Below are 56807 nucleotides of genomic sequence, written 5' to 3' on the forward strand. Positions count from 1 at the left end.
TTCATGATCTCTTCTTCCAGCAGGTGTTTGATTTCGGTCTTGTTACGCAGGAGGTCCTGTTTTTTGTCGTGCTTCATTTTGGCCTGCAGCGCTTCAAATTCTTTGGAGAGGCCGTCGTAGTACTTCTCGCGCTCCGCCACGCTGCGGAAGCCTTCGAGGGCTTCTTCGCTGCGGGTCTTGTAGCTGTAGTCTTTCCCTTCGAGAAATTCCTCGAAATCCCCGAACTCGGCTTCCGTTAAAGTGAATTCGGAGGCGGGTTTCACGGTGGGATGCGCGTAATAGTAGCGGGTGGCGTAATCGAAGATGTACTGTTTGCGGAGCAGGGTGATGGCTACCTGGCTGAGCAGGGTGCTTTCCACTTTGGCGTCGGGCTCAATGCCGCCGCCGTCTTTCACGGGCCGGCCGCCCGCGGTGGTAAAGGAGCGGCGGAGGGAATCGGGTACGTAGTCCGCTTCACCATCTTCATTACGGGTGGAATAGTCGATGGCCTGTATGCAGCGGCCGCTTGGCGTGTAATACCGTGCTGTGGTCACTTTCAGCTTGGCGTTATAGGGCAGCGGGCGCGTGGTCTGCACCAGGCCCTTGCCATAGGAGCGCTGGCCCACTACCAGTCCGCGGTCCAGGTCCTGCACGGCGCCCGCCACGATCTCGGAGGCGGAGGCGGAGGAGCGGCTGGTGAGCACTACCAGCGGGATGTTCATGTCTACCGCGGGTTGCATGGTCTTGTATTCGCGGTCCCAGCTTTTCACTTTGCCTTTGGTGCTTACGATGAGCTGGTTTTTGTCGATGAAGATGTTGGACAGGGTGACGGCTTCTTCGAGGAGGCCGCCGGGGTTGCCGCGGAGGTCCAGCACAACGCCTTTCAGGTCCGGGTTGCTGCGCTTCAGGCCCTCGAAGGCTTCCTGCACGAGCTGGCCGCTGTTTTCCGTGAATTGCGTCATTTTGATATAGCCGATGTCTTCCCGGATAATGCCGGCAAAGCTGACGGGTTTTACGTTGATGTCTTCCCGTATGATCTTGCGGGGCGTTTCCTGGCCGGTGATGGGGTGTCTTAACACCATGTTGAGCGTGGTGCCGGGATTGCCTTTCAGGATGCTGCTGATATCCTCCTGCTGCATGCCTTTGGCGTTTTTGCCGTTCAGCGATACGATGATATCGCCGGGTTTCACGCCGGCTTTGAACATCGGGCTGCCTTCATACACGTCTGTGATGGCCGTCCAGTCGCCATCCGTATAAATGGAAGCTCCTACGCCGCCATATTTGCCGGTGGCCATAAAACGCAGCTCGTCCAGGTTCTCTTCCGGCACGAAGTCCGTATAGGGGTCCGTTTCTTCCAGCATGGCCTCTATGCCTTTGTGCATGAGCTTTTCGGGCGGGAGGTCTTCCACGTAATAGGTATTCAGCTCGCGGTAGAACGCGGCGAAAATATCCAGGTTCTTGGCGATCAGGAAGTACTTGTCGCTGTTGCGGAACGCGGTGAAGACCAGGCAGAGGCCCAGCAGCGAGAACAGTACGAACTTTTTGGATATGCGCATGTTAACGATTTAATGTTTGAAAATACCCGTCAGGGCACCGGATCATGGCCGTGGCCGCCCCAGGGATGGCATCGCAGGATTCTCCTTACGGTGAGCCATCCACCCCGGAAAAGCCCGTGCTTTCTGAATGCTTCCAGTCCATATTGAGAGCAGGTGGGCGTGAAACGGCAGCTGGCTCCCAGGAACGGGCTCAGGCACCATTGATATATTTTGATCAGAAAAATAAACGGGAAGCTTAATATTACCGCTAACTTCTTCATGCTTTACCCACACTCTTTTGCATTTTATTTTCTTTGACCAGTCTCTTTAAAATTACCGAAAATTTATCGCGGAGGGTGGGGAAATCGGGGATTTTTTTATCGGTATAGATAAAAAACACGGCGAGTTGTGTGGGATCTGCCTGCAATGCTTCGTACAGCTGATGTTTTTGCAGGCGGTAGCATTCGCGGCCGAGGCGTTTGATGCGGTTACGGTCTACGGCACGGGGGAATTTGCGGGATGATACGCTGAATCCGGCCTGAACAGGGTATTTGTTGGTTGTGAGCCTGGCCGGCATATAGATCACCCGGTAGGGGAAAACAGAAAACGCTTTTCCGTCCCGAAAAAGCGTTTCAATCATTTTCCTGCTTTTTAACTTCTCTTCCTTGTTAAAAGAATAAGTTTTTATGGCAATATGCGTTTATTGCGGATTATTTCAGCTTGCGTTCGTCAGATACGGTCAGTTTCTTTCTGCCTTTCGCTCTGCGGGATGCCAATACTTTACGGCCGTTGGCAGTTTCCATTCTCTTTCTGAAACCGTGTACGCTCTTTCTGCGTCTGTTATGCGGTTGAAAAGTACGTTTCATCTTTAATATTAATTTTGCTGTTGTCTGATGGGCTTCGCAAGCTCGGCCGCATCGTTTTTGTAATACCTGTCCCGTTCTCAGCGGGCGGACGATGATCTGCCCCGTTTAAAACGGAAGGCAAAGGTAGGGAAAAATATTAAAAGTAAAAATGAAAATTGAAAAAAGCGGCGGGAACGGCCTGGATGCGGGAAATGGCGCGTAAACCGCGGATTATCAATGCATAAAAAAAGCAGGCCACATCGCGGCCTGCCTTCCTATAATGTTTTTTCTGCCTTTCTTATTGAACACCCAGCTTGGTTTTCACAGCGGCCAGGATGTCGTCGCCGGCGGGAGTTACGAGCAGCCAGCCTTCAGAGCTGTCTATCACATAATTATATCCCTTCTCCTTTGCTACGTCTTCGATCGCTTTGCGGGCTTTGTCGTATACCGGTTTCAGCAGTTCGTTCTGCTTGGTCTGGATCTTCTCGCGGGCGATGGTTTCGTAGTCCTGGATGCGTTTCTGTGCTTCCTGGATCTCTTTCACTTTCACTTCTTTCATTGTTTCGCTCATGGCGGGAGTAGCCTGTGAAGCTTTATCGAACTCCTGCATCTTCTTGTTATATTCATCGATCAGGGTCTTGCTTTCCTTCTCCAGTCCCTGTGCGAAAGTTTCGATATCCGTTTGTGCTTTTTTTGTTTCAGGCATAGCCTGGATCAGTGCCTGGGCATTGATGTGTGCGATTTTGGATTGTGCACTTGCCTTTGCGCTGAATAAACCGGTGAATGCAACAAGTGCAATAACTACGTACTTCTTCATGATGATGTTGTCTTGTGTTTAAAAGAAATTTAAAACGTTATAGGCCAATATTTAGGGGGTTATTTTTTCACCCCGAGGGATTTGAGAATGTCTTCGCTTTTGTCCAGCTTCGGATCGGAGAAGATCACGGTGATGCCCTGGGACTTGTCCAGCACAAAGTCGTACATCCTGCTGGCGGCCAGCTTCTGCACGGCATTGTAGATCTTGTCCTGTATGGGTTTCACCAGTTCCTCGCGTTTTTTGAACAGGTCGCCTTCATAGCCGAAACGTTGTTTCTGCAGGTCTTTTGCTTCTTTTTCCTTCGCTATTATTTCATCTTCCCGCTTGCGTTTGAGGGCGTCCGTCAGCATCACGGACTCTGCCTGGTAAGATTTATACATCTTGTCTACTTCCTGGAATTGCGCGTCGATCTCTTTCTGCCACTGTTCTGCAATTGCGTCGATCTTCTTCTGCGCTTCCTTGTAGTCGGGGATGCTTTCCAGTATGTACTTCGTGTCTATCACACAATACCGCTGCGCGAGGGCGCCGAAAACAGTTCCTAATACAAGGGCGGCAGTGATAAAAAATCTTTTCATGAGATAAAATTTTTAGTATTACGCGGCTACGCAATATATAATAAATATTTTATTCCGGTTCAAAGCCGAGCATGAAGGTAAATTTAGCGGCGTCCTTCATACCATTCCCCGGCCTTAACCTATCCAATCCTATGCCATAGTCAAAACCAAGGAGACCGAACATCGGCAGATAGAAGCGCGCACCCACGCCCACAGAGCGTCTCAGGCGGAACGGATCATATTCCTTGAAGTCGCGGTAACCGTTGGCGGCTTCCATGAACATCAGGCCGAAAATGGTCGAGCTCGGGTTAAGACTGAAGGGATAGCGCAGTTCCACCACATATTTATTGAACATCGAGAACCCTGAATAACCGGCGGGCGGCGCGGTGCTTTCCGGGTTCAGCTTCGGGTTCGAAGTATAATATACCGGGTAACCGCGCTGGGAGATGATATCACGGTCATACACCGCGAAGTTGCTCAGACCGTCGCCACCCAGCTCGAAGCGGCCGAAAGGCGACAGCGTGGTACGATCGTTATATCTTCCCACGTAACCGAACTTGGCGGCCACTTTCAGTACCAGCTGCTTGTTGTCCGCACCACGGGCACGGCTCAACGGAACATACCATTCCGCGTTCATGCGGTATTTCTGGTATTCGATGAATTTGAACTGGTCCTTGATGGGTTCCTTGGCGTAATCACGGTCCGGGTTGAAAACGGAATACGGAGGTGTAAATTGTCCGAACAGCATGAAGCTGGAGCCGCTGCGCGGGAAGATCTGCTGATCCACGGAAGAGCGGGCGAGCGTCAGGCGCAAGCTAAGGTTGTTGGATACGCCGTTATCAAAGCCTTCGAGGCCGAAGTAGTTGAAATCCCGCAGCTGGTAGCGCTGATAGTTGATGGAATACATCAGCGAGAACCAGTCATCCGGCCAGCGCAGCTGCTTGCCGAGTGATACGGAGCCGCCGAGCACGCGGAAGTACGCGCCGGGATTGCTGACGGGCTGGTTATAATATTCCGCGAAAGCGTTCGGGTTCTGGTAAGTGCTGTAGAAGCTCACGGAGAACGGATTCCTTTTCTTGCCGCCGAGCCAGGGCTCGGTGAAAGAGAAGTTATAGGAGCGGTACGCTTTACCGTTGGAGGAGATACGCACGCTCAGTTTCTGGCCGTCGCCGCTGGGCAGCGGGTCCCAGGTTTCTTTCCGGAAAATATTACGGAGGGAGAAGTTGTTGAAGGTCACGCCGAGCGTACCGGTGAGGCCGATATAACCGCCCCATCCCGCGGAAAGCTCGAGCTGGTCGTTCGCTCTTTCTTCCACTTTATAGTCGATATCCACTGTACCGTCCGCCACATTGGGCACGGGGTTGATACCGATGGTTTCAGGGTTGAAGAAGCCGAGCTGTGATATTTCGCGTTGTGAACGGATAAGGTTCTGACGGCTGAACTTGTCGCCGGGCAGGGTACGCAGCTCGCGGCGGATCACGTGCTCATTCGTTTTTTCGTTACCGGCGATGCGGATATCCTTGATGGTGGCCTGCGGGCCTTCCTGTATGCGGATCTCGTAATCGATCGTGTCTTCCCGGATGCCTATTTCCACAGGGTCTACCTGGAAGAACAGGTAACCGTCATCCATGTAGAGGCTGCCGAGGTCGCCGCCTTCGGGGCCGGGAGGGTTGCCGAGGCGTTTGCTCAGCAGTTCCAGGTTGTAGATATCGCCTTTCTTGATGCCGAGCACCTTGGAAAGAATGGTATCGTTGTATACGGTGTTGCCTCTCCAGGTGATGTTACCAAAGTAATATTTTTTTCCTTCCTCGATCATCATCTCGATGTTGAGATTGCCTTTGAGGGAGGGATAGGTGGTGTCTTTTACGATCTGTGCGTCCCTGAAGCCGCGGGAGTTGTAGAAGGCGATGATCTTTTCCTTGTCTTCTTCGTATTTGGTGTCGTTGAACTTGGCGGAGGAAAAGAGTTTGAAGCGGAAGTAAGGGTCCAGGGCCTCGAGGGTTTTGGTGGCGGACAGCCAGCCGAGGTCTTTCCAGTAGTTACCGGCGAAGTCTGTGCTGTCTGGCCATGCGTTGGCATTGTCCGGATAAAGGGTGAAACGGCTGGTTTCCTTGGTGCCCTTCATTTTTTTCTTGACGGCCTTGTCGCGGATATCATCATTTCCAACGATGTGGATGTCGTTGGTGCGCACCTTGTTGCCTTTGTTGACGTGAAAGATAACGGTGGCGGAGTTGATGGCGGGTGGCGGATCTTTCTTTTCTTCCATGCGGACGGTCACATTGCGGAAACCTTTTTCCGCATAGTACTTGCGGGCCACGGAAACGGTGTTCTGGGCGAGGGCTTCGGTCACCACGCTGCCTTTACGCAGGGCGGCCTTGGTGGTCAGCTCGTCGGCTTCCGTTTTCTTGATGCCTTTGAAAGCGAAGCTGGACATCCTGGGTTTTTCCACCAGTTCAATTTCCAGCCAGATCTTCTGTCCTTCTATTTTAGTGATGTAGATAGCGATATTGGAGAACAGGCGCTGGCCCCAGAGGCTCTGGATGGCTTTGGCGAAATGGTCGCCGGGGAGCACCACCTTGTCTCCTACAGCGAGACCTGAAAGGGACAGCAGCAGGGACTTATCAAGGAATTCAGTGCCGGTAACGGCAATGTCGGCAATTTCATACTGCTGCGGACTGGCCATACTGAAAGGGCTGATATCCGCCGGACGGTTTTCCGGGGCGGGAACAGTATCCCTTTGCTGGGCACGCGCAGTCAATCCCGCGCTGCAACATAAAACTACGGCCAGTAGGCTTTTAGGAAACAATTTCTTCATTCTGCTGTATTTGTTCGCTTGTTTTGCCGAATCGACGTTCTCTGGTTTGATAATTCAAGATGGCTTCGTACAGGTTCTCTTTGCGGAAATCAGGCCAGCGGGTGTTGGTAAAGTAAAGCTCCGCGTAGGCCAGTTGATACAATAAGAAGTTGCTTATACGGTGTTCGCCGCTGGTACGGATCATCAGTTCCGGGTCAGGCAGACCAGCGGTGCATAGGTATTTCTCCCATATTTCGGATGTCACTTCGTCCGGGTTCAGCTTGCCGGCCTGCGCATCTTTAGCGATGTTGCGGGCGGCCTGCAAGATCTCCCAGCGCGCGCTGTAGCTCAGCGCCATCACGAGGTTGAGCCCTGTGTTCGGAGCCGTGATGTCCATTGCTTCCTTCAGCTCCCGGAGGCAGTTTTCAGGCAGCATGGTCATATCACCGATCACGTGCAGGCGTATATTATTTTTATTGAGTGTACTTACCTCCTTGCGGATGGTTGTTACCAGCAGCTCCATGATCCCGTTCACTTCGTACACCGGCCGATCCCAGTTCTCCGTAGAAAATGCGTATAAGGTAAGGTATCCAATGCCCAGTTCGGCACAACCCTCCACGATATCCCGCACACTTTCTACTCCCTGATGATGCCCGTAAAGCCGATCCTGCCCTCTTTCCTTGGCCCACCGTCCATTACCGTCCATGATAATAGCGATGTGGCTGGGCAGTCGTTGCAGGTCTAATTGATCCTTCAAACTCATGACTATTCAGGCGCGTTAAAACAGATTTACTAAAAGTGTGCAAAGATACAAAAATAACTTTATGCCCTTTCCGGCAAAGGGTATCAGGTGGTTTTAACGTAGTTTTAACGGGAAGGGTTGCTGGCAGCGGCTTACAAGGCGCGCCGGGCCTAGAATTTACAGCGGTAGGAGGTGAACAGGATGCCGAGGGTCAGCTCGATGGTGGCAAACTGGTCCTTATCCCGGCTGTTCCCGCGCTGGCGGCCCTGCACCCCGATGGGCGCGCCGGTGACATTGGAGCGGTCCTGCAGGATGGCCGCCAGAGTGGCGCTGCCGTCCGCTTTGGTGGGAAAGGCGCTGATACCGGCATAGGTGGTGCTCACATCGTCCAGGTAATCGGTCTGCGTGAAGCGGAAAAGCACTTCCAGCCCCAGGTTCACCCGCCTGCTCAGGCTGTATTTCATGCCTCCGCCCATCAGCCAGGCGTAGGAAAACAGGGAATAAGGCTTGCGGTCCGGGTACGCCGAAGTGCCCTGCCCCTCCGTATGCATGGGCTGCAGGAAATATTTATTACCGTTGTAGTAAGCGTATGGATTGAAATGGAATGCGGAAATGCCGAGGGTGAGATAGGGGGAAAAGCGGTAATCGTAGCTGCCGGGCTCAAAGCGGAAGAAATTGAAATCCCCCTGCAGGGCCAGCTCGAAGACATCGGAATTGAAGCTGAGGTTGCGGCGGCGCTGGAATTCGTTGGTATTGTACACGTCGGAATACCCCAGCTGCATGAAGCGGAAGTGCGCCCGCGCGCCTACATAATCATTGAAATATTTACGGTAAAAGATGCCCACCGTGGGTTTTACGGCCCGGAGCCCCGTGGTGGTGTTGATGTCCCCGAAATAATGCGCGCCGCCAGCGGTGAAGCCAAGTTCGCCGATATAGCTCATTTCCTGCTGCGCGGTGGCTTTTTGGGCAAGGGGACCGGCCAGCAGGACCGTCATCATCCATAAAATCCTGAAATGAATATGCTGCATAAACATCTGTAAGAACGCAAAATAAGGCTTTTTCGTATGGTGAAAAAGGGTAATGGCAGTTACTTTCTGCCGGCATTGCGGGTATCGATGCCCCATAACAGCTTGTTACGCAGCGTGTGCAGGAAGTTCCCTTCATTCAACCGCAGCAGGCTCACGGAAAAATCTTCCTTTTTCACGGCCAGCTGCACCCGGTTGTCGATCACCTCCATGCGGGAGTCGAGCGTACAGAGGAACTGATCGCTGCGGCCTTCCACTTCAAAGGAAATAACGTTGTCGTCCGGCACAATGATGGGGCGCACGTTCAGGTTGTGCGGGGATACGGGCGTGATCACGAAGCTGGCGGCATCCGGAAATACGATGGGGCCGCCGCAGCTGAGCGAATAGCCGGTAGAGCCGGTGGGCGTGGCCACGATGAGCCCGTCCGCCCAGTAAGTATTGAGAAATTCGCCGTTCAGGTAAGTGTGGATCTTTACCATGGCGGAGGTATCTTTTTTGTGGATGGTGAATTCGTTGAGCGCGTAGGGCACGTCGCCGAACAGGGGGATGCTGGCGTCCAGGTGCACGAGGCTTCTTCTATCCACCACGTAGCTGCGGCTGACGAGCGCATCCACCAGCTGATGGATCTCTTCCCGACCGATGCCGGCCAGGAACCCCAGCCGCCCGAAGTTCACGCCCATCACGGGAATGTTCTTGTCCCGGATGAAGCTCACCGTGTCCAGCAGGGTGCCGTCTCCACCCAGACTGATCAGGAACTCAATTCTGCCGTCGAGGTCTTCCGCGCGGGAGAAAGTATCCGCGTCGGCGGACAGCTGCACGTGCGGCCGCAGCTCCCTGTAAAAAGGCTCGTATACTACCGGTGTGATCTCCTGGCGCTTCAGTTCATCCAGCAACAATTGTATATCTTCCAGGTCTTCCCTGACAAAACCGCGGCTGTAAAGGGCTACGTGCATGTTGAATTTTGTGGTTCGTGTTACATATCCAGCTTAGCGTGCAAAAATAAACCTTTTTCTCCCAATTGATTGATGCTGTATTCAAAGCGGATGCAGGTGTCGTAGAAAGACACTACGTCCAGCCCGATGCCGCCCGTGTACAACATCCTGTTATTCAGTATGCCGTTGCGGGTGAGCTTCGAATAGGCATAACCCATGTCACCGTATGCTTTCGCCAGCACGCGGATGGGCAGGCTGCTGAATTTTTTCGGAACGATGGGCAGGTTGATCCTGAAGTTCAGCAGTTCGCGGCGGAGGGTGGATTTGAAAATGAAAAAGCTCGTGCCGTCTACCACGTAATATTCCAGGCCGCGCAGGTAATCATCCCCATAACCCATCGCCCGCACGCCGATATAAGGCTGCTTATCGGAAAATTTTGCCTGCCCGATCACGCCCAGGGCGCCGTAGGTTTTCCGCGCCAGCTCCCAGTATTTAACGGCCCTCACGCGGAACTTAACGAAGTCCAGCCCGCTGAGCGGACCAATGCCGGCTTTCGACACCTCGCCCTGGAGCATGGCGCCCTTCAGTGGATACTGCCAGCTGTCTGCCCGGATGTAATTCACCCGGTACGCCAGTTCCAGGTAGCCGATGTCTTTCCGGCCGTTCCCGAGGTAATCGGGGTTCAGGATCACCACGGAGTCGTTCACGGATTCGGTGTTGTACGTGAGGGACACCTGGTGGCGGGTGTTGATCGCTTTGCGGTAAGAATAGGTGAGGCCGAGCTGGAACTGCCGCCGCAGGAAATCATCCTGCCGGAAAAATTGCTGCTTGTTGGCGTCCGACACATAGTTGATCTCACGGTTCCGGCTATACGACACCACAAAGCCCAGGCCGTGCCGGAAACGTTTGTCGATATAAGGCAGGTTATAGCCCAGCAGGAACTTCTGCGTATAGCCGACGGTAACATCCGCATACACATCGTCGTTCCGGCCGGTAAGATTGTCCTGGAAAGCTTTTACGCCCACATTCACTCTTTTGAGGCTCCTGTTCTGCTCCACCCACCACTGGTTGAAGTTGCGGTCCGCCAGCTTGAAGATGGGAAAAGCAAAGAGGTACCATCGTTCCCACACTTCAAATACGGCATCCGCTTCCCGGCCTTCCCAGTTCTTGACATTGGCGGTGGCGTTGAGGAACAGCGAGGTGTTGAGCAGCTGCTTGCGGGCGCTTTCCAGCGTTTCGCCGAGTGAATGAAGATAGATCGTATCACCGGGCTTTACGGGCAGTTCGCGGAGGATGATGGAGGTGCGTGTTTTTTTATTTCCCTGCACGATCACCTGGCGCACCACAAGATAGTTCGTATCCTGCGCCGGAGGGCCTTCCACCTGCGCCAGCACGGGTAAAGCAAACAGCAGGCATAGCCATATGCCGGAAATGTAGAGAACAGAGCGCATGCAGGATTGTAGGTTCTTCTTTAAAAATAAGGTATTTGGGGAAATTACATGCTGATGTAGTTCATGAGCAGATCGTAGTTCTTTTTGAGCAGATCTTCTTCCAGCTCTTCGCTGAACATGTATTTAATGCTATAGTTGAAGCGTTCGAAGGTAGCCACGAGGCCCTGCAGTTCCTGGCGGTTGGTCTTCAGCAGCACTTCCAGCTTCGCGGTGTTCGGGTTGGTAATAGTGTTTACGCTCAGCAGGGTAACATCGTTGCTTTCGGCGATGCGCGCGATCTCGCTGAGGCTGTAATCCCGCGGTTCCACTTCGAGCACCAGCAGGCCGCCGGCTTCTTTCACGCCGTTGAGCTGCGCGAGGATGGCGAGCAGGTTATCTTTTGTAATGAGCCCGAGGTATTCGTTATCTTTTGAAACAACGGGCAGTACGGACAATTTATGATCGTAAAACAGCTTGAGGGCTTCGAAGAAGTGGGCGCCTTCCATAATGGCCGGCTTGAAAGCGTTGTTGGGCGCGGTTTCCAGCAGCTGGTCCGGGTCTTCCCAATCCATCACGTCTTCTTCCTCCACCAGCGCCAGGTATTTGTTATCCACCACTACCGGCAATTGCGTAAGATGATATTCATTCATCAGGCGTAATGCTTTAGCGCCGGTATCCATCGGATGCAAAACCGGCACAATGGTAGATATGAGTTCCTGTGCCAACATAATTAATCGTGTTTCTGCTACAATAATAGCAAAGAATATTCCAATACCCTGACACTTACGTGTTAAAAATTACGGGAACACGGAGCAATGGCGCTGCAGCAGGGATGAACGGTCAGCCGGCATTGGCGCCAACGGCCTTGCTGTTAAGCCTTTTGAGGAAATCGTGCATGATCCTGTTGAATTCATCCGGCACTTCCATCATGGGGGCGTGGCCGCATTTGTCGATGAAATGCAGTTCCGAGTTGGGAATGAGTTTATGGAACTCTTCACCCACCATGGGCGGGGTGATCGTATCGTTATTGCCCCAGATGAGCAGTGTAGGCGCTTCAATCGTCCGCAGTTCTTCGCCGAGATTATGACGGATGGCGGATTTGGCCAGGGTGATGATCTTGATGACTTTCAGGCGGTTGCTGGTGATCTCGAACACTTCATCTACCAGCTCTTTGGTAGCCATGGCGGGATCGTAGAAGGTCAGTTCCGTTTTTTTCTGAATGTATTCGTAATTGCCGCGCTTGGGGTATGTTTCGCCCATACCGTTCTCAAACAGGCCGGAACTGCCGGTAAGGATGAGGGATTTCACTCTTTCCGGGTGTTTCAGGATGTACACGAGGGCCACGTGGCCGCCGAGGGAGTTTCCCATCAGGTGATAGTTCGTGTAGCCGCGGGTTTCAATGAATTTGTGCACGTATTTGGCCAGGCCGCCTACGGAGGTTTCCAGGATATTCAGATCAAACAGGGGCAGCATGGGAATCACCACTTTATTGTAGGCTTTGAAGTATTCCAGCAGACCGCTGAAGTTACTCAGGGCGCCGAATAATCCATGCAGCAGAATCACCGGCTCTCCTTCTCCTTCTTCAATGAACCTGAATTTGCCCTGTGTTTTGATTTCGTAATTCATTACCTATGCTTGAAGTCAATTTTGCGCTAAAATAATTCTTTTTCTTAATTCAAATAATCTCAAAGATGAGGGGGTTGAGCAGGTAATTCTTTTGCGGCATGTTCAAAAAAGCTTTCCAGTTCGCTGAACACGTCGCGGAAAACAGGGAGCACCTTTCCGATATTCTCCATGACCTTCGGGCCGACCGGCTCAATCCACGGATACACAACGGATTGCAGCTTGATTTCGGGGCTGAGCCAGTACAGCTGGTTCGCCAGCCAGAGCATGACGCTGAACACAACCGTGTATACGGCTCCGTAGAGCAATATCCCGCCGAGGCGGTTCAGCCATCCGAGCATGGACCATTGTATGATCTTTTCCAGGAAAGCCGCGCCGAGCCTTACAATGATCACTACGGTCAGGAAAATTGCGATAAAACAAAGAACGGGCCACCAACGGCCATGCATACCCGATTGTTCCAGCCAGGAGGCCAGTACAGCGGAGAGCTTCAGCGCCGCCGCCAGCCCCAGGATGAATGCCACAAGGGAGAACACCCCCACGATCAGGCCGCGGGAGAATCCTTTGTAGACCGCAAAGGCCAGGATGATGGCAAACAGAACGTCAATGGCCACGTGCCGGTTATTTGGTCAGTAATTCCTTCACCAGCGCGGAAATGGTCTTCCCATCCGCTTTGCCGGCGAGCTGTTTGGTGGCCGCACCCATCACCTTGCCCATATCCGCCGGGGAAGATGCGCCGGTAGCGGCAATAATATCTGTCAATGCCGCGCGGATCTCCGCTTCGTCCATCTGCTTCGGCAGATAGCGTTCGATCACGGCCAGCTCTTCTTCTTCTTTCTTTGCGAGGTCTTCCCGGTTCTGCTGACGGAAGATCTCCAGGGAATCCTTGCGCTGCTTGGCGAGCTTTTGCAGGAGCTTCTGCTCGTCCGCTTCCGTCAGTTCCCCGCTGCCGCCTTCTGATGTTTTTACCAGCAATACGGCCGCCTTGATCGCGCGGAGCGCCCGCAATTCTGCTTCTGCTTTCGCCAGCATGGCGGTTTTAATAGCGTCGTTGATATTCTTTTCTAATGACATATGGTTTTGTTTTACTGGTCCTGGTTCTTCAGTTTTTCTTCGAATTTCTTGTAAAAGTCCGTTGCAAAGGCGCGCATGTCGTTGGCGAGGTCTGTGTACGGCGTGGCGCGCTGGTAAGTGTCCGCCATGGTCATCATGGTCTGGTAAAAGAAATCCGCCATTTCATCCACCATCATTTCTTTTGTCCACAGATCTATCCGCAAAGCGGTTTTATCCGCTCCGTCCCAGAAAGCCACCATCATGGCCTTTGCCTTGTTCATGCGGTCCGCGGTACTGTCGGACGCTGTCCATTCGATGCTTTCGGGTACCTTGTTCTCATCCAGTGCTACCTGTATCTGTATGGAAGATTTCTTTATCATGTATGTTTAATTTGAAAACGCAAAAATACGGTTTTGTCCGCTTGTTCAGGATGTGATGGTCCGGCCCAGCATAACGGCGGCATCGTCCCAGCTCGGGATATGCGGAATATGGGCCAGCAGGCGGCTTCGCAGCATCTCGTCCTTATACAGCGCGCCCATTTTTTCCGAAAGGTCGGTAATATCTCCCGCAACGGCATTCAGCGCGGCATCACCGCCGGCTTCGGTGGCGGCGCCGGCATAGATCACCACGGCGGGCACCTGGCAGCGCAATGCGGCATATACCGGCACGGCCAGCCCGTCAGCCCCGCCGGTGAACACCACGGCGTAAGCACCGGCCGTCAGCCGCGCCAGGATAGGCTCATCCGGCTTCTGCAGCCACACTACATCGTCCCGGAACTTATAGGTTTGCATCGCTTCCGCAATGTCTTCTCCATCGATCGTCAACCTGCCCGTGAGCACCAGCTTCATGCTGGAACGCAGCCGTTTTTTCAGAAGAGAAAAGGCTTTGAGGAGGGGAATGATGTTATTGTCCGGGTGAATACTGCCTACGGCGATGAAATATTCCATGCCGGCGGCGTACTCCCGTTTCACTTCTTCCCTTTCTTCCCAGTTGAGCGGCATATAGGCTTCGGAAACGCCCGGCGGCAGGAACTCTATTTTGTTATCCAGCCCCCCGAACCGCTTGTTCACCTGCTCCCGCATGAACTCCGAAAACACGGATATCCTGCTGAACCGGCGGATGAACTGCGATGCGGTGGCAGTGTCCAGCACGACGGCGTTCCGTGTAAGTACGAGGAATGCGGGCATATCATCCGGCACGGGCAATATTGCATCTATGCACAGCAGCCGGTCCACCTTGTGTTTCTTCAGCGCGCGCGGCCATTGACGGCGGCGCCAGATATACCGGCCGAGGCTGTTGTTCAGGTAAGGCTTCAGCTCCACCAGCCGCGCATTGGCGGGCAGGGGGCGGGGATGCGCGCCCGGCCCTTCCGCGATCAGGATGAATTCAGTTTCAGGATGCAGATTGCACAGGCGGAACAACATTTCACTGGCCACATTCCCGGTGTCCGCAGGCGTATCCTGCAGCAAGGGGGAAGCATTAACGGCTATACGCATGGTCTTGTCTTTCTTTTCAGCAGCTACAAACCTAGGGAAAAGGAGCTGAATATTTTACCTTTGAAATAAACACATTTTATGGCGCTCACCGGATTAAGACCCATGCTTTACACCGAAAAAATAGCAGAAACCATTGCTTTCTACACTTCGAAACTGGGCTTCACGCTGACACATGCCGCCCCGGGCTGGGCGACGCTCCGCCGGGACCAGGTGGAATTCCTGTTCTGCCTGCCGAACGCGCACCGCCCTTTTCAAAAACCGGACTGTACCGGGTCTTTTTACATCAATACGGATGATGTGGACGGGCTTTGGGAAACGTTAAAGGAGCAGACGGATGTAGTGTACGGTATTGAAAACTTTGCATACGGCATGCGGGAATTTGCTGTTTATGACAACAACGGGTATGTTCTTCAGTTCGGGCAGCCGGTGTGTGTGGCGGCGCAATGAGCTGGTTTGATCGCGGATGCCGTAAAGTGTTTTTGCCGCGAATCTGCTGCCGGATTCCCTGAAGCACTTCATTGCCGCGAACCTGCCGGCAGAGCGCCTTATCCTAAGGCACTTTATTCATCACCCCAAAGCGGAACGTTTTCGTATTACTTGGTTTTGTTTTCGATGTAACAGTAACAACGATCTTCGCGACCTGAAGGCTCGGGAGGTTGATCAGCGTTACGTTTGTGCTGCCGGTGTTGCCGGTTGCCACGGCGTTTTGCGCGATCACTTCGCCCGCGGGGTCCGTGGCCGTGATGGTGATGGTATAGCCTTCCGGTGGCAGCGGCGTGGAGGTGATGTTGAGCGTGAGTTCCAGCGTGGCGCCCTGAGCGGCGTTGTTATCCTGGTTCAGGTTGATGTTGGGGATGGTGACCGCCAGCTCGGCTTCCTGTGCGGGGGGCGTGACCGGGGTGGGATCATCCTTCTTCTTTTTCTTGCAACCGCCGGCCAGTACGGCCAGCGCGCAGCATATTATGAGGAAAAATTTCTTGTAGGGCATGATAAAGTTATGGTTGAAAACTTCATAAAATTAGAAAAAATAATAATGCTAATCAAGAGGCCGGCAAAAATAGGGGTCAGACACGTCCTTTTACGTCCATCGCGTCGCGGAGGCCGTTGCCGAGGAGATTGAAAGCCAGCACCAGCAGCATGATGGCGATGCCGGGCGCCAGGGCCAGGAGGGGGTTATGGGTGATGATGAAATTGTAGTTTTCCTTGATCATCAGGCCCCAGGAGGGTTGTGGCGGCTGCACGCCCACTCCCAAAAAGCTCAGCCCCGCCTCCACCACGATCGCCGAGGCGAAATTACTCGCGGCCACCACCATCACAGGCCCCAGGATATTCGGAAGAATATGCCGCAGCACGGTACGGGCGTGCCCGTAACCCAGCGCCCGCGTAGCCTCCACGAACTGCAGCTCGCGCAGGCTCAGCACCTGCCCGCGGATAATGCGGGCCACGTTCACCCACATCGTGAGCCCCACCGCAATGAACACCTGCCAGAAACCTTTGCCCAGCGCCAGCGTGATCGCAAAAACAAGCAGCAGCGTGGGCACGCTCCAGATCACATTGATGAACCACATGACGGCCTCATCCACCGCTCCCCGGAAATACCCGGCGGCCGCGCCAAGGAAAATACCGATCGTCAGTGAAATGACCACGGCAATGCATCCTACCCCAAGGCTCACCCGCGTACCCACCAGCAGGCGGCTGAGAATGTCCCGCCCGAACTTGTCCGTGCCCAGGCGGAAACGGCGCACCGCAATATGCTTTTCTTCCACTTCCCGCTGTAATGCAGCGGTATCCTTCACCGGCATGTTCTTCCCGTACACGACCCGCGTCAGCGCATACGCTTCTTCGAGGGTAGTTCCCTCATCCACATACCGCTCCACGATAACGGAATCTCCTTTGAACCGGTGCGACACCAGCGGAACGAGTATCGCATCGGCTTCCTTCCCGTACAACAGGTGATGGAACCAGCTGCGCTCCGGTGGCAGCGGCGACCGCCGCAGGGCCAGCATGCTGATCCGGAAGCCCGGCTTCTGCCCGCTGACCTCCAGCACCATGCGGTTCGCATAAGGCGTCTGGTCCGGCGCCAGGAAATATGCGAAGATACCCGCCAGCAAAGCCAGCATGATCACAATAAGCCCGGCCATAGCGCCTTTATTGCGCCGCAGCCGTTTCCAGGCTTGTTGGGAAAAAGATGATGCAGAACGGGCCATGGCAACCAAGTTAAAGCAAAGACGGGATTATTTCTTCATTTATCCGTGAACGTTATAGCCGCAAATTTTTATGCCGTCCCTCAAAATGCGTTTTATTATCCTCTTAAAATAGCTTAACTTTTTAGCAGACACAGATATACTTATGAACATTTAGCGACACAGACAAATTACCATCATTCATTAGCCGTTTACACCACCCTCGGACAAGTTTGGACGTAACCATTTTATATTAACCATTAAACATTTATTTATGCTTAAGACCAAAATCCCGCAGATTTTCTGCCCCTTCCCTTCTATGCTCAATCCCTTTGCCAAAGAAGCTGAACAGCACACTGCAGAGTGGGTGCATCATTTCGAGCTGGTACGTTCTGACAAAGCGCGCGAGCGCTTTCGCAGAGCGCGCTTTGCCATGTTATCTTCCCGTGCCTTTCCTGCCGCCGGCCGCTTCAAGCTTTGCATTGCCGCGGAATTCAACACCTGGCTTTTTCTGCTGGACGACAAGAACGACGAATCCCGCTTCGGTAAACGGGACTTCCTGGAAATGGTGCATTCCTTCGTTACCATGATCCTGCAAAACAACCAGGTGGTAGCGCCCGAAGAAGGCATGCCCCTCGCCAACAGTTTTGCTGACCTGTGGAAACGGCTGCGAAAGATCAGCAGCCCCGCCTGGCAGCAGCGCTTTCAGAAAAGCATGACCGATTATCTCGATGCATGCCTCTGGGAAGTGGACAACCGCATCCGCCACGAAGCGCCGTCCGTCAGCGATTACATTGAGAAAAGACCCTATACCGGCGCGTTGTATGCCGATATAGAGCTGATCGAAGTGCTGGAAAGCATTTACCTGCCCGATGAGGTGCGCCTGCATGAAACGGTGCAGCAGCTGGCCCTTGCCTGCAACAACGTGGTGTGCTGGGCGAACGATCTCTTTTCGTTCGACAAGGAACGGCGGCAGGGCGATGTGCACAATCTGGTAGTGGTATTGAAGGAAGAACGGGAGCTGGACCTGGAAGAGGCGCTGGCGGAAACCGCACGCATGCATGATGCGGAAGTGCGGCGTTTTATTAGTCTGGCCGACAACCTTCCTTCTTTCGGCAAGGAAGTGAACGAAGAGCTGGAACGTTATGTGGGCGTGCTGAAGGCATGGATGCGGGCGAACCTGGACTGGAGCTTCCAGGACACGGCGCGCTACCGCATGAACATTACCGAAACGGCGAATGGCAACTGGATGATCTCGCAGCACTAAACCTGCGAAGGGGCGCTATTTCACCTGGCGCCCCTTCCATTCATAGCTGCCGAACTTACCCAGCCATCCGGCCACTACTACGTAGATGATATGAAAAGGCTGTCCCGGAATGAACCAGGGCAGCAGGGAACGCTTTTGGAAAAATGCGGCCACCGGCGCTAGGAAAACCAGCTCGATCACGATCTTGTACACGAGCATGCCCAGCAGCCACAGCCGCACGTCCGGGCGGAAAATAGCCATCACGCCCAGCAACAGCAGGATCACATTCCACACGTACACCAGCACCAGCACACGGGTGATCCTTTTGTCCTCATACTTGTCCGCCTTGGAAGACCAGCGGATGCGCTGATGCATGAAAGCGGACAGGTTGTCCACCGGCAGCGTGCGCACCACGGCGTCGCGGCTTTTGAGGTACATCACCCCGTCAGGATATGCATGATAGATCTTGTACATCAGCAGCATGTCGTCGCCTGAGGCGATCATGTCGATCCCCATGAATCCGCCTACTTCCTCAAAAGCGCTCTTCTCATAGGCGAGGTTGGCCCCGTTGCACATGGTGCCGGTTTGCAGGTAGGCCACAGATCCGGTGATGCCCTGCATGGTCATGAAGTCGAGGGACTGCAGTTTCCGGAAAAAGCTGTTTTCGCGGTAGTAAGCCACCGGCGCGGCAATGAAGCGCGGATGATAGGTTTCGTAAAACTTCACGATCGTTTCCAGCCAGCGGGGGCCCATCACGCAGTCCGCGTCCGTCGTCACAATGAGATGGCCGGTGGCTTCGGCGATAGCCAGCTCGATCGCTTTTTTCTTGTAGGAATTGAGGCGCTGCGTTGCGTCCAGGTGATCGCGCATGCGGATAAGGCGGATATTTGAAGCGGGAAAATATTTCACCACATCGGCCGTGCCGTCTTCTGAAAAATCATCCACCACGATCACTTCGAACAGGTTGGCGGGATAGCTCTGCTGCTGCAGGGCTTCCAGCAATGCCGGAAGGTTCTTTTCCTCATCGCGGGCGGGGATAATAACGGATACCTTCGTATTGAACGTATAGGCGTGACGGTTAGGCACGAATAGCTTCAGCCGCCTCCAGCCATAAGTGTAGGAGACCATCAATATACCGTATAGAAATGCCAGGCCAAGGGTGATAATCAATAAGGCATACATGCTTACTAGTTCCTTAAATTTTTTCTGATGATAAATCCTGCTGATTCAGTCAGCAACTGATGTCCTGTATCCAGTATCACTATTTTGCAGGGAAAGCTCCCGTCAGCAAAACGCTCGCCGAGCACCGGCGGAATAATGCGGTCGAAACGCCCGAAAAGCATAACCGTATCAACATCGTAACGCGCCATCATTTTTTTACACCGCCGCCGGGACGGCATCATTTTACGCATATTGGTCCATACATCATATACAAGCCGGCGCTTCTTCAGGCTGTCCATCCGGTGCAGCGCAAATTTATACACACTTTCGTTCAGCAGTTTCCATTTTCGCCCGATGGAGAGCAAGCGGAAAAACAGGGCCGGGCGGTGCGTGTTGTACAGGAATACACGGTTACCGAGCCTCGTTTGCGTGGCGATCATATGCCAGGGATTGTCCTTCAGTCCGTCCGGTGCCAGCAGCACCACATGGTTGATCAGGGCGGCCATCCGTTCCACGATGCACATCACCAGCCTGCCACCCATACTATAACCCATTAGAGAGAATCTTTGTTTGCCAAACCGCTCCAATATTTTTTTTATCAGCGCTTCCAGGTCTTCCCGCTCCACATCCCGCCCCTCGTTCCAGGTAGTATGACCATGAAAGGGCATATCTAACGCTACGATAGTGAATATATTGCCCAAAGCCGGTTCCATGCAGGTAAAACGGGATGCGCTTTCACCGAAACCGTGAAAACAGATGAGCAATTCATCGCCGGAACCGGCAATAACACCGGAAAATTCACTTTGCAGGTATGGCAGGTTTAACGCAGGCATTGTTAACGAACGGCAATTTTAATCAACTTTTGCCAATTGGTATAATTCCGGTAAATTAGAAGCAGACTAAAATTTAGCAAGATGGATACCGCGGTTACCAGCAAAACAGCCCTGAAAGGCGCTGAATTCCTCGTCAAGGAAACAACTCCCTCCGAAATATTCATTCCAGAAGATTTTTCAGAAGAACAACGGATGATCCGTGAAATGGCGGAACAGTTCGTGGCGAAGGAAGTAACGCCGTTGCTGGACCGGCTGGATAAACTGGAGGAAGGGCTCATGCCTTCCCTGCTGGACAAAGCGGGGGAACAGGGCCTGCTCGGCGCGGCTTTCCCGGAAGCATACGGCGGGCTGGGTAAAGATTTCATCACCGCTACGCTGATCAATGAATCCCTCGGCGCAGGGCACTCCTTTTCCGTGGCAATGGCCGCCCATAACGGTATCGGCTCGCTGCCCATCCTCTATTTCGGCACGGAAGAACAAAAGCAGAAATATATCCCGAAACTGGCATCCGGCGAAATGAAAGGCGCTTACGCCCTCACAGAGCCCAATTCCGGTTCGGACGCACTCAGCGCAAAGACCACCGCAAAGCTCAGCGCGGACGGCAAACACTACATCCTCAACGGTCAGAAATGCTGGATCACCAACTCCGGCTTCGCCGACGTGTTCACCGTATTCGCAAAGATCGACGGCGACAAGTTCACCGCTTTCATCGTGGAGAAAGGCACACCGGGATTCACGCTGGGCGCGGAAGAACATAAAATGGGCATCAAAGGCTCGTCTACCCGCCAGATCTATTTCCAGGACGCGCAGGTGCCGGTGGAAAATGTGCTTGGCGAGATCGGCAAAGGCCACCTCATCGCTTTCAACATCCTGAACATCGGCCGGCTGAAACTCTGCGCCGCGGCGCTCGGCGGCGCCAAGGGCAGCCTCGATATTTCCATCCGGTACGCCAATACCCGCGAACAGTTTGCGCAACCCATTGCCAACTTCGGCGCCATCAAGCACAAGCTCGCTGAAATGGCTACCCGCATCTGGGTCTGCGAATCCGCGCTGTACCGCACCGCGCAGCTCATCGATCAAAAAGAACACCAGCTGCTGGCAGACGGCAAAGCCTTCAATGAAGCGCTGCTCGGCGCCGCGGAAGAATATGCCGTGGAATGCGCCATGCTGAAAGTGACCGGCTCCGAGGTGCTGGACTTTGTAGTGGACGAAGGTGTGCAGATACACGGCGGCAACGGTTTCAGCGATGAATACGTGATCTCCAAGGCTTACCGCGATTCCCGCATCAACCGCATCTTTGAAGGCACCAACGAGATCAACCGCCTCCTCACGCTGGACATGACGCTGAAGCGCGCCATGAAAGGCAAGCTGGACCTCATGACGCCGGCCATGAACGTAATGAAGGAACTGATGAGCATCCCCGATTTCGGCAACGGCGAAGAAAGCGCCTTTGCCAAAGAAACAAAACTCATCGCCAATATGAAAAAGGCCATTCTGATGACCGCCGGCGCGGCCGCGCAAAAGCTGATGATGAAGCTGGAATCGGAACAGGAAATACTGATGAACATTGCGGACATGGCCATTGAAACATTCAACTGCGAAAGCGCGCTCCTGCGCCTGATAAAGCTCACAGAGCAGCGCGGCGCCGAGGCCGTGGCCCTGCAGGCGGACATGGTGCGCAACTATCTCACCGACGCGGCGGACCGCGTGAACAAATCCGGTAAAGACGCCATCAACGGCTTCGCGGAAGGAGATGAACAGCGGATGATGCTGCTCGGCCTGAAACGCTTTACCAAAGCCGAACCGTTCAATACCAAGGAAGCGCGCCGGCGTATTGCGGACAAGCTGATCGCGGACAATAAATATACTTTCTGATATTCCCGTAACGATTTGCAGAAGGAACCTGAATGACAGGTTCCTTCTTTTTTTTGCACGGATATCCAACCCCTTTACCAGATGATTGTTATAAAGATTAATTTTATGCAGTTATGAACAAATGGTCAGGAGGAATCATGCTGCTGGCGGTTATGCTGGCAACACCATCGCTCGCGCAGGATAAAAGTTTTATCCGCCTTACACAACCCGGAAGACAGAACAGCTCGGTCACCACCGCCCGCCAGTTCCTCGTGGGCAGCACCTGCAAAGGCTGCAGCCTGTATGTGAATGATGAATTGCAGAAAGTGTATCCTACCGGCGCTTTTGCCATTGAGGTGGAGCTGGACGAAGGCAACAATCCTTTTGAGATCAAATCCCTCGGCCCCGGCGGCGATTCCTCATCGCGGACCGTGAGCTTCAGCTATCACCCGCCGCAGGAGCCGGTGCCGGTGACCTCCGTCAATATCGCTTACATTCAGACTTTCCCCGAAGGCAATCTCACCGTGGCCCCGGGGGACCTCATCAAATTCAGGGTGAAAGCCATTCCCGGCGGCACCATCACGGTCGGGCATCACTTCAAACTAACGGAACTGCCCGTCAGCGGCAGCCAGACGATGCCCGGCATTTACCAGGGCACCTACACCGTGCAGTGCAGCGACCCGATGATCACCGGCGGCGCTTTGCCCGTAGTGCTGCAAAGCGGCGATCAACAGATACGCAGAAACACCACCTACAGCTTCACCCTCACCGATCCGCAGGCACAGCCCGTCATTGGTAAAACCACCGGCGACGCGCCTTTTCTTAAATACGGCCTCGGGGAAGACCGGCTTGGCGGCGCGAAGATCGGTTACCTGGACACGGCCGTGCTCCTCAACATCACCGGCAAAGTAGGTACGGACTACCGGGTGAAGCTGGCCAAAAACCTCAACGCCTACATCCCCCAGGACCAGGTGAAGCTCCTCCCGCCCGGCAATTTCGCCCCCTCGTCATTAAGCAACTCCTGGCGCGTTTGGGGCGACGAACGGTTCGATTACGTGACCATCAGCTTCGCGCAAAAGCTACCCTACCGCACCACACAGGAAATAGCACCGGCCCGCATCGTACTGGATGTTTTCGGCGCCACGGCCAATACCAACTGGGTCACCCAGCTGGAAAACGCGAAGGAAATAAAGAACGTTTACTATGAACAGGTGGAAGATGATGTGTTGCGCGTGCACATAGAGCTGAAACATGCGCAGCACTGGGGTTACCAGGTGTACTACAGCGGCAGTGCGCTCACCGTGAAAGTAAAACGCCCGCCCGCAAAACCCGGTCTTGCCAAACTCACCATTGCCGTAGACGCCGGGCATGGCGGCAGCAACTCCGGCGCGCGCGGGCCTACCGGCGTATATGAAAAGGAAATGACGCTGGCCGTAGCCATCCAGCTGCAGAAAGCCCTGCTGGCGGAAGGCGCGAAAGTGCTCATGACAAGAGTGAACGATTCTTACGTGGATAATAACTACCGCATCGTTTCATACCGCGACAAAGATCCCGACCTCCTCGTCAGCATCCACCTTAACTCCGCCGGCGATCCCATCCGCGTAAAAGGCACCAGCACCTTCTACAAACATATCGGCTTCCGCCCGCTGAGCCAGCATATCTACAAACACCTGCTGGACCTCGGCCTGAAAGAATACGGTAACATCGGCAGCTTCAATTTTGCGCTGAACAGTCCCACCGAATACCCCAACGTACTCGTGGAAACCCTTTTCCTCAGCAACCCGGAAGACGAAATGCTGATCCTGGACCCCGGCTTCCGCAAACAGCTGGCGGACAAGATCGTGCTCGGCCTGAAAGATTTTGTGGCTGCGGGCGTGGCGATGCAATAAAGCCTCTTGCAGGTTTTCCCGAACGGCGGGATGCCTGACCTGCGGCAATAAAAAGGCCCCCGCAAAGGAGGCCTTGTAAATAACCGCAACAGTTTACCCGTTTGCGGCATTCCATATCCAGAACAAACCTGTTTTCAACAACCAGCTATCTGCACCCGCCGGTGGCGAACCGCGGATGCCCCGTAAAAGTGCCCATTCCCTTCAAGCAGGGCAATACTCATTTGTAGGTATTTTCAAAGGATTGACAGATTTGTGTCACGCCGTCCGATTATCCTACCATATTAGTAGATTAATAAGTATCTTTGCACGCGTTTATTTCGTAACTTTACCGTTATCATTTGATAAACACGCATTTATACCCGCCGGTACTTTGGAATATGGGGAAGCGCGGGTGAATTCGTAACTTTGAATCTTCAAACTATCCATAAACAATGTCAACTACAGCCATCCCTCCGCAGCCATTAACGGCCAAGGACTTTGCGACGGACCAGGAAGTACGCTGGTGCCCGGGTTGCGGGGATTATTCCATATTGAAACAGGTTCAGACTATCATGCCGGGGTTAGGCATACCCCGTGAAAATATTGTGATCGTATCCGGTATCGGTTGTTCATCCCGCTTCCCGTACTACATGAACACGTACGGCATGCACTCGATCCACGGCCGTGCAACAGCCATTGCTTCCGGCCTCAAGGCTACCCGCCCGGAGCTGAGCGTATGGATCGTAACAGGTGACGGGGACGGACTCTCCATCGGCGGTAACCACACCATCCACCTGCTGCGCCGTAACTTCGACGTGAACATCATGCTGTTCAACAACCAGATCTACGGTCTCACAAAAGGACAATATTCACCTACTTCCGAAACGAACAAGGTCACCAAAAGCACGCCCTTCGGCAGTATCGACCATCCCTTCAATCCCATGGCCCTGGCAATGGGAGCGGACGCCACATTTATCGCCCGCAGTATGGACCGCGACCCGAAGCACCTGCAGGAAATGCTGAAACGCAGCCACGCCCACAAAGGCGCATCGTTCCTGGAGATCTATCAGAACTGTAACATCTTCAACGATGGCGCTTTTGAAGTATTCACCGAAAAATCCAGCAAGCCGGAAGAAGCCATCTTCGTGGAACACGGCCAGCCGCTGGTATTCGGCGCACAGAAGAACAAAGGCGTCCGCCTGGACGGCCACCGCCCTGTAGTGGTGAACCTGGACGAAGGCTTCAGCACCAGCGATCTCTGGATTCACGATGAGCAGGATTTCGGCAAGGCGCAGATACTCACCCGCATGTTCGACGATCCCCGCATTGAAGGCCACCTGCCGCGGCCGTTCGGTGTGTTTTACCAGATATTCCGGCCGACCTATGATGATATCATGGAAAGCCAGCTGCAGGAAGCTGCCGCCAAACGTGGGCCGGGTAACCTGGACAAGCTGCTGGCCGGCAACGAAACCTGGACGATCCGGTAAGCCAGCACCGCACCAAACGCAAGGGTCATCCAGCTAACAAGCACATTACACATCAGCATAAAAAAAGAGAAAGCATTCCGCTTTCTCTTTTTGCATTTTATACGGTCACTCCGGTTAAATATTCAATGGGTAAAATTACCGTCACCAAACAGCACCTGGTACAGCAATACCAGCCCAAAGATGATCATGCACACGCCCGCCACGCGGTTGAGCCAGATCACGTTCGTCAGCGTCAGCTTGTGACGGATCTTGTCGGAAACGAATACTTTGAGGATATCAGCCGCCAGCACGAAAAGCAGGCAAACGCTGTACATGGTCACGCGGTGGCTCACGGAAGTGGGGGCATTCGCTACGCAAACGCCTAACCAGAAGATGATTACACCCGGGTTCAGCGAATTCATCAGCCAGCCGCCGAGCCAGATCTTGGCATAATCGCGGGTGCTGAACATTTCGGGCTTTTCATCGCCGGTAGTGATCTTTACTTTTTTGAAGAGAAGGCCGTAAACGCCCATGCCTATCAGCAGAATGCCGCCGCTGATGCCGATAATATTGGTGTAGGCGCCGAGGTTGCTGATAAAGGAAGTAGCGAGATTGCCCAGCAGCACAAACATGATATCGCTCGCGGAAACACCCAGGGCGAAGCTGATCCCGGCGCGGAAGCCATTGCTGATGCTATATTTGATAATAGCAAAGATGACTGGGCCAACTGATACAGATAAAAACATCCCCAATCCTAATCCGGCTATGATGGCGGCTATCATGTTTTCAAAAAACGGTTATGCTTTCACACCTGCTTTAGTAGTTAGAAATTGCTCCCAGTCGGTCAGCTTCGCTCCTTTCATCACCCTCGGGAACTTGTTCATGGCGCCTTCTTTTCCCTTGCAGCGCAGATAATCCAGGAACACCTGGTTGGGCAGTATCTCCACAAATATCTCTTTCAGCGCGGATGTTCTTTCCACGGCATAGTCGTCATTCACTTCGCATAACGTCTGATCGATGATCTCGCGCACGCGGGCGGCATCTACACCGGCAGCGTCCGTACCAATGTACCAGCGGTGCGCGAACAGGTTTTCATAACCGAAGCCTGCCACGGTGAACTCACGGATGGTGATCCCCAGCTTCTTCTGCACGTTGTCGATCGCCTTGTTCATGTTATCGATGCTCATATGCTCCCCGGCAAGACTAAGGAACTGTTTGGTACGGCCAACGATGGTGATCTCATGCTCCTTCACGGAAGTGAACTTCACCACGTCCCCGATCAGGTAGCGCCAGGCGCCTGCGCAGGTAGACAGCATCACGGCGTACTCCACATCTTCCACCACTTCGTGGAGCATGTAAGATTTCGGGTTGGGCCGTACTTCGCCGTCCGCGTCGAAGTTTTCTTCATTGAAGGGAATGAATTCGTAGAAGATGCCGGCGTTCAGCACCAGTTTGATGCCCCGCACGCCCGGCCTCGCCTGGAAGCCGAAGGAACCTTCGGAGGCCATGTAGGTCTCAATGAAGGTGATGGGCTTGCCAAGCAGCTTCTGAAAGCTGTCCCGGTAAGGCTCAAAGCTCACGCCACCGTGAATGTAGATGGCGAGGTTGGGCCATATCTCGTGTATATGCTTGACGTTATGGTATTTAATGATCTCTTCCAGCACGATCTGTACCCAGGCGGGTACGCCGCAAACAGTGCCTACGTCCCACTGGGGCGCTTTCCTGACGATCAGCTTGATGCGCTGCTCCCAGTTGGGTTTGCGGGAAATGCTGCCGCCGGGCTTGTAAAAACGGCGGAACCATTTGGGGATGTTCTTGGCCTGGATGCCGCTCATATCGCCCTCGTAGTAATCGCCTTTCTCGAAGAGGGAAGTGGTGCCGCCCAGCATCAGGATGCCTTTCTCGAACGATTTGGGGGGAACGTTGAAGTTCACCATGGAGTACAGCTGCTTCACGCCCACTTTTTTCACGTTCCGGAGCATGTCCCGCGTAACGGGGATGTGCTTGCTGGCGGATTCGGAAGTACCGGAGCTAAGGGCAAAGTACTTGATCTTTTCGGGCCAGCTTACGTTCGCCACCCCGTCCAGGCACTTGTACCACCACTCCGCGTGCATCTTGTTGTAGTTATGCACCGGTACTTTCTGCCGGAACTGGCTTACCCAGTTAGGGCTGTTCAACATCTGCTCGTATCCATAATGCGCGCCAAACTGGGTATGTTTGGCTTTCTCCATTAACCGCCGCAAAACCTGCAACTGGTATTGCCGTGGCGTCCCTAACTTGAACGTGAATTGCTTTCTTATCCGCAGGGATCTGGAAATTAGACTACCAATGATGGCCATTAACTGCGATTCTTGTTTTAAAATGCAAAAATAGCTAATTCGTATGTAATTAAACGGGAAGTTACCGAAGCTTCGTAACTTAGCGCCATGCTAAAATCAACGTTACTCAAAGCTACACAAGCCGGTGCAAAAGTTTTACAGGAATATTTTAACGGTACTTTCACAATTTCCCACAAAGATACCATCAACAACCTGGTGACCGAAGCCGATAAAAAAGCCGAAGAAGCGATTATAGCCGCCATCAGGGAAGACTACCCCGACCATTATATCCTCAGCGAGGAAATCGGCGAGCTCCGCCAGGATTCTACCATCAAATGGATCATAGACCCGATCGACGGCACGGTGAATTTCGCGCATGGCATTCCCCTTTGCTGCGTGAGCATAGGCGTGGAGCAGGATGGCGAAATGATCCTCGGAGCGGTCTACAACCCCCTGATGAACGAGCTGTTCTTTGCCCAGAAAGGCTTTGGCGCAACGTTGAACGACAAGCGCATCAGTGTTTCCGCGAAAACGAGCATGTCCAACGCCTGCCTGGTGACCGGCTTCCCTTACAACTGGGAAGAAACGGCCAATAACCCGCTCAACGTCTTTGAGCGCTTTATCCGCCAGGGGCTGCCGGTGCGCCGCCTCGGCTCCGCGGCGATCGACCTCTGCTGGGTGGCCTGCGGCCGCTTCGACGGGTTCTGGGAACATCACCTCAACCCCTGGGATTCCGCAGCCGGCTACCTCATTGTGCAGGAAGCGGGCGGCCGGGTAACCGACTTCAGCGGCAACGCCTACTCCCCTTACCAGAAAAAGATCCTGGCCACCAACGGCCATATTCACGCAGACCTGCTGAAAGAGATCAACAGTATTTAAACGACCATGGAAGAAAGAACAGAAATCAACGACCTCGGGGAATTCGGCCTCATCGAATACCTGACCCGCAATATCGAGATCAACAACGCCGGCACCATTCTCGGTGTAGGCGACGATGCCGCCGTGATCGACCACTTCGGCAAGCAAACCGTCGTTTCAACGGACATGCTGGTGGAAGGCATTCACTTCGACCTGATGTATACGCCGCTGAAACATCTCGGTTACAAAGCAGTGGTCGTGAACCTCTCCGATATTTATGCGATGAACGCCACGCCTACGCACATCACGCTCAGCCTGGCTTTCTCCAACCGCTTTTCGCTCGAAGCCCTCTCCGAATTTTACGAAGGCGTATATGCCGCCTGCGATAAATATAAAGTGGACCTCATCGGCGGCGACACCACCACTTCCCAGAAAGGCTTCGTGATCAGCGTAACAGCACTGGGAGAAGTGGCGCCGGACAAGTTCGTGAAGCGCTCCACCGCCGGGAAAGGTGACCTGCTCTGCGTTTCCGGCGATCTTGGCGCGGCCTACCTCGGCCTTACCATCCTCGAAAGAGAAAAACAGATCTTCCTCGAAAACCCGAACATCCAGCCGGACCTGGAAAACGAAACCTACTGCATCGGCCGGCAGCTCAAACCGGAAGCCCGCCACGATATCATTTCCTTCCTCGCCGGCAAGGAGATTATGCCTACCGCCATGATGGATGTCAGCGACGGCCTCAGCTCCGAGATACTGCACATCTGCAAGCAAAGCGAAGTGGGCTGCGTGCTGTATGAAGAGAAGATCCCCGTGCATGATGACAGCCGCCAGCTGGCGATGAAACTGGGCCTCGACCCTACCGCCTGCGCACTGAGCGGCGGCGAGGATTACGAATTGCTGTTCACCTTAAAGCAGGAGGATTACGACAAGATCACGCTGAACGAAGAGATCGCCGTGATCGGGTACATCACGGACGCCAGCGAAGGAGCGCACATCATTACCAGGGGCAATAACAAACACCAGATCACCGCGCAGGGCTGGAATGCGTTTAAATAATCATTCAACGGTCAGCTTCAAACCCTGGCTGTTATGCGTTGGAGGCAGTTCCGGCAGCGCAAACACCGAAACTTTCAGCGTATAGGTCCCTTTTTCCTGCGGCGCCGTTATTTTCAGCACCACGCTGTCCTGCTTCAGCGCATCCGCCAGCAGCAGGTCGCCCTGCTCCGTGAAATTCCATTCTTCGCCTTTTCTCAAAGCATATCCCACCCGCGCATCATTCAGCAATACAGGCGCGGTATATCCGTTTTGTACGCCCAGCTTCAGTTGCAGCGTTTCTCCCGGCGCGGCGTGAAAGTCTTTTTCTGCCGGCGCAAATTGTATGAGGGAATAGGAGAAGTAAGGGGAAGCGGTTTTCAGGTACAGCTTGCCCTGGGGACTGACCACGCTGTCCGTATACGCAAAAGCGCCGGGATGATTGGATACCAGCAACACATCTTTCCCCCACAACGATTCCTCGGTGTTCCAGTAGTTGTACTGGCTACGGCGGGAAAATGCACTGTTAAGGCTATACGAAACGCCGCCTGCGTAATACCTGTATTTGGAAGGCAGCTGGTAGCTGTTGAGAAACACTACGGGACGGCCCTCCGCCCTGGCCGCCACATCGGCCGTCCATTCCCGGTTGTTGTGGATCTCCGGCCGCACATGCACGCCGGGCATGAAATCCCATACCAGGTACACTCTTACGATCAGCACCAGTATCAGCGACGGCCAGAAAGTGACCTTCAATATCTTCAGCGAAAGCTCCTGCCGTACGATCGTCTGGTGAGCCAGGATCATCAGCGGCGCAAACACCATCACCGTCCAGTTAGCCTCCACACGCCCTTTGAACGTACTGAAAAGAAAGAACGCCAGTACACCCACCAGGCTGTACTTCAGCGCCCGCGCGAAGTTATTGCTCTGCACCTGCGAGCGGAAAGCGTAGTACAGCAGCAGCCAGCCGATAAGCGGACCGAAAAGCAATACCTGTCCGAGTACATAATCCAGCGTATAGCTGATGTCGTAGGAAGATGCATTTCTTTCTACAAGATGATATTGCAGCGAAGGAAAATCATGGGTATACTGCCAGTAAAGGTGCGGGAAGAACAGCACCGTGGTGATGAGCACCGCAATGTAATACCGGTATGCCCGCAGCAGGTGAAGATTGGCGATCAGCGTGAAGAACACCAGCAAGATGCCGTGGTACTTGCTGTAGAACATCAGCGCCATGCTCAGGCCGAGCAGGAAAGTATTTTTCCAGCTCTGGGATTCCAGGAAGTTGCGGTAGATATAGAAATAGAGGGTGGCGAAGAAGATGAGGGGAATGTCCGGCACGGCCAGCATCCCGCCTACCTGCATGGCGCCCATGCCCGCGAGGATCAAATAAAATACCCGGTAGTTCTTGTGCGGGATCAGCCTGTCTACCAATACCAGCGTGAGGATGTTCATCACGATCATGGCTGCACGAATGCCCAGCTCATTGTGAAAAAGCGCGAACCCCGCCTTGATCAGCAGCGCGATCATGGGCGGATGATCGAAATACCCCCAGTCGAGGTGACCGGAGTAGACCCAGTAATAGGCTTCATCGTCCATCAGCTCCGTGAAGGAAGCCTGGAGAATGGCCAGAACGGCCCAAACCAACCATACAAGGTTCTTATACTGGTCTTTGGTAAAAAAGCGGATCATAGTGCCGCGAAGTTAGGCAAAGTTCAGCGGGAATTCAGAGGCAGACGCTATTGAAATGCGATCATGGGAGGCAACAGGTCAACTCCGGCGCAAGCCCTTCAACCAGGCAGCCATTTTTGTCTTCAGGATATCAAAGCCCGTACCTGTTAAGGCGCTCGCTTACAGGATCATGAACTGGTCCGCATCCCGCATAAACGGGAACTTCGTCCGCAGCTCATCCAGGTGGGCACGGGAAAGGGTATAGGTAAACACATCCTCGTCATGCGCCTTGTGGTAGATGATCTCCCCGATGGGGTCTATCAGGCTGCTGTCTCCGCTGTGGTAAATATTGTTCCCGTCATTTCCCACACGGTTCACACCGATCACATAGCTTTGGTTCTCTATGGCGCGGGCCTGCAACAGCGCGCGCCAGGGCGTGCTGCGGCGTTCGGGCCAGTTAGCCACGTTGATGAGCACATCGTAGGCGGGCGCACCATTGTCCTGCAAGGTATTGCGTGCCCATACGGGGAAGCGGAGGTCGTAGCAGACGGTCAGGCAGATCTTCCAGCCTTTCACCTGCGCGATCAGGCGTTTGTCGCCTGCTTTATAATGATTATGTTCGTCTGCAAAAGCAAAAAGATGCCGTTTGTTGTAGATGCCATACGTGCCGTTGGGCAACATCCAGATCATGCGGTTGTAGTATTCGCCGTTCTCTTCAATGATCAGGCTGCCGGTGATGATCACGTTCTTTTCCTTCGCTTTTTTCTTCATCCACTGCACGGCGCTTCCATCCATCGTTTCAGCCAGCTTTGAAGACTGCATGCTGAAGCCGGTGCTGAACATTTCAGGCAGCACGATCACTTCCGTTCTTTCCTTAATGGAATCGATCTTTTGATCAAACATGGCCAGATTGGCCGGAACATCTTCCCAATGAAGGTTTGCTTGTATCAGCGAGACTGTTAAATCAGACATATCTTTAATTACTACAAAACGACACCAAAATTACGATCCCGGCCATTAGAAAGTTTTGAATAATTGCGCCTTTATTCTTCTTTTTTTGCGATTTGTTCAATGGCTTCGCGCGCCAGTTCCTGTTCAAAGCCCCTTTGCAGGAGGAATTGCAGGGTTTTGTACTGCCTTTTCAGGTATTGTTCTGACCGTAAAAGATCGTATTTCTTCGTGGCGAGCGTGAGCAGGGTGTTCCAGTAATCTTCCGGAGGTATGGCCGCCAGGGCTTTTTTGATGCAGTAGGCAGAGATCTGCTTTTGCTTCAGGGCCATGGTGATCTTCTTTTTCCCCCATTGCTGCATTCTGAACTTGCCGCCCGCATAAGCAATGGCAAAGCGCTCTTCGTTCAGGAAATTTTCTTCCACCAGGTGCGCGATGGCATTTTCCAGCTCGTCGCCACGGAGGCCCAGCTGCCGGGCTTTTTCCCGTACTTCTGCATGGCAGCGCTCCTGGTATGCACAATAATGGCGGAGTTTGAGGACCTCTGTCTGCATAATCTACCCGCTGTTCCGCACGATCATCAGCTTCGCATAGTTCAGCATGATCTTCTTTTCACCGCCGCCTTTGGGGAATACCACCGTGGCAATGCGGTTGTTCGGCGCGCCCTCGAGGCTCATGATCTTTCCAAAACCGAATTTCTGATGTTCCACGTCCATGCCGGCTTCCATCTGCGCCGGATCATCCGCCGCGAAGTTGGGGCTGGGCGTGTGATTGCTGGCGGCGCCGGAAGAAACGGGCTTGCTCACTGTTCTGGTAACGGGGGTGGACTGCTGGGCAGGTGTTTTCCGCTTGTCGAACATACCGCCCCAGGAAACACCGCCACCGCCAAAGTTGCCGGCGTTGCGCATGCCGCCGGCATAGCTCCTGTCGATATACTGGTCCGGCATTTCATCGATGAAACGGCTCGGCTCGTTCTGCTGCAGCTGCCCGAAACGGTAGCGGCTGTTCGCGTAGGTGAGGAACAGGCGGGACTTTGCGCGGGTAACGGCTACATAGAACAAGCGGCGTTCTTCTTCCAGTTCTTCGCGGGAGTTGATGGACATGCCGCTCGGGAAAAGACTTTCTTCCAGGCCCACGGTGAATACCACCGGGAACTCCAGCCCTTTGGCAGCGTGGATCGTCATCAGCTTTACCACATCACTGTCCTGGTCATTACCCTGGTCAGCGTCCGTCAGCAGGGTGATCTGCTGCAGGTAGCTGCCGAGGCTTTTGTCCAGCAGCTCGCCATCTTCCGTAGGCGTTTCGGTAAATTCCTTGATGGAGTTCAGCAACTCCTGGATGTTCTCGTACCGGGCAAGCCCTTCGGTGGTTTTATCGTTAAACAATTCCTTGACGATATTAGTGGATTTACCTACCTGCACGGCTACATCGTAGGCATTCTGCTTTTCCAGCTGCACCCGGAAGCTGTGCATCATCGTTACAAAATTCTCTATCGCTTCCAGCGTACCGCCTTTGAAGCCGAACTCGCGTGCGTTTTCCAGCACCTGCCAGAATGTGATGTTCTGCTCGTTGCTGTAGATGGTTATTTTCTCGATGGTGGTTTTGCCGATGCCGCGCACGGGATAGTTGATGATCCTTTTGATGCTTTCCTCATCGCGGGTGTTGATGATCACGCGGAGGTACGCCAGGAAGTCCTTGATCTCTTTCCTTTGGTAGAAGGAGATGCCGCCGTAGATGCGGTAAGGGATGGCCATGCGGCGAAGGCTTTCCTCGAAGGAACGGCTTTGCGCGTTGGTGCGGTACAGGATGGCGAAATCGCGGTTTGCATAGTGATTGCGCAGCTTCTGCTCCGCAATGGTGTCCGACACGAATTTGCCTTCGTCATTGTCCGTATTCGTGCGTATCAGCTTGATCTTGTCGCCTTCCGTATTGTCCGTCCACAGGTTCTTTTCGATCTGCCCTTTGTTCTTTGCGATCACTTCGTTCGCCACGTTGAGGATGGACTTGGTGCTGCGGTAATTCTGTTCCAGCTTTACCACTTTCACATCGTCATAATCCTTTTCAAACTGCAGGATGTTCTGGATGGTGGCGCCGCGGAAAGAGTAGATGCTCTGCGCGTCGTCGCCCACCACGCAGATGTTTTCGTGCACGGCGCCGAGCAGCTTTACGATCTCGTACTGCGCGGGGTTGGTATCCTGGTACTCATCGATCATGATGTACTTGAATTTGTGCTGGTATTTGGCCAGCACTTCCGGGAAGCCTTTCAGCAGCACGTACATCTTGTAGAGCAGGTCATCAAAATCCATCGCGCCGTTCTTGAAGCAGCGCTTGGCGTACATCTCGTATATTTTGCCAACAAGTGGACGGTTTGCGCGCTGGTCTTCCTGCTGCACGTAGTAGTCGTGCTGATATTCTTCCGGGCTCATCAGGCTGTTCTTGGCAGCGGAGATGCGGTTGTATACCAGGTTGGGCTTGTAATGTTTATCGTCCAGGTTCAGTTCGTTCACGATGGTCTTCACCACGCTCTTGGCATCGTCCGCATCATAGATGGTGAAGTCGCTCGGGTAGCCGAGCTTGGGCGCATCGCTGCGCAACAGCCGGGCGAATACGGAGTGGAAGGTGCCGATGTAAAGATTGCGGGCTTCGTTGCCGCCGAGTATCTTTTCCACCCTTTCCTTCATTTCCTTCGCCGCCTTGTTGGTAAAGGTAAGTGCCAGTATATTGAAAGCGTCCACGCCGTTACGCATCAGGTGGGCGATCCTTGTGGTCAGTACTTTGGTTTTGCCCGAACCGGCGCCTGCAATGATCATCAGGGGCCCTTTCAGGGTGGTCACCGCTTCACGCTGCCGCTCGTTCAGATCGTCTAGGTAGTTTGCATTCATCAATCAGAAAATTTCAGGCGTAAAAATACGATTTGAGGGGCGGATCACGAAACGGAATAAAAAAAGGCGGCATCGCCTGTGCAATGCCGCCGCTGTTTTTATCTTTCATTCCGGTCTACCTTCAGCCGGTCTTCCCGGTTCGCTATTTCCCAGGCGGTGTGAAACACCAGCCGGGCGCGCTTTTCCAGCAGTCCGTAGCTGATCTTGTCCGGCGTATCGCCGGCGCCGTGATAGTCCGGATGCACACCATTGAAGTAGAAGATGATGGGAATTTTATGCTGCGCGAACATGTAATGGTCGGAGCGGTAGTAGAAACGGTTGGGATCGTCCGGATCGTTGTACTTGTAATCCAGCGTCAGGCCCACGTTCTGATTGGCGGCTTCGCTGATGGGCCGGAGATCGGAGCTGAGCTTGTTGTCACCGATGATGTACACGTAATTGCTGTCGCTTTCATGTTCCTTGTCGATCCGCCCGATCATGTCTATGTTCAGGTCCGCCACGGTATTGGCAAGCGGGTAAACGGGATGCTCGGTGTAATACCGGGAGCCGAGCAATCCTTTTTCTTCGCCGCTCACCGTCATGAACACAATGCTGCGGCGCGGGCCTTTACCGGCTTTCTTTGCTTTCATGAAAGCTTCCGCCATGGCGATGACGGCCACGGTGCCGGAGCCGTCGTCATCCGCGCCGGGGTGTATCTTGCCGTTGATGATGCCGATGTGGTCATAGTGCGCCGTGATGAAAAGGTATTCGTCTTTTTTGTCCGTTCCCGGCAGGATGCCCATGACGTTGCTGGACTTTACTTCCAGCGTTCCTTTTTTGAATTCAAGGCTGCTGATGGCGCCGGTTGCGGCGGGTGTTGCGCTGCCTGCTTTTTTCAGTTCCGCGTCCAGCGTTGTGAACGGCTTTCCGAGAATGGCGGCCGCCATGTCCGGCGAAATGAAATAGGAATTGGGGATGTATTCCATGGTGGTCATCTCCTGGAAATACAGGCCCGTTCTGCGAACGCGGTTACCCGCACGGGCGATCTGCGCGGCATTGGAAGATACGATGAACACTGCTTTCGCGCCTTTGCCGCCGGCAGTGCGCAGCTTGTCCCGCAGCGCGGAAAGCGTTGTCTGCCCTTCTGTGCGCGGGAACAGTGGTTTCCCTTCCGCATTCCGCGGCTCGCCTTCCGCCAGCAGCACGATCTTGTCCGTCACATCCAGCCCCTTGTAGCTGTCGTACTGTTCATTGCTGATGCCGTATCCGGCAAACACTACGGCTGTCTGTGCGAAGGACTGGCTCTTGTTATCACGCAGACTGTTGTAATAATCCTGGCCGAACGTAAAAGACTTACCGCCTGCCTGGATGGTGCCGGAGGTGATAGTATCCTGGAACAGGCTGAAAGGCTGCTCCCACTTCCCGTCAGCGGCGGGTTGCAGGCCGGCGCGTTCGAATTTGCCGATGATGAACTTTGCGGCTTTGTATTGTCCGGGTGTACCTGTTTCGCGGCCTTCCATGTCGTTGCCGGCCACGATGTACAGGTTCTTTTTGAGGTCAGGGGCAGTGATGCCGGCGGCAAAGGGTACGGCGGCGGTGTTCGGCGCTGCAAGCTGCGCGCAGGCCGTTACGGTGCCGGCCAGCAGGCCCGCCAGGAGTGTAATACTTTTCATTGGCTGGATGTTTGGTTAAATTTAAGAAAAAAGGCAAACCGTTGATGTGGTTTGCCTTTCTATTATAAGTTGCTATCCGCTTACATGCAGGCGATCTTCTTCACCCTGTTTTCATGGCGGCCGCCTTCGAAGGGCGTTTCTATAAAGATGTCCACCATTTCGCGGGCAGTGGCGGTGTCTACAAAGCGCGCCGGGATGCAAAGCACATTGGCGTCGTTGTGACTGCGGGCCAGCCGCGCCAGTTCATCGCCCCAGCAGATGGAAGCGCGGATGTGCTGATGTTTGTTCGCAGTAATGGCCACTCCGTTCCCGCTTCCGCAGATCAGGATGCCAAAAGCATAATCACCGGATTCCACGGCCCCGGCTACGGGGTGCGCAAAGTCGGGGTAGTCCACAGATTCAGCGGAATGTGCGCCGAAGTCTTTTACCTGCACGCCTTTTCCTTCCAGGTAAGAGATCACCTCTTCCTTATATTCATACCCTGCATGATCTGATCCGATAGCCACCGGCAGCGCAAGATTAAAAGTTGTCTGTTCCATACCCTAATATTTTAAGTTGTTATTTTTTAATATCATCAGGACCATTCCTCCGCTTCCTGTTTTTCTTTCTCCCTGTACACTTTTGCCGATATAAAGATACTGATCTCGTACAACAGGTATAACGGTGCGAACACTAAAATCTGGTCTATCACGTCCGGCGGAGTGATCACCGCGGCGAGAATGAGGATCACCACAATGGCGTGACGGCGGTAGTTGCGCATGAAAGACGGTGTGAGCAGGCCGAGCTTGGTGAGGAAATACACCAGGATCGGCATTTCGAACAGCACGCCCATCCCCAGGATGATCTGCGACATCAGGCTGAAATAGTCATCAATGAAGAATTCGTTCTTGATCACTTCAGACACGGTATAGCTGGCGAGGAAGTTGATCATGAACGGCGCGATCAGCAGATAGCTGAAAGCGATGCCCATCAGGAACTGCAGGCTGATCCAGAAGATGATGCCTTTGGAGCCTTTTGCTTCGTTCTCTTTCAGCGCGGGGCGGATGAAGCGCCAGAACTCGTAGCAGATGTAGGGGAATGCGCCCACCAGCCCGAGAATGAAGGCCGTCTTGAACTGCAGCATGATCTGCCCGGCCATTTTGTAGTTCTGGAAATTGATCTCCGGCGGAACGATGCACAGTTTGTCCCCCAGGCCCACTGCATGGCTGAACTTGCACATCCAGATGTAAGTCGGGAAGTCCGGGCGGGTAGGCCCGAAAACAACATTGGTCAATATCCAGTCGGTAAACACAAAGCCGAGAATGGCGACCACAGCTATTGCGATAGCGGATCTTACAATATGCCAGCGCAGCTCTTCCAGATGGTCAAAAAACGACATCTCTGCCTTGTCCTCGTTATTCGAGAAGATCTTCTTTAACATGCTATATATACGTAGATAATCAGGATCACAAATATAGTGTGCGCCCGGTGAATAGTGGTTCTAAAAAACGATGTAAGGTAAAATAAAAAGAGGAGGAAATGGAGAAGGGTTGGTACAAAAAAAAGAGCCAGCCCGAGAAGAATCAAGAGCCGGCCTTTCATCCATTGTTTGTTAACCCCAAAAAAGTTGAATTCGAGAATGTCTTTATCGCTACTGCTATTGTTATAACTTTTATCCTTTAATGGCAAGCTATTAGATAAGTGTTACGACTGTCACAGAGCTTTTAAATTTCTAAAACAAAAATAGAAAGAAATATCGTATTATCAATGTTACAACAAAGTTTTTTACAACCTTTTAACAAAAATCAAATTATAGTGTTACGGATCAGGCACTATGGTAATTCAATTCGTGTTAATTTACTACTACTGCCCCTTCAAAAACGATTTAGCACCTTATCTATTGTCCTAAGCCCTGTTTGAAAGGGGCCATTTTTTAAGCCTTTGTATTCCAGCCGCTAAAGATAGTAAAGAACTGATTAAATGCGCTAAAATTTCAGTTTTTTCTGCAATTTGTCTTGATTCTACTACAATTTTCGCGCCGGAAACCGCTAATTCAGGATTTTCAGCTTCACCATTTCGATCCTGGTATCGGTTACGTTGAGTATATCGAACTCGTAATCGTCGATGATAATGCGTTCTTTCAGCCGCGGGATGGTTTCGTAATGGGAGATAATGTAGCCGGAGAGGGTTTCGCTCTCATCTTCCGGGAAATCGAAGCCGTAACGCTCGTTGAGATAGTCCAGCTCCAGCCTTCCGGAGAAGATATATTCCTTTTCCGCGATCTGTTTCTCCACGAACTCCTCCACATCGTGCTCATCCTTGATATCACCGAAAATCTCTTCGAGCACATCTTCTATGGTCACAATGCCGGCCGTTCCGCCGAATTCGTCCACTACCCATGCAATGCTGCGGCGTTCCTTATTGAACTTGCCGAGCAGGTCGATCGCGCTCATGGTTTCGGGCACGGCGAGGATGGGGTGGATCACGGAGCGGATGTCCGACGGGTTCTTGAACATGTCCAGCTGATGCACATAACCGAGGATATTATCGATGTTATGCTCGTATATGATGATCTTTGACAGTTTTGTATCGATGAATTTGCGGTGGGCCTGCTCCATGGTGCTGCCGATGTCCAGCGCTTCAATTTCCTTGCGGGGGATGAGGCATCCGCGGATCTTTACGTGCACGAGGCTCAGTGCGTTCTCGAACAGCTCGGTGTTCAGCTCCTGGCCTTCGCCCATGTGCTGCTGGCTCTGGCGGATGAAATATTCCACGTCCACGCGCCCGAAGGAGGTCTTGTTCTCGGCGATGCGCACATTGAAAAGATATTTCAGTATCCATTCGGAAATGGATTCGAGCAGGCTGCCGAGGATATACAGGGGTTTGGACAATACGGAAATGGGAAGGGCGAAAAAGCCGAGCAGGGCTTCGGGCCGTGAGCGGAAAATGCTGCGCGGGATGAAAAAACCGAAGAACAGCACCAGCAGCGTTGCCACAGCGATTTCGAGGAACAGGGACACCGCAACGAACTGCGCCATTTCTGTTGCCGTCCAGATCAACGCCCACAGTGAATCCAGCCAGCCCGCCACCAGCATGCTGTAGATCACGATGGCGATGGTAAGGCCGATGAGGCTGGTAGCGAGGAAGCGGGCGGGATGCTCGTTAAAACCGGCCAGGATCTTGCCGGTAGCGCGCCCCTGCTTCTTCTTCAATTCTATACTTAGCCTGTTCACATTGGCAAAAGCAGTTTCCATCCCCGCAAAGAAGCCGGCAACAAGCACTACTATGACCAGTAAAACAATCGTATAAATATCCATCTAAACAAAGATATGAAATTAGCTGACACGGCAATGGGCTACCAGTTATAACCATTCCGGCGGCGGAAAAGTTCATTGCCGGAAGTGGGCCGGCCGTTCATGCTGGCGATCGTCCGGGTTGCGTGTCAGGGCTGCGCCAGGAAATCTTCCACCAGGGTTTTTACTTCGGTGTAAGCCACGTCCAGCACCTCGTTCACCACAATGTGATCGAACTCTTCCGAAAAAGACAGCTCATAGCGGGCTTTGCCGAGCCTTTCGTCCAGCGACGCCTGCGTTTCCGTGCCGCGCTCGCTGAGGCGTACGCGCAGCGCTTCCAGCGACGGGGGTTGTATGAAGATGGTGAGCGCCTGGCCGTGGTATTTTTCCTGTATGGACAAGGCGCCTTTCACGTCAATGTCCACCAAAGGATATTGACCATTCGCCCAGATGCGTTCCAGCTCGCTTTTCAGGGTGCCGTAATATTTGCCGGCGTATACCATTTCGTATTCCGCGAAGGCGTTCTCGTCTATCTTACGGTGAAATTCATCGGTAGAAAGAAAATAATAATCCCTGCCATGCACTTCATTTTCACGTGCGGCGCGGGTGGCGGCGGAAATGGAGAATGCCAGCTCCGGCATTTCGCCGAGCAGCTTTTTTACAATGGTCGTTTTCCCGGCCCCGGAAGGCGCGGTGATGATAATGATCTTGTGAGAAGCCATTTACACGCGCTTGATGTCTGCTCCCAGGTTGCGCAGGCGCTGATCGATATACTGGTACCCGCGGTCAATCTGGTCAATGTTATGGATGGTGCTTTTCCCTTCGGCGCTCAGTGCAGCGATCAGCAGGGCTACGCCGGCGCGGATATCTGGACTGCTCATGGTGATGCCCCTGAGCTTGTGCTGCCTGCCGAGCCCTATCACCGCGGCGCGGTGCGGGTCGCAGAGGATGATCTGCGCGCCCATGTCTATCAGCTTGTCCACAAAGAACAGGCGGCTTTCAAACATTTTCTGGTGGATGAGCACGCTTCCTTTGGCCTGTGTGGCCACTACCAGCACGATGCTCAGCAGGTCCGGCGTGAAGCCGGGCCAGGGATGATCGTAGATGGTGAGGATGGAACCGTCGATAAAAGTCTGTATCTCGTAGCTGTCCTGCTGCGGGATGTAAATATCATCGCCCCTGATCTCGAGCTGGATGCCCAGCTGGCGGAACTTGTCGGGTATCACGCCGAGGTGCTGCACACCGGCGTTACGGATGGTGATCTCGCTTTGGGTCATGGCGGCCAGGCCAATGAAGGAGCCGATCTCGATCATGTCCGGCAGCATGGCGTGGCTGCATCCTTTGAGGCTTGACACGCCTTCAATGATGAGCATGTTGGAGCCAACGCCGCTGATCTTTGCGCCCATGCTGTTCAGCATTTTGCAAAGCTGCTGCAGGTAAGGTTCGCAGGCTGCGTTGTAGATGGTGGTGGTGCCCTGCGCGAGCACGGCGGCCATCACGATATTGGCCGTACCGGTTACGGAAGGCTCGTCCAGCAGCATGAAAGCGCCTTTGAGACCGCCGTTCGATTCGAGCCGGAAGTAGTTGTCGTCATTATCATAAGCGAAAGCCGCACCCAGTTTTTCGAAGCCGATCACGTGGGTGTCCAGCCGGCGGCGGCCGATCTTGTCGCCTCCCGGCTTGGGGATGTAAGCTTTGCCGAAGCGGGCCAGGAGCGGGCCGGCCATCATCACGGAGCCGCGCAGGCGGCCGGATTTTTTCTTGAACTCGGCGCTTTCCAGATATGCGGAGTCGATGTTGTCTGCCTGAAATTCACAGGTGGCGCGGTCTTTCCGGTTGATCTTCACGCCGGCGTCGCCAAGGAGCTCTATCAGCAGGTTCACGTCCAGGATGTCCGGAATATTGCTGATCACGACCTTTTCAGGTGTTAATAGTACCGCGCTGATGATCTGTAATGCTTCGTTCTTTGCTCCCTGCGGTATAATATCTCCTTTCAGACGGTTTCCACCTCTTACTTCGAAAACGCTGCTCACTTGTTCCTGTTTTTGTATTTGTTGTGTTTGTTGCTTTTCCCGGTATTGCTTTTGAACTTGTTCTGCTGGAAGGATTTGCGCTTGGCGCTTCCGGAGCTGCCGCCGGAGGAACGGAACTGCTGCTGGTCCACACCCGGTACATTGTAAGAGATGTTAGGGCCTGCGCTCACTGCGCCGCCGCCTGCGCCCGGCTGGTATTGCAGCGCGCCCTGCGAGATAATGGCCAGTTCGGATTTGATGGCGTCGTCGTGCACGCTTTCTTTATGCCAGTTGGAGTAGGCGAGCTTCATGTAGTTGCCGATCACTTGCGTGAAGCCTTCCTTTTTCTCCGGATTTTCTTCTTTAATCGCCTTGTCCATCACCATTTCCAGGTTCTTGCCGAAGTGACGGTTGCGGGGATATTTTTTCGGGTACGGCAGGCGTTCGGGTTTTGACTTCAACGTTTCGCGCGTAGGGATGGGATAGGGTGAATCCACATCCAGCTTGAAGTCGGACACCAGGAAAAGGTGGTCCCACAGCTTGTGCCGGAAGTCTTCCACATTACGTAAATGCGGTTGCAGGGTGCCCATCAGCTCGATCACTGCCATCACTTGCTGCTGGCGGTGCTCCCGGTCTTTCAGGGTGAGTATATATTCGATCATGCGCTGGATATTTCTTCCATACTCGCGCATGATGAGGTGGTTGCGAGCGGTATTATATTCCATTTGTGTATTTTAAAAAATTCCGTAAAGTCATTGATTAACAGCCATGTGCCTTGGTGCGGAACGGCCTTAGGTGCAGTTAAGCTTCCTGCAAACCTAACGAAAAATATTACATTTACGCCATGAAACTGTCATTAGCCGGAAAAACCGCCGTGGTATGCGGTGGATCGCAGGGGTTGGGGTTCGCGTCCGCCAAGGAGCTGGCCTTTCTGGGTGCTTCCTGCATCCTGCTCGCCAGGAACGAGGCAACGCTGAAGGAAGCCGTGGGCCAGCTGGACGTAAGCCAGGGGCAGCGGCACGATTACTATATCGTGGACTTCCAGTACCCCGACAAGGTGCAACAGACCATCCGCGCTATTACCAATGAACAGGTAGTGCATGTGCTCGTGAACAACAGCGGCGGGCCTTCCGGCGGACCAATCGTGGCGGCCGAAGGCGGCGCCTTCCTGAAAGCATTCGAAATGCACGTGGTATGCAACCAGTTGCTGGCACAGGCAGTGATCCCCGGCATGAAAGCCAGCGGCTATGGCCGTATCATACAGATCATATCCACCTCTGTAAAAACGCCGCTCAAGAACCTGGGCGTTTCCAATACCATCCGCGCTGCGGTGGCCAGCTGGGCGAAGACGATGGCCAATGAGCTGGCGCCTTTCGGCATTACCGTCAATAACGTGCTGCCCGGCTCCATGACCACAGACCGGCTCCGCAGCCTGTTCAAATCTTCAGCGGAAGCCCGTGGCGTAACGGAACAGGTGGTTTCCGAGGAATGGCGGAACGAAATACCGATGCAGCGTTTCGGCGATCCCGCGGAGTTTGGCGCCGCGGTGGCTTTCCTCGCATCGCCGGCGGCATCGTATATTACCGGCATCAACCTGCCGGTAGACGGTGGAAAAACGCCGAGCTTGTAAGCGATCAATATTGCAGCGCGCTTCCGGAGTTTGCAAGCGCCGGGCGCGCGCAACGCGAAATCCTTGCTTGTTTTCTTACTTTTGCCGAAATCCTCCTTCCATGAACATCTGGAAAAACATCATTAAAAGTCCTACCTGACCCCTTTCCGGGCCTCCAGGGCCAGCATCTACATATTATACCAACCCTCTTAACCAATCGCTGTATGGACAGAAAAGACGTGAATTATGGTGAATATCTGCACCTTGATCAGATACTGCATGCGCAATTCCCGGAAAGTGACCGGCTGAATATGCCCGCGCATGATGAAATGCTTTTTATTGTGATCCACCAGGCCTATGAGCTGTGGTTCAAACAATTGTTATACGAAGTGGAATCCGTGGCCGGCATTATGAAAAAGCCGGCGGTGAACGATAATTCCCCCGAGCTGCAAACCGTGGTGCACCGCCTTTCCCGCACGGTCACCATCCTGAAAGTGCTCGTGCATCAGATCGACATCATGGAAACCATGACGCCGATGGACTTCCTCGATTTCCGCGACATGCTGCGGCCGGCATCCGGCTTCCAGAGCTGGCAGTTCAAAATACTGGAGGCCCGCCTCGGCCTGAAATTCGAGCACCGTTACGGGCAGGAATATTACATCTCACAGCTGCAAACCGCGCAGATCAACGCCATCCGCCACGCGGAAAGTGAAAAGTCCGTACTGCAGCTGCTGAACGACTGGCTGGAAAGAATGCCGTTCTTCGAAGAGCCGGAAAACTGGGCGGACTATCAGCCTGTTACCAATGCCGGCCATGATGCCAACGAGCATATTTTCTGGAACGATTACCGGCAGATATACGCCGGCAGCCTGGCCGATGCGGAGCAAAGCAACCGCGAACAGTTCAACAAGGTGTTCCTGGAAAATACCGGTACCGGCCTTTCCGCCAAAGCATGCAGGGCCGCCTTGTTCATCATGCTGTACCGCGGCTATCCTTTGCTGCAGCTGCCTTTCCAGCTGCTGAACAGCTTGCTGGAGATCGACGAGCAGCTGAGCACCTGGCGGTACCGCCACATGAATATGGTGCACAGGATGATCGGCACCCGCATCGGTACGGGCGGCAGTACAGGCAGAGATTACCTGAAAGGCGCGCTGGACAAGCATTATATCTTTGCAGATATCGCAAGATTAACAAGCTTTCTTATTGAACGTAGAAAGCTGCCGGGCCTGAGCCAGAAAATGGAGAGAAGACTGGGGTTCCTGTGACAGTCTTCCAGACAACATAAAGGGTGGCGGCAACCGTCATCCTTTATGTTGCTGCAGATTTCATACACGTTGGAATCCTATTCCACTACGTTGATAGTGCGGGTAAAGCTCTCTTCCAGCGAAATGAATGTTTCGGTGCGTTCGATCCCTTTGATCTTCTGGAGTTCGTCGTGCAATACGCGGCGCAGGGAGGAGATATCCTTGCAGATGATCTCGGCAAACATGCTCCATCCACCTGTGGTGTAATTCAGGCGGACGATTTCCGGCATTTTGCGCAGTTCCTTGGCTACAGCGTCGTACATGGAGCTTTTTTCGAGGAAAATCCCGATAAAAGCGATCACATCATAGCCGATCATTTTTAAATCTACATGTAATCTCGTACCTTTAACTATACCCAGTTCCTGCAGTTTCTTCATACGTACGTGGATGGTACCTCCTGAAACGAAGAGCTTCTTCCCCAGGTCAGCGTAAGAGATTTCTGCATTAGACATCATCTCACTGATGATCTGTAGGTCCAGTTTGTCAATATTCAAATTGTGGCTCATTTTGACAAAGTGTTTTTGAATGTTTTAAACTTAAATGCAAATATTTAAAAAATATCGAAATTTCCAAAATTTCCTTTAAAATATTTGCAAAAAATACCCCCTCTCTTTAGATTTGCATTATTGTTACAGACAACAAGCCATTCCAGATAGCCGTCCGGCGCCTGAAAGAAGCGGTAAGACGGCAGGCGGAATCCAACTTTGTGGGATGATGGAACTGGCAGACATGCCCTCTCGTCTCGGGGGTGAGGATCACGGGATAAACGTAGCGTAATGGGTTGACCACTAATCTTATTTGTGCTATGGCTAACTGCCTCGTGTAGGTTCGACTCCTACTCCTACAGCGAAGAAGCCCGTAAGTTACAACAACTTACGGGCTTTTTTTATGCGCGGCACCGGCCGTTTCTCCCACCATCTGCAATAGTATTACGATGCCATCTTGCCGGATCTTATTATTTTTGCGGCCTCATGGGACAAAAGAAATTACAACGGTTTGCAGAGATAGAAACCTTTCCGAACGTACTGATCTACCCGCAGGGCATGCCCGGAAAATGGGCGGAACATTTTGGCAACAGCCATCCATTGACGCTTGAGCTGGCCTGCGGCAAAGGGGATTACACCCTCGGCCTCGCGCGCCTTTTCCCGGAACGGAACTTCATGGGCGTAGACGTAAAAGGCAACCGCATCTGGCGCGGCGCCAAAACCGCGCTGGCTGAAAAGCTGGCCAACGTTGCATTTCTCCGCACACAGATCGATAAACTCACGGACTATTTTATACCGGGAGAAGTAAAAGAGATCTGGATCACCTTTCCTGACCCCTTCCTGCGGAAATCCCGCGCCCGCCACCGGCTTACCCACCCGCGGTTCCTCGCCCTGTACCAGCAGGTGCTGGCAACCGGCGGCACCATCAACCTGAAAACAGATTCTCCGCAGCTCTATAAATTCACGCAGATGGTCATAGCAGCCACCGGCTGCACCCTGCTGGAAGACATCCCCGATGTGTACGCGCAGGAAAAGACCGATCCCCTGCTGCGCATCCAGACATTTTACGAAGGCATGCACCTGGCAGACGGCAGAACCATCCGCTTTCTTAAATTTGTACTGCCCGCGCAGCCGATCGACTGGAAAGCGGTAAAACTGGACCTCGAAGATGAAGACACCGCTGCAGGAGAACATTGATTTCTATTACAACGAGCAGGGTTTAATGGTGCTGACGGAAAAATACCACCGCGACCGGGGGTATTGCTGTGGAAAAGGTTGCCTGCATTGCCCATTTGATTATGAGAACGTCCCCGAAGATAAAAAAAGCCGCCTCCGCGAAGCCCGCCGCCAAAGGGAAAACGGCGAAGGCCGCGGTTAGCAAAACGATTCCGCCCGTTAAGCGAAAAACGGCGGACGGAAAGTCCGCCGCGACTAAAAAGAGCGCTGCCGCAAAAAGCCCGAAAGTTGCTGCGGCGAAACCTGCTGCACACGGCAAAAGCCCAAAAGCCGCGGTAATTAAAACCGCTGCGCCGTCCACAAGCAAGCCGGGCAAAAAAGCCGCGGTTAAAAAAGCCGCCGAACCCAAACCGCTCACCTTCCTGGACACCGTATACAGGATCGTGCGCCAGGTGCCCCGCGGCCGCGTGACCAGCTACGGCGCCATCGCCGAGTCCGCCGGCATCCGCCTCTCCGCACGCATGGTCGGCTGGGCCATGAACGCCGCAGGCCGCGCAAACCCGCCCGTGCCCGCCCACCGCGTAGTGAACAGCAAAGGTCTGCTCAGCGGAAAAAACCACTTCGCCACACCCACCCTCATGCAGGAACTGCTGGAAAACGAAGGCATCACCGTTCACAACGACCAGGTGCAAAACTTCCCCACCGTTTTCTGGGACCCGCAGGAACTGCAAGGAAAAGGAAAAGCAAAAAAGAAGAAATAGAATATCTTTACAAGGTTATGTCTGTTCTAAAACTCAAGCTGGACCAGGAGCAGTTGGTGGAAGACTTTTTTGAAGATACCTGGCTGGCCGGCATCATGTCTCCCGCAAGGGATTACCAGCTGTGCTGGCAGATCAATCAGCAGCTGGGTTATGACCTTCGCGTCAACAACCTGCTGGAGATCAAGCTGACAAAGAACCGCCGCTCGTTTTACTTTACAGTGTTCGAATACCTGGAGCCGACCAAGTCCGCCGCCCATTACCTGTACAATAATCACTGCAAAGCAGAGTTCCTGTTGCCGGAGCTGAAGCATGTGGACTACATCTGGCTGATCAAGGGAAACTATTACCAGGCCGCGGATGTAAAGAACCTGGTAGAACAATGCAGAAAGGCCGGGCTTGTACAACTGGTGACGCTGCTGGATATGAAAGACATAAAAAACAAGATCAATTTGATTTTTTAGACAGGATATCATTATCATTATGTGGACGTAACCCTGAAGCATCCATTCCGTTATGCTCCATAAAACCTTATTGTATGTGGCAGGAAAAAAATAATCACTTGTTCCGTGCTTTCCGGTTCTCCGATTTTAAGGAAGCATTTGCATTCATGACGAAAGTAGCACTGGTCGCAGAAAAGATGGACCATCATCCCACCTGGACCAACACCTACAACCAGGTGGAGATATCCCTCTCCACACACAGCGCAGGAAATACCGTAACTGAAAAGGACCACGCACTGGCCAAAGCGATAGACCAACTTTATGAACCATCCTGACCGTTTGCTTTCCTTCCTGTTGTTCTGCTGTTCCCTGCTCCCTTTTACCGCTGCAACGGCACAAGACACGCTCGCTGTTGACTTCACCAGCCCCGTAAACGGCCGGGACCTCCGGTTGGTGACCGGTGTGTACCACGACGAGGACGAGGCTTTCAACATGCAGGACCTTGCATCCCTGCCTTTCGAAAATGATACGTCCGTTTTTCATCCGCGCAAGCGGCCCTTATACCACGTTAACAACATCTGGCTGAAGCTGACCATTAAAAATACCGGCGCTGCAGATACTTCCCTCTGGTTCTTTACCGGCTATCACGATGAAATGGAATGGTTCACCCCGGATGGGGATGGCGGCTATCACAGCCTCGTCCGCACCGGGCTGATGACGGACAACGGGAACGTGGAGCGGTGGGGGCATTATGCTTTTCCTGTGAAAGCCGCCGCGGGCGAAACGAAGACCTATTACCTGCACATCGTCAATCACCGCTACCGGGAAAACAGGCTCATGCCCGTATTGTACGACGCCCTGCATTACGCGGAGCACCGCCATCAGTATGCGGACCATTTCAAAAAAGAAGCCCTCGTCATCCAGATCCTGATCGGCATGCTGCTGGTCCTCCTCTGCATCACGCTCATCAATTATACCCAGCTGCCGGACCGCTCATCGCTGTACTTCGCGGCGTACGTGCTCGGGCTGATCATCTTCTTTGCATTGCGCCTGGAATCAAAGCCTTTCCAGCTTTCCTTTTTCCATTACTGGCCGATGCTTAAATATTACTGGGACATTCCGGCCATCCTGTTCTGCTTCTACCTCATGCCCTTGCTCTTCGGCAACATATTCCTCAGCCTGCGCGAACGTTTCCCGCTGATGGAAAGATGCTACCGCTATGGCGCGGTGCTGTGTGCCGTGCTGATCGTGCTGTTCCTGGGGATCTTTGCCCTGGGGGAATACCAGGTGCCGGCCATGATCTATTCCTGGTTCCATATGTTCTCCATTATTCCGCTCGGCATTTCGCTTTTTGCGCTGGCCCGCAGAACGAGGCATCATCCGCTGATCCGCTTTTTCCTGCTGGGTTCGCTGAGCGTGTTCCTGCTGTCCCTCTGGTCGTTCATAGTGCACAGGGAACCTGTGGGGCTGAACAGCATACAGGAACTGACCGCCCCGAATTATATCATCCTGCTGGGCATATTGGCGCAGGCGATGTTTTACGCGGCGGGGCTAAGCTACCGGAATAAGCTCGTGCACCAGGAAAGAACGAAGACGCAGGAAATGCTGATCCGGCAGCTGAACAGGAACAAGGAACTGCAACGCAAGCTCAACGAGCAGCTGGAAGAGCTGGTGAAGGAACAGACGACGGAAATACTGCGCAAGAACCAGGAGCTGGAAGAGCAGCGCAAGTTGCAGCTGGACGTGGAGTACAGCAAGAAGCTGGCGGAAATAGAGCTGAAAGCCATCCGCGCGCAGATCAATCCGCACTTCATCTTCAACTGCCTCAACTCCATACAATTGTTCGTCATGCAGCGCGATTACGAACATGCCCAGAAATACCTGTCCGATTTCTCCTACCTGATCCGTAAAACGCTGGACTTCTCCCGCCGGAACTTTATCTCCCTGGCTGACGAAATTACCTACTTAAATACCTATCTTGGGCTGGAGAAAATGCGGTTTGAGCAAAAGATGTCTTATGAGATCGTAATAGACCCCGTAATCGCGGCCGCCGAACTGGAAGTGCCGGCCATGCTGCTGCAGCCATATGTGGAGAATGCGGTGAAGCACGGCATGACGAATACAGACCACAGCTGCGGCCTGCTGATGATCCGCTTCAACGAACTGGAATCAGACATGCTGGAATGCGTGATTGAAGACAACGGCATCGGGATAGAACGCTCGAAGGCGTTGCGTTCCATGCCATCGCACCACCAGTCGTCCGGCATGGAGATCAGCCTCAACCGGGCGGAGCTGCTGAACAAAATGTACAACACAGGCATCCAGATAGAGATCATTGATAAATCAAGTAAACAGGCCAGCAACAGCGGAACCATCATCAGGATATTGATACCCCAGTTATAGTTGACCTGTGCCAATTAAATAACCATATGATCCGCGCAATTATCATAGACGATGAACGGAACAGCAGGGATATTATCTCGCTGATGCTGGGCAAGTATTGCCCCGAGATCGAAGCGGTAGGCACCGCCGCCAACTGCCGGGAAGGCATTGAGCAGATCCGCCGCCACAAACCCCAACTGGTTTTCCTCGACCTCGAAATGCCCGACGGCACAGGATTTGACGTGCTCGCCGGCGCATACGACGCATCTTTTGAAGCCATCTTCGTAACTGCTTTTGAAAAACGTTTCCTGCACACCATCCGGCTCAGCGAAGTAGAGCTGATCCTGAAACCGATCGACAAGGAAAGCCTGCTGCAGGCCGTAGGCACCGTGATGAAACGCATCGGGCAGCAACAGCAGCATGAACGTTATGAAGTTTTGCTGTCCAACTTCGGCAAGCCCGAAAGCGATGTGCGCCAGCTCGTGCTGCCGTCTTCCGAAGGGCCGGAGGCCGTGATCTCCATTGACGACATTTACTACCTGGAAGGCTATACGGAGAAAACTGTTTTCTACCTGCCGGATGGTAAAGTGATGGCTTCGCGCCGCCCCTTCCGCTATTACACGGAACTGTTCGCGAACATGCGCTTTTACCAGACCACGAATCACCAGATGGTGCAGGTGCCCCATATCCAGCGGATAGACCAGGAGCAGAACAAGCTGCATCTGAAAGGAGATATTGTGCTGGACGTAACAGACCGCCGCAAACGCGAGCTGGTCAATATCTGGAAGCAAGGCTGACCTAGAGCCACCACCCCAGCAATATACAGGCAATTACGATGAATGGCGACGGCACTTTCGAGAAATAAAGCAGGCATAAGGTACCGGCCATAATGAGGAGGTTGTACCATTCCGGGTTGACGGACAGGAAGAGGATAAAGGTAGCCGACCACATGATGCCCACCACCACCGCATTGATGCCTTCCAGCGCGCGGTAGATGATCACATGTTTTTTGAGGTTGTTCCATATCGGGAAGAAGAACAGCACGAGCAGCATGCTTGGCAGGAAGATCGCCACAGGCGCCAGTATGCAGCCGAGGAACTGGTACCCCGTGCCCAGGTTCCGCATCACCATCCCCCCTACAAAAGCAGCCAGCGAAAAAGTGGGACCGGGCAGCGCGCGCATGATCCCTGCGCCGGTCAGTAATTCCTCCGCGGTCATGAACTGTGATTTGCTGCGGGTCACGTACTGTTCCAGCAACATCGCTATCAGGATGTCGCCCCCGCCAAACACAAGGCTGCCGAAACGGTAAAAGTTTTCGAACAGGTTGAAGGGCCGCCGCATGATCCAGTCATTCGTACGCGCCAGTTCGGAAAGCAGGCCCGCCACCAGGAAGATCAGCGCGAACAGCCAGAGGTTGCTCCATTGTATCTTTTTGCGTTTCCCTTCAATGTCCGGGATGCGCTTGTCGCTGAAATTGGAGATAATGCCGCCGAGGATGATGAGCGCGGGAAAGGTCCAGGGAGATTTGACGAAGAAAGCCGTCAGCATCGCCACCAGCATGATCACTACGGTGGCCATGTTGCGGATGCTCACCTTGCAGGCTTTGATGCCCCCGTAAGCCAGGAACCCAACGGCCATCGGCTGTACGTATTTGAAGATGTCCACTTCCAGCGCGCGTTTGTCAAAATACTGCAGCAGGAAACTGAGGGAGCCCATCAGCAGGCAGGCAGGGGTGATCCAGATAGCGAGCGTGGCAATAGCGAGCGGCAGCCCGCCCCGCTTGTACCCAATGAGGGTCAATGTCTGGGAAGATGAGGCGCCGGGCAACAACTGGCAGAAGGCATTGTACTCCATCAGTTCCTGCTCCGTAACGTCTTTCCGCTGTTGCACAAACGTTTTCATCATCATCGCCAGGTGGCCCTGGGGCCCCCCAAAGGCGGTGAAGCTGTGCAACAATACGGCCTTCAGAAATGAAATGTGACGTAAAAACACTATCGATCTGGATATAGCTGCCGGAATTTGCGGTAAAATAGTGAATTTTTCAAATTGCGGCCCCAATAACCCGCTATTTGAGGCATAGAACTTGCACTTCCCTATCAGGCGAAGAACAAAACGGTTCGTTTAGCCGTTAAAGATAACATGGCCTCAAACTCATAATCAATACAGATGAAACGATCCTTACTGGCAATTCTGCTGCTGGCCGGCTTTATGCACACGCAGGCCCAATCCACCGGTTACAACAGCACCGCCCGTTGGTCTACCTTCGCCCTTCAATCCCCCGAAACCAGTCCTGAACCTGTCAGCGACACCTGCCTGGTGTTCGTCAGCAACCGCCATGTGATGACGGACAGCCTTCGCTTCGTGGACGAATCGCTGGACACGGCCGCGCTTAAATATTTCTTCCTGCAAAAACAGGAAGGCCAATGGAAGGTCTATAAAGCCGCTACGCTTGGCGAGGCCATGAAAAGCCTGCCCGGCCGGAAAGACATTGTTGTATACGCGGAAGGCATGGGAAAGACCTTTACGGCCAACGTAGAAAGGGCCCGGCTGATGAGCGCGCAGTATAACGTGCATGTGGTGATGTTCGACTATGCCAGCATCAACTCCACCTACAAGCCCGCGAAGAACTTCCGCTTTGCCCGCGGGAACGCCCGCGGCTCCGCCGCCCAGTACCTTTCCCTGCTGAAAGAATTCCAACGGGCGCGCGTTAACAACGCGGATTGGATCAGCGGCCGGAAGCTTTCCACATTCTACCACAGTATGGGTAATATCATCCTCGAAAAAATGGTGGAAGAACATGACATCAGCAGCATTAACACAACGCCGTTCATCGACAACCTGGTGCTCAACGCCGCCTGCGTGCCCATGAAAAGGCACAGTGAATGGCTGGAAAAAATAAAGTTTGCCAAACAGATATACGTACATTATAATGCTACCGATCTGCAGCTGAAAGGCGCGCACCTCCTGACCATGAAGCGGCAGCTGGGAGAAAAGATCACAAAGCGGCAACGCGCGGAAAATGCCGTCTACATTAACTTTCACGACATGGCCGGCTTTCAGCACAGCTACTTCATGAACTTCCCCTACAACGAATACCGCCTCACACCGGCCATGGTGGATTACTTTTCGAAGCTGTTCACCGGGCAGGACATCTCCCCGCAGGAAGCAATAACGCTGCTGACTACACGAAGCACTGCCACCAGTAGAATGTAATTATTTCTTTAGTCCGATTTCCCGCAAACGCTCGTCCAGGTACGCTCCGGCGGTGATGGGCGCGTATTCCGCGGGATGTTTTTCATTCACGCAGCTGCTGAGGCAGGTGAGGTCCATATCGGATTTCGGGTGAAGGAAAAAGGGGATCGAGAACCGGGACGTTCCCCACAGCTCGCGCGGCGGATTCACTACGCGGTGCGTGGTGGATTTAAGCCGGTTGTTCGTGAGCCTTTGCAGCATGTCGCCCACGTTTACAACGATCTGTTCCGGCAGCGAGGTTACCGGCACCCAGTTCCCCTGTTTGTCCAGTATCTGCAAACCATCCGCTGATGCGCCGACCAGCAGGGTAATAAGATTGATGTCCTCATGCTGTTCCGCGCGAATGGCTGATTCCGGTTCCTGTGTAATAGGCGGGTAATGAATGGCGCGCAGGATGGAATTACCGTTATGTATCCTGCCGTCAAAATAATGTTCATCCAGCCCGAGATATAAAGCAATGGCCTGCAGCAAGGCGCGGCCGGCCTTCTCGAACCCGCGGTAGGCTTTAAAGAAAGTAGGCGTGAATGCCGGCACTTCTTTCACCTGCACATTGTCCGGGTATTCCGCTTTAACGGGATCATTGTCTTCTACCGACTGCCCGAACTGGAAGAACTCTTTCAGGTCCGGCGCGTCGAAGCCTTTGGCATGCTCCTTTCCGAAAGATGTGTACCCGCGCTGGCCGGCCAGTTCCGGTATCTCGTAGCTGCGCTTTGTATCGGAAGGCAATTTGAAAAACTCCTGTACGTACCGGTACAGATCGGCGATCAGTTCGTCGGAGATGCCGTGGTTCCTGACGGCTACGAATCCGACATCTTCATAAGCTTTTCCCAGTTGCTGCACGAAAGCCGCTTTGCGGGCGGGGTCGCCGGAGGTGAAGTCCGCCAGGTCAACGGATGGAATGGTGTTAACGGTAGCCATATAGTATTTGTTTTGGAATACTATAAAGATAAGGCTATTCCCCGATCATCTCTTCTTCCACCGCTGAAATATCCACCAGCGCGAAACGCGCCACGCGGTTGATCTTCATCTCGTCCAGCGCATCTACCACATTGCGGTATTGCGCGCCGTGGCTGGCTTTGATGGACACTACCAGCTGGTCCGCATCCCCGTACAGCTGCGCCATTTTCTGTTGCTTGGCGCGGATCACCTCACCGATGCCGCTGGCGGGTGAGAAGCTGCTTGGATGAACTTCCGGCGGGGCGGCGGGGTCCTGGCCCTGCCCGTCGTACCAGGAAATAGTGTTGTTGGCGCCGACCAGGAGGGTAAGGGATTTACTGGCCCCAACCGGCATCGGTGGCCCGTCCGCCGGCATGATCAGGGAAAGGGAGCGGGGTTTGCTCATGGTAGTGGTGAGCATAAAAAAGGTGATCAGGAGGAAGCCGAGGTCCACCATCGGCGTCATGTCTACCCGCGTTGATAATTTTTTGCTGCGCCTGCCGCCGCGCTGGCGGCCGCTTTCAGCTTGTGTGTTCATTTCTGCCATAGGTCTGTTTTTTTTGAATTAGCCGGCAACGGGTGCGAAACCCGTTGCCGGTAATAACACACACACTTTATTACAAGTGTTTTGCTCAATGCTAAAGAGATGCGGGAGCGGGCGGTTTCCATAAAAGCGTTTCATTCGCTACGAACGGCAGGGCGGAATATGCGCTAAAAAAAAGATGGCATACATCAGTATGCGGAAGGCACGGCGGAATGTGCGCTCAAAAAAAAGGCCACGTCAGTATGCGGCCCCGCTGGTCTGCAAAAAAAAGCGGCAACCCTTTGGGTGGCTGCCGCTGGTATAAGTTAAAAACCGGTTTAAAACTCCGCGTTCTTCGGTGTACGCGGGAAGGGGATCACGTCGCGGATATTGGTCATGCCGCTGACGAACAGCACGAGGCGTTCAAACCCGAGCCCGAAGCCTGCGTGCGGCGCCGTACCGAAGCGGCGGGTATCCAGGTACCAGCTTAGCTCTTCCACGGGCACGTGCATGGACTCCATGCGCTCCACCAGCTTGTCATAGTTCTCTTCCCGTTGTGAGCCACCCACGATCTCGCCGATGCCGGGGAACAGGATGTCCATCGCCCGCACCGTTTTGCCGTCGTCGTTGCGTTTCATGTAGAAAGATTTGATAGCGGCCGGATAGTCCGTCAGGATCACCGGCTTTTTAAAATGTTTCTCCACGAGGTAGCGTTCATGTTCGCTTTGCAGGTCGGTGCCCCATTCTTCCACGATGTACTGGAACTTCTTGTTCTTGTTGGGTTTGCTGTTCTTCAGGATGTCGATCGCTTCTGTGTAAGTGATACGTTCAAACTGGTTGTTCAGCACAAATTCCAGCTTTTCTATCAATCCCATTTCACTGCGTTCCTGCTGCGGCTTTTGCTTTTCCTCGTCCGCCAGGCGTTGTGCGAGGAACTCCAGGTCTTCCCGGTTATGCTGCAGGGCATAGCCGATCACATATTTAATGAATTCCTCGGCGAGGTCCATATTATCCTTCAGATCGTAGAAAGCCATTTCCGGTTCTATCATCCAGAATTCCGCGAGATGGCGGGCGGTGTTGGAATTTTCGGCGCGGAAAGTGGGGCCGAACGTATAGATGTCTCCGAACGCCATGGCGCCCAGTTCGCCTTCCAGCTGGCCGGATACGGTGAGGTTGGTGGAACGTCCAAAGAAATCTTCTTTGAAATCGATGTCCCCGTCGATATTACGCGGCAGCTTCTCCAGGTCCAGCGTGGTCACACGGAACATTTCGCCGGCGCCTTCCGCATCGGAAGCGGTGATGATAGGGGTATGGAGGTATACGAATCCTTTTTCATTAAAGAACTGGTGCACGGCAAATGCGAGGGAGTGGCGGAGACGGAAAACCGCGCCGAAGGTGTTGGTGCGGAAGCGCAGGTGCGCGATCTCCCGCAGGAACTCCAGGCTTTGCTTTTGCGGCTGGATGGGGTAGGCTTCCGCATCGCAGTCACCCAGTATTTCCAGGCTGGCGGCTTTCATTTCGAGCTTCTGCCCTTTGCCGAGGGAGGGGATGATTTCACCGGTAACGCTGATAGCGGCGCCGCGGGTGATCCGCTTGAATTCGGCGGGGTCCATGTCCTGCTCGCTTACCACCACCTGCAGATTATTATTGGTAGAGCCGTCGTTCAATGCTATAAACTGGTTATTGCGGAAGGTGCGGACCCATCCCTTTACCGTTGCTTGATAGTTTGTTTTTTCGCTGGACAAGATCGCTTTGATCTTCACTCGTTGGCTCATATCAATAATAAATTTTATAATGAGTTGCAAAAATAATGTTTTATCCCGATGCCGGGAGGGGTGATTTTCGGGCCCCGCCGGCTTTC

At 53.4% G+C, this 56807-nt stretch carries 56 protein-coding genes (1 of these 56 running past the window's edge); 17 read left to right on the forward strand and 39 right to left on the reverse strand.

Translation table 11 applies throughout. The annotated features are described in order from the left end of the window. The 17 genes from CCY01nite_RS05435 to CCY01nite_RS05515 form a co-directional block, all read right to left on the reverse strand. A protein-coding gene (locus CCY01nite_RS05435; protein ID WP_146858538.1) for a S41 family peptidase crosses the window boundary here: on the reverse strand, window positions 1-1535 show its 5' portion. It extends 124 nt beyond the left edge of the window; 1535 of the gene's 1659 nt are visible here — the first part of the coding sequence; the start codon lies at window positions 1533-1535; its stop codon lies off the left edge, out of view. Between the two features lie 29 nt (window positions 1536-1564). Further along, the gene (gene yidD, locus CCY01nite_RS05440; RefSeq protein WP_146858540.1) at window positions 1565-1795 is read right to left on the reverse strand and encodes a membrane protein insertion efficiency factor YidD; all 231 of its coding nucleotides are present in this window, start codon (window positions 1793-1795) and stop codon (window positions 1565-1567) included. Continuing rightward, window positions 1792-2208 (reverse strand): ribonuclease P protein component, encoded by a 417-nt coding sequence (locus CCY01nite_RS05445; RefSeq protein WP_307726080.1) that lies wholly within the window; start codon window positions 2206-2208, stop codon window positions 1792-1794. Before CCY01nite_RS05445 ends, yidD begins: the two co-directional genes overlap by 4 nt. A gap of 16 nt (window positions 2209-2224) precedes the next feature. Next, window positions 2225-2380 carry a 50S ribosomal protein L34 gene (gene rpmH / locus CCY01nite_RS05450; RefSeq protein ID WP_012788729.1) on the reverse strand — a complete coding sequence of 52 codons (156 nt, stop codon included), beginning with the start codon at window positions 2378-2380 and terminating at the stop codon, window positions 2225-2227. Between the two features lie 277 nt (window positions 2381-2657). Continuing rightward, window positions 2658-3176 carry an OmpH/Skp family outer membrane protein gene (locus CCY01nite_RS05455; RefSeq protein ID WP_146858544.1) on the reverse strand — a complete coding sequence of 173 codons (519 nt, stop codon included), beginning with the start codon at window positions 3174-3176 and terminating at the stop codon, window positions 2658-2660. 59 nt (window positions 3177-3235) lie between these two features. Next, on the reverse strand, window positions 3236-3751 hold the full coding sequence (locus tag CCY01nite_RS05460) for an OmpH/Skp family outer membrane protein (protein ID WP_146858546.1): 516 nt from the start codon (window positions 3749-3751) through the stop codon (window positions 3236-3238). Window positions 3752-3800: 49 nt separating this feature from the next. After that, window positions 3801-6545 (reverse strand): BamA/OMP85 family outer membrane protein, encoded by a 2745-nt coding sequence (locus CCY01nite_RS05465; RefSeq protein WP_146858548.1) that lies wholly within the window; start codon window positions 6543-6545, stop codon window positions 3801-3803. Continuing rightward, window positions 6526-7287 (reverse strand): undecaprenyl pyrophosphate synthase, encoded by a 762-nt coding sequence (gene uppS, locus CCY01nite_RS05470; protein ID WP_146858550.1) that lies wholly within the window; start codon window positions 7285-7287, stop codon window positions 6526-6528. Before uppS ends, CCY01nite_RS05465 begins: the two co-directional genes overlap by 20 nt. A gap of 149 nt (window positions 7288-7436) precedes the next feature. After that, a complete protein-coding gene (gene porG / locus CCY01nite_RS05475; protein WP_246129855.1) occupies window positions 7437-8294 on the reverse strand; it encodes a type IX secretion system protein PorG in 858 nt (285 codons plus the stop codon). A gap of 59 nt (window positions 8295-8353) precedes the next feature. Further along, window positions 8354-9244: an NAD kinase gene (locus CCY01nite_RS05480; RefSeq protein WP_146858554.1), complete on the reverse strand. Its 891-nt coding sequence runs from the start codon at window positions 9242-9244 to the stop codon at window positions 8354-8356. 20 nt (window positions 9245-9264) lie between these two features. Continuing rightward, window positions 9265-10674, reverse strand: coding sequence for a POTRA domain-containing protein (locus tag CCY01nite_RS05485; RefSeq protein ID WP_146858556.1), 1410 nt, complete (start codon window positions 10672-10674; stop codon window positions 9265-9267). A 44-nt stretch (window positions 10675-10718) separates the two neighbouring features. After that, window positions 10719-11381, reverse strand: coding sequence for a CBS domain-containing protein (locus CCY01nite_RS05490; RefSeq protein WP_146858558.1), 663 nt, complete (start codon window positions 11379-11381; stop codon window positions 10719-10721). Between the two features lie 112 nt (window positions 11382-11493). Continuing rightward, on the reverse strand, window positions 11494-12279 hold the full coding sequence (locus CCY01nite_RS05495) for an alpha/beta fold hydrolase (protein WP_146858559.1): 786 nt from the start codon (window positions 12277-12279) through the stop codon (window positions 11494-11496). Window positions 12280-12338: 59 nt separating this feature from the next. Beyond that, window positions 12339-12890: a CvpA family protein gene (locus CCY01nite_RS05500; RefSeq protein ID WP_146858562.1), complete on the reverse strand. Its 552-nt coding sequence runs from the start codon at window positions 12888-12890 to the stop codon at window positions 12339-12341. A 7-nt stretch (window positions 12891-12897) separates the two neighbouring features. Continuing rightward, window positions 12898-13350, reverse strand: a complete 453-nt coding sequence (locus CCY01nite_RS05505) for a GatB/YqeY domain-containing protein (protein WP_146858564.1) — start codon at window positions 13348-13350, stop codon at window positions 12898-12900. An 11-nt stretch (window positions 13351-13361) separates the two neighbouring features. Beyond that, on the reverse strand, window positions 13362-13709 hold the full coding sequence (gldC, locus tag CCY01nite_RS05510; protein ID WP_146858566.1) for a gliding motility protein GldC: 348 nt from the start codon (window positions 13707-13709) through the stop codon (window positions 13362-13364). A gap of 45 nt (window positions 13710-13754) precedes the next feature. Next, window positions 13755-14825, reverse strand: coding sequence for a glycosyltransferase (locus CCY01nite_RS05515; protein ID WP_146858568.1), 1071 nt, complete (start codon window positions 14823-14825; stop codon window positions 13755-13757). 78 nt (window positions 14826-14903) lie between these two features. Here CCY01nite_RS05515 and CCY01nite_RS05520 point away from each other — a divergent pair, with 78 nt between their 5' ends. After that, entirely contained in the window at window positions 14904-15272 is a 369-nt protein-coding gene (locus CCY01nite_RS05520; RefSeq protein ID WP_222614313.1) for a VOC family protein, read from the forward strand. Between the two features lie 103 nt (window positions 15273-15375). Here CCY01nite_RS05520 and CCY01nite_RS05525 read toward each other — a convergent pair whose 3' ends face one another. Further along, on the reverse strand, window positions 15376-15813 hold the full coding sequence (locus CCY01nite_RS05525; protein ID WP_146858570.1) for a hypothetical protein: 438 nt from the start codon (window positions 15811-15813) through the stop codon (window positions 15376-15378). A gap of 76 nt (window positions 15814-15889) precedes the next feature. Then, on the reverse strand, window positions 15890-17032 hold the full coding sequence (locus CCY01nite_RS05530; RefSeq protein ID WP_146858572.1) for an ABC transporter permease: 1143 nt from the start codon (window positions 17030-17032) through the stop codon (window positions 15890-15892). Between the two features lie 250 nt (window positions 17033-17282). Here CCY01nite_RS05530 and CCY01nite_RS05535 point away from each other — a divergent pair, with 250 nt between their 5' ends. Continuing rightward, window positions 17283-18275, forward strand: coding sequence for a terpene synthase family protein (locus CCY01nite_RS05535; RefSeq protein WP_146858574.1), 993 nt, complete (start codon window positions 17283-17285; stop codon window positions 18273-18275). A gap of 15 nt (window positions 18276-18290) precedes the next feature. Here the strand turns inward: CCY01nite_RS05535 and CCY01nite_RS05540 are convergent, their stop codons facing one another. Then, the gene (locus tag CCY01nite_RS05540) at window positions 18291-19436 is read right to left on the reverse strand and encodes a glycosyltransferase (RefSeq protein ID WP_146858576.1); all 1146 of its coding nucleotides are present in this window, start codon (window positions 19434-19436) and stop codon (window positions 18291-18293) included. A gap of 5 nt (window positions 19437-19441) precedes the next feature. Further along, window positions 19442-20248 carry an alpha/beta fold hydrolase gene (locus CCY01nite_RS05545; protein ID WP_146858578.1) on the reverse strand — a complete coding sequence of 269 codons (807 nt, stop codon included), beginning with the start codon at window positions 20246-20248 and terminating at the stop codon, window positions 19442-19444. Between the two features lie 81 nt (window positions 20249-20329). Between CCY01nite_RS05545 and CCY01nite_RS05550 the strand changes: the two genes are divergently transcribed. The 3 genes from CCY01nite_RS05550 to CCY01nite_RS05560 all read left to right on the forward strand — a co-directional run bounded on the left by CCY01nite_RS05550 (window position 20330) and on the right by CCY01nite_RS05560 (window position 25457). Further along, window positions 20330-22123, forward strand: a complete 1794-nt coding sequence (locus CCY01nite_RS05550; protein ID WP_146858580.1) for an acyl-CoA dehydrogenase FadE — start codon at window positions 20330-20332, stop codon at window positions 22121-22123. Between the two features lie 113 nt (window positions 22124-22236). Beyond that, window positions 22237-23991 (forward strand): N-acetylmuramoyl-L-alanine amidase, encoded by a 1755-nt coding sequence (locus tag CCY01nite_RS05555; protein ID WP_146858582.1) that lies wholly within the window; start codon window positions 22237-22239, stop codon window positions 23989-23991. A 431-nt stretch (window positions 23992-24422) separates the two neighbouring features. Continuing rightward, window positions 24423-25457, forward strand: coding sequence for a 2-oxoacid:ferredoxin oxidoreductase subunit beta (locus CCY01nite_RS05560; RefSeq protein WP_146858584.1), 1035 nt, complete (start codon window positions 24423-24425; stop codon window positions 25455-25457). A 122-nt stretch (window positions 25458-25579) separates the two neighbouring features. On the opposite strand, the gene CCY01nite_RS05565 is transcribed toward CCY01nite_RS05560, so the two are convergent. Next, window positions 25580-26218 (reverse strand): LysE family translocator, encoded by a 639-nt coding sequence (locus tag CCY01nite_RS05565; RefSeq protein WP_146858586.1) that lies wholly within the window; start codon window positions 26216-26218, stop codon window positions 25580-25582. A 15-nt stretch (window positions 26219-26233) separates the two neighbouring features. Further along, entirely contained in the window at window positions 26234-27775 is a 1542-nt protein-coding gene (locus tag CCY01nite_RS05570; RefSeq protein WP_146858588.1) for a GH3 family acyl-acid amido synthetase, read from the reverse strand. 87 nt (window positions 27776-27862) lie between these two features. Here CCY01nite_RS05570 and CCY01nite_RS05575 point away from each other — a divergent pair, with 87 nt between their 5' ends. Both CCY01nite_RS05575 and thiL read left to right on the forward strand, forming a co-directional pair. Beyond that, the gene (locus CCY01nite_RS05575; protein WP_146858590.1) at window positions 27863-28633 is read left to right on the forward strand and encodes an inositol monophosphatase family protein; all 771 of its coding nucleotides are present in this window, start codon (window positions 27863-27865) and stop codon (window positions 28631-28633) included. 6 nt (window positions 28634-28639) lie between these two features. After that, on the forward strand, window positions 28640-29668 hold the full coding sequence (gene thiL / locus CCY01nite_RS05580; RefSeq protein ID WP_146858592.1) for a thiamine-phosphate kinase: 1029 nt from the start codon (window positions 28640-28642) through the stop codon (window positions 29666-29668). On the opposite strand, the gene CCY01nite_RS05585 is transcribed toward thiL, so the two are convergent. The 11 genes from CCY01nite_RS05585 to CCY01nite_RS05635 all read right to left on the reverse strand — a co-directional run bounded on the left by CCY01nite_RS05585 (window position 29669) and on the right by CCY01nite_RS05635 (window position 42803). Then, window positions 29669-31333 carry an ArnT family glycosyltransferase gene (locus CCY01nite_RS05585; RefSeq protein ID WP_146858594.1) on the reverse strand — a complete coding sequence of 555 codons (1665 nt, stop codon included), beginning with the start codon at window positions 31331-31333 and terminating at the stop codon, window positions 29669-29671. Window positions 31334-31492: 159 nt separating this feature from the next. Next, window positions 31493-32284 (reverse strand): amidohydrolase, encoded by a 792-nt coding sequence (locus tag CCY01nite_RS05590; RefSeq protein ID WP_146858596.1) that lies wholly within the window; start codon window positions 32282-32284, stop codon window positions 31493-31495. Window positions 32285-32355: 71 nt separating this feature from the next. After that, window positions 32356-32814: a regulatory protein RecX gene (locus tag CCY01nite_RS05595; protein ID WP_246129857.1), complete on the reverse strand. Its 459-nt coding sequence runs from the start codon at window positions 32812-32814 to the stop codon at window positions 32356-32358. A 3-nt stretch (window positions 32815-32817) separates the two neighbouring features. Next, on the reverse strand, window positions 32818-35142 hold the full coding sequence (locus tag CCY01nite_RS05600) for an ATP-dependent helicase (protein ID WP_146858600.1): 2325 nt from the start codon (window positions 35140-35142) through the stop codon (window positions 32818-32820). Window positions 35143-35240: 98 nt separating this feature from the next. Next, complete coding sequence (locus CCY01nite_RS05605) at window positions 35241-36794, reverse strand: M28 family peptidase (protein WP_146858602.1); 1554 nt, start codon at window positions 36792-36794, stop codon at window positions 35241-35243. 80 nt (window positions 36795-36874) lie between these two features. Continuing rightward, on the reverse strand, window positions 36875-37333 hold the full coding sequence (gene rpiB / locus CCY01nite_RS05610) for a ribose 5-phosphate isomerase B (RefSeq protein ID WP_146858604.1): 459 nt from the start codon (window positions 37331-37333) through the stop codon (window positions 36875-36877). A gap of 35 nt (window positions 37334-37368) precedes the next feature. Further along, entirely contained in the window at window positions 37369-38214 is an 846-nt protein-coding gene (tatC, locus tag CCY01nite_RS05615) for a twin-arginine translocase subunit TatC (protein WP_146858606.1), read from the reverse strand. A 607-nt stretch (window positions 38215-38821) separates the two neighbouring features. After that, a complete protein-coding gene (locus CCY01nite_RS05620) occupies window positions 38822-40090 on the reverse strand; it encodes a hemolysin family protein (RefSeq protein ID WP_146858608.1) in 1269 nt (422 codons plus the stop codon). 125 nt (window positions 40091-40215) lie between these two features. Continuing rightward, a complete protein-coding gene (gmk, locus tag CCY01nite_RS05625; RefSeq protein ID WP_146858610.1) occupies window positions 40216-40788 on the reverse strand; it encodes a guanylate kinase in 573 nt (190 codons plus the stop codon). Next, entirely contained in the window at window positions 40789-42099 is a 1311-nt protein-coding gene (murA, locus tag CCY01nite_RS05630) for a UDP-N-acetylglucosamine 1-carboxyvinyltransferase (RefSeq protein WP_146858612.1), read from the reverse strand. Next, the gene (locus CCY01nite_RS05635; RefSeq protein WP_146858614.1) at window positions 42096-42803 is read right to left on the reverse strand and encodes a DUF4290 domain-containing protein; all 708 of its coding nucleotides are present in this window, start codon (window positions 42801-42803) and stop codon (window positions 42096-42098) included. Before CCY01nite_RS05635 ends, murA begins: the two co-directional genes overlap by 4 nt. Window positions 42804-42922: 119 nt before the next feature. Here CCY01nite_RS05635 and CCY01nite_RS05640 point away from each other — a divergent pair, with 119 nt between their 5' ends. Beyond that, the gene (locus tag CCY01nite_RS05640; protein ID WP_146858616.1) at window positions 42923-43708 is read left to right on the forward strand and encodes an SDR family oxidoreductase; all 786 of its coding nucleotides are present in this window, start codon (window positions 42923-42925) and stop codon (window positions 43706-43708) included. Window positions 43709-43911: 203 nt separating this feature from the next. After that, window positions 43912-44952, forward strand: coding sequence for a tryptophan 2,3-dioxygenase (locus tag CCY01nite_RS05645; RefSeq protein ID WP_146858618.1), 1041 nt, complete (start codon window positions 43912-43914; stop codon window positions 44950-44952). Window positions 44953-45029: 77 nt separating this feature from the next. Here the strand turns inward: CCY01nite_RS05645 and CCY01nite_RS05650 are convergent, their stop codons facing one another. After that, window positions 45030-45497: an Lrp/AsnC ligand binding domain-containing protein gene (locus tag CCY01nite_RS05650; RefSeq protein ID WP_119077464.1), complete on the reverse strand. Its 468-nt coding sequence runs from the start codon at window positions 45495-45497 to the stop codon at window positions 45030-45032. A 465-nt stretch (window positions 45498-45962) separates the two neighbouring features. Here CCY01nite_RS05650 and trmB point away from each other — a divergent pair, with 465 nt between their 5' ends. The 7 genes from trmB to CCY01nite_RS05685 all read left to right on the forward strand — a co-directional run bounded on the left by trmB (window position 45963) and on the right by CCY01nite_RS05685 (window position 51032). Further along, window positions 45963-46673, forward strand: a complete 711-nt coding sequence (gene trmB / locus CCY01nite_RS05655; RefSeq protein WP_146858620.1) for a tRNA (guanosine(46)-N7)-methyltransferase TrmB — start codon at window positions 45963-45965, stop codon at window positions 46671-46673. Then, entirely contained in the window at window positions 46645-46854 is a 210-nt protein-coding gene (locus CCY01nite_RS05660) for a C1orf53 family protein (protein WP_146858622.1), read from the forward strand. The genes trmB and CCY01nite_RS05660 overlap by 29 nt, the downstream gene beginning before the upstream one ends. Then, the gene (locus tag CCY01nite_RS05665; RefSeq protein ID WP_146858624.1) at window positions 46775-47413 is read left to right on the forward strand and encodes an MGMT family protein; all 639 of its coding nucleotides are present in this window, start codon (window positions 46775-46777) and stop codon (window positions 47411-47413) included. Before CCY01nite_RS05660 ends, CCY01nite_RS05665 begins: the two co-directional genes overlap by 80 nt. 17 nt (window positions 47414-47430) lie before the next feature. Continuing rightward, on the forward strand, window positions 47431-47874 hold the full coding sequence (locus CCY01nite_RS05670) for an IPExxxVDY family protein (RefSeq protein WP_146858626.1): 444 nt from the start codon (window positions 47431-47433) through the stop codon (window positions 47872-47874). A 74-nt stretch (window positions 47875-47948) separates the two neighbouring features. Continuing rightward, window positions 47949-48188 (forward strand): 4a-hydroxytetrahydrobiopterin dehydratase, encoded by a 240-nt coding sequence (locus CCY01nite_RS05675; RefSeq protein ID WP_146858628.1) that lies wholly within the window; start codon window positions 47949-47951, stop codon window positions 48186-48188. After that, the gene (locus tag CCY01nite_RS05680) at window positions 48175-50256 is read left to right on the forward strand and encodes a histidine kinase (RefSeq protein ID WP_146858630.1); all 2082 of its coding nucleotides are present in this window, start codon (window positions 48175-48177) and stop codon (window positions 50254-50256) included. Before CCY01nite_RS05675 ends, CCY01nite_RS05680 begins: the two co-directional genes overlap by 14 nt. Window positions 50257-50282: 26 nt before the next feature. Continuing rightward, window positions 50283-51032: a LytR/AlgR family response regulator transcription factor gene (locus CCY01nite_RS05685; RefSeq protein ID WP_146858632.1), complete on the forward strand. Its 750-nt coding sequence runs from the start codon at window positions 50283-50285 to the stop codon at window positions 51030-51032. 1 nt (window position 51033) lies between these two features. Here the strand turns inward: CCY01nite_RS05685 and chrA are convergent, their stop codons facing one another. Next, entirely contained in the window at window positions 51034-52227 is a 1194-nt protein-coding gene (gene chrA, locus CCY01nite_RS05690) for a chromate efflux transporter (protein WP_146858633.1), read from the reverse strand. A gap of 174 nt (window positions 52228-52401) precedes the next feature. Between chrA and CCY01nite_RS05695 the strand changes: the two genes are divergently transcribed. Beyond that, complete coding sequence (locus CCY01nite_RS05695) at window positions 52402-53448, forward strand: alpha/beta hydrolase (protein WP_146858635.1); 1047 nt, start codon at window positions 52402-52404, stop codon at window positions 53446-53448. On the opposite strand, the gene CCY01nite_RS05700 is transcribed toward CCY01nite_RS05695, so the two are convergent. The 3 genes from CCY01nite_RS05700 to asnS form a co-directional block, all read right to left on the reverse strand. Next, complete coding sequence (locus CCY01nite_RS05700) at window positions 53449-54405, reverse strand: isopenicillin N synthase family dioxygenase (RefSeq protein ID WP_146858637.1); 957 nt, start codon at window positions 54403-54405, stop codon at window positions 53449-53451. Window positions 54406-54439: 34 nt separating this feature from the next. Next, on the reverse strand, window positions 54440-54970 hold the full coding sequence (locus CCY01nite_RS05705) for an ExbD/TolR family protein (protein ID WP_146858639.1): 531 nt from the start codon (window positions 54968-54970) through the stop codon (window positions 54440-54442). A gap of 314 nt (window positions 54971-55284) precedes the next feature. Then, window positions 55285-56721, reverse strand: coding sequence for an asparagine--tRNA ligase (asnS, locus tag CCY01nite_RS05710; protein ID WP_146858641.1), 1437 nt, complete (start codon window positions 56719-56721; stop codon window positions 55285-55287). Between the last annotated feature and the right edge of the window lie 86 nt (window positions 56722-56807).

It is taken from the genome of Chitinophaga cymbidii (genome assembly GCF_007992715.1).
GTDB classification, from domain to species: Bacteria; Bacteroidota; Bacteroidia; order Chitinophagales; family Chitinophagaceae; genus Chitinophaga; species Chitinophaga cymbidii.

What these genes read in the sequence shown, in the direction of transcription:
- CCY01nite_RS05685 (WP_146858632.1), top strand. Translation starts at nt 50,283, where the DNA reads ATGATCCGCGCAATTATCATAGACGATGAACGGAACAGCAGGGATATT.
- rpiB (WP_146858604.1), bottom strand. Translation starts at nt 37,333, where the DNA reads ATGGAACAGACAACTTTTAATCTTGCGCTGCCGGTGGCTATCGGATCA.
- CCY01nite_RS05505 (WP_146858564.1), bottom strand. Translation starts at nt 13,350, where the DNA reads ATGTCATTAGAAAAGAATATCAACGACGCTATTAAAACCGCCATGCTG.
- yidD (WP_146858540.1), bottom strand. Translation starts at nt 1,795, where the DNA reads ATGAAGAAGTTAGCGGTAATATTAAGCTTCCCGTTTATTTTTCTGATC.
- CCY01nite_RS05575 (WP_146858590.1), top strand. Translation starts at nt 27,863, where the DNA reads ATGCTAAAATCAACGTTACTCAAAGCTACACAAGCCGGTGCAAAAGTT.
- CCY01nite_RS05560 (WP_146858584.1), top strand. Translation starts at nt 24,423, where the DNA reads ATGTCAACTACAGCCATCCCTCCGCAGCCATTAACGGCCAAGGACTTT.
- CCY01nite_RS05535 (WP_146858574.1), top strand. Translation starts at nt 17,283, where the DNA reads ATGCTTAAGACCAAAATCCCGCAGATTTTCTGCCCCTTCCCTTCTATG.
- CCY01nite_RS05490 (WP_146858558.1), bottom strand. Translation starts at nt 11,381, where the DNA reads ATGTTGGCACAGGAACTCATATCTACCATTGTGCCGGTTTTGCATCCG.
- CCY01nite_RS05660 (WP_146858622.1), top strand. Translation starts at nt 46,645, where the DNA reads ATGAAGACACCGCTGCAGGAGAACATTGATTTCTATTACAACGAGCAG.
- CCY01nite_RS05670 (WP_146858626.1), top strand. Translation starts at nt 47,431, where the DNA reads ATGTCTGTTCTAAAACTCAAGCTGGACCAGGAGCAGTTGGTGGAAGAC.
- CCY01nite_RS05705 (WP_146858639.1), bottom strand. Translation starts at nt 54,970, where the DNA reads ATGGCAGAAATGAACACACAAGCTGAAAGCGGCCGCCAGCGCGGCGGC.
- rpmH (WP_012788729.1), bottom strand. Translation starts at nt 2,380, where the DNA reads ATGAAACGTACTTTTCAACCGCATAACAGACGCAGAAAGAGCGTACAC.
- CCY01nite_RS05465 (WP_146858548.1), bottom strand. Translation starts at nt 6,545, where the DNA reads ATGAAGAAATTGTTTCCTAAAAGCCTACTGGCCGTAGTTTTATGTTGC.
- thiL (WP_146858592.1), top strand. Translation starts at nt 28,640, where the DNA reads ATGGAAGAAAGAACAGAAATCAACGACCTCGGGGAATTCGGCCTCATC.
- CCY01nite_RS05455 (WP_146858544.1), bottom strand. Translation starts at nt 3,176, where the DNA reads ATGAAGAAGTACGTAGTTATTGCACTTGTTGCATTCACCGGTTTATTC.
- CCY01nite_RS05600 (WP_146858600.1), bottom strand. Translation starts at nt 35,142, where the DNA reads ATGAATGCAAACTACCTAGACGATCTGAACGAGCGGCAGCGTGAAGCG.
- porG (WP_246129855.1), bottom strand. Translation starts at nt 8,294, where the DNA reads ATGCAGCATATTCATTTCAGGATTTTATGGATGATGACGGTCCTGCTG.
- CCY01nite_RS05545 (WP_146858578.1), bottom strand. Translation starts at nt 20,248, where the DNA reads ATGCCTGCGTTAAACCTGCCATACCTGCAAAGTGAATTTTCCGGTGTT.
- CCY01nite_RS05605 (WP_146858602.1), bottom strand. Translation starts at nt 36,794, where the DNA reads ATGAAAAGTATTACACTCCTGGCGGGCCTGCTGGCCGGCACCGTAACG.
- CCY01nite_RS05675 (WP_146858628.1), top strand. Translation starts at nt 47,949, where the DNA reads ATGTGGCAGGAAAAAAATAATCACTTGTTCCGTGCTTTCCGGTTCTCC.
- CCY01nite_RS05700 (WP_146858637.1), bottom strand. Translation starts at nt 54,405, where the DNA reads ATGGCTACCGTTAACACCATTCCATCCGTTGACCTGGCGGACTTCACC.
- CCY01nite_RS05530 (WP_146858572.1), bottom strand. Translation starts at nt 17,032, where the DNA reads ATGGCCCGTTCTGCATCATCTTTTTCCCAACAAGCCTGGAAACGGCTG.
- CCY01nite_RS05695 (WP_146858635.1), top strand. Translation starts at nt 52,402, where the DNA reads ATGAAACGATCCTTACTGGCAATTCTGCTGCTGGCCGGCTTTATGCAC.
- trmB (WP_146858620.1), top strand. Translation starts at nt 45,963, where the DNA reads ATGGGACAAAAGAAATTACAACGGTTTGCAGAGATAGAAACCTTTCCG.
- gldC (WP_146858566.1), bottom strand. Translation starts at nt 13,709, where the DNA reads ATGATAAAGAAATCTTCCATACAGATACAGGTAGCACTGGATGAGAAC.
- CCY01nite_RS05515 (WP_146858568.1), bottom strand. Translation starts at nt 14,825, where the DNA reads ATGCGTATAGCCGTTAATGCTTCCCCCTTGCTGCAGGATACGCCTGCG.
- CCY01nite_RS05590 (WP_146858596.1), bottom strand. Translation starts at nt 32,284, where the DNA reads ATGTCTGATTTAACAGTCTCGCTGATACAAGCAAACCTTCATTGGGAA.
- CCY01nite_RS05525 (WP_146858570.1), bottom strand. Translation starts at nt 15,813, where the DNA reads ATGCCCTACAAGAAATTTTTCCTCATAATATGCTGCGCGCTGGCCGTA.
- CCY01nite_RS05570 (WP_146858588.1), bottom strand. Translation starts at nt 27,775, where the DNA reads ATGGCCATCATTGGTAGTCTAATTTCCAGATCCCTGCGGATAAGAAAG.
- CCY01nite_RS05460 (WP_146858546.1), bottom strand. Translation starts at nt 3,751, where the DNA reads ATGAAAAGATTTTTTATCACTGCCGCCCTTGTATTAGGAACTGTTTTC.
- CCY01nite_RS05665 (WP_146858624.1), top strand. Translation starts at nt 46,775, where the DNA reads ATGAGAACGTCCCCGAAGATAAAAAAAGCCGCCTCCGCGAAGCCCGCC.
- CCY01nite_RS05495 (WP_146858559.1), bottom strand. Translation starts at nt 12,279, where the DNA reads ATGAATTACGAAATCAAAACACAGGGCAAATTCAGGTTCATTGAAGAA.
- CCY01nite_RS05520 (WP_222614313.1), top strand. Translation starts at nt 14,904, where the DNA reads ATGGCGCTCACCGGATTAAGACCCATGCTTTACACCGAAAAAATAGCA.
- gmk (WP_146858610.1), bottom strand. Translation starts at nt 40,788, where the DNA reads ATGGCTTCTCACAAGATCATTATCATCACCGCGCCTTCCGGGGCCGGG.
- tatC (WP_146858606.1), bottom strand. Translation starts at nt 38,214, where the DNA reads ATGTTAAAGAAGATCTTCTCGAATAACGAGGACAAGGCAGAGATGTCG.
- CCY01nite_RS05585 (WP_146858594.1), bottom strand. Translation starts at nt 31,333, where the DNA reads ATGATCCGCTTTTTTACCAAAGACCAGTATAAGAACCTTGTATGGTTG.
- CCY01nite_RS05635 (WP_146858614.1), bottom strand. Translation starts at nt 42,803, where the DNA reads ATGGAATATAATACCGCTCGCAACCACCTCATCATGCGCGAGTATGGA.
- CCY01nite_RS05640 (WP_146858616.1), top strand. Translation starts at nt 42,923, where the DNA reads ATGAAACTGTCATTAGCCGGAAAAACCGCCGTGGTATGCGGTGGATCG.
- uppS (WP_146858550.1), bottom strand. Translation starts at nt 7,287, where the DNA reads ATGAGTTTGAAGGATCAATTAGACCTGCAACGACTGCCCAGCCACATC.
- CCY01nite_RS05540 (WP_146858576.1), bottom strand. Translation starts at nt 19,436, where the DNA reads ATGTATGCCTTATTGATTATCACCCTTGGCCTGGCATTTCTATACGGT.
- CCY01nite_RS05645 (WP_146858618.1), top strand. Translation starts at nt 43,912, where the DNA reads ATGGACAGAAAAGACGTGAATTATGGTGAATATCTGCACCTTGATCAG.
- CCY01nite_RS05555 (WP_146858582.1), top strand. Translation starts at nt 22,237, where the DNA reads ATGAACAAATGGTCAGGAGGAATCATGCTGCTGGCGGTTATGCTGGCA.
- CCY01nite_RS05620 (WP_146858608.1), bottom strand. Translation starts at nt 40,090, where the DNA reads ATGGATATTTATACGATTGTTTTACTGGTCATAGTAGTGCTTGTTGCC.
- asnS (WP_146858641.1), bottom strand. Translation starts at nt 56,721, where the DNA reads ATGAGCCAACGAGTGAAGATCAAAGCGATCTTGTCCAGCGAAAAAACA.
- CCY01nite_RS05485 (WP_146858556.1), bottom strand. Translation starts at nt 10,674, where the DNA reads ATGCGCTCTGTTCTCTACATTTCCGGCATATGGCTATGCCTGCTGTTT.
- CCY01nite_RS05680 (WP_146858630.1), top strand. Translation starts at nt 48,175, where the DNA reads ATGAACCATCCTGACCGTTTGCTTTCCTTCCTGTTGTTCTGCTGTTCC.
- CCY01nite_RS05550 (WP_146858580.1), top strand. Translation starts at nt 20,330, where the DNA reads ATGGATACCGCGGTTACCAGCAAAACAGCCCTGAAAGGCGCTGAATTC.
- CCY01nite_RS05595 (WP_246129857.1), bottom strand. Translation starts at nt 32,814, where the DNA reads ATGCAGACAGAGGTCCTCAAACTCCGCCATTATTGTGCATACCAGGAG.
- CCY01nite_RS05480 (WP_146858554.1), bottom strand. Translation starts at nt 9,244, where the DNA reads ATGCACGTAGCCCTTTACAGCCGCGGTTTTGTCAGGGAAGACCTGGAA.
- CCY01nite_RS05650 (WP_119077464.1), bottom strand. Translation starts at nt 45,497, where the DNA reads ATGAGCCACAATTTGAATATTGACAAACTGGACCTACAGATCATCAGT.
- CCY01nite_RS05565 (WP_146858586.1), bottom strand. Translation starts at nt 26,218, where the DNA reads ATGATAGCCGCCATCATAGCCGGATTAGGATTGGGGATGTTTTTATCT.